Origin of the sequence: Micromonospora sp. CPM1 (assembly GCF_023896895.1) — a bacterium.
GTDB lineage: Bacteria > Actinomycetota > Actinomycetes > Mycobacteriales > Micromonosporaceae > Micromonospora > Micromonospora tulbaghiae.
Window position 1 is genome coordinate 1 of the sequence record NZ_JAMHIU010000021.1, and the last position, 56,343, is coordinate 56,343.

The 56,343-nt window shown below is 72.5% G+C and carries 53 protein-coding genes (1 of these 53 only partly in view); 23 read left to right on the forward strand and 30 right to left on the reverse strand.

What is annotated here, in order from left to right; all coding sequences use genetic code 11:
• Positions 1-333: 333 nt before the first annotated feature.
• Genes M8C11_RS23260 through mfd form a run of 3 tightly spaced genes read right to left on the reverse strand, consistent with a single transcriptional unit; the run spans position 334 to position 5,791 of the window.
• Positions 334-1,323 carry a nucleoside triphosphate pyrophosphohydrolase gene (locus M8C11_RS23260; RefSeq protein WP_252453087.1) on the reverse strand — a complete coding sequence of 330 codons (990 nt, stop codon included), beginning with the start codon at positions 1,321-1,323 and terminating at the stop codon, positions 334-336.
• Complete coding sequence (locus tag M8C11_RS23265; RefSeq protein WP_252453088.1) at positions 1,320-2,090, reverse strand: hypothetical protein; 771 nt, start codon at positions 2,088-2,090, stop codon at positions 1,320-1,322. Before M8C11_RS23265 ends, M8C11_RS23260 begins: the two co-directional genes overlap by 4 nt.
• Before the next feature lie 47 nt (positions 2,091-2,137).
• Entirely contained in the window at positions 2,138-5,791 is a 3,654-nt protein-coding gene (gene mfd, locus M8C11_RS23270) for a transcription-repair coupling factor (RefSeq protein WP_252453090.1), read from the reverse strand.
• 155 nt (positions 5,792-5,946) lie between these two features.
• Here mfd and M8C11_RS23275 point away from each other — a divergent pair, with 155 nt between their 5' ends.
• Positions 5,947-6,855 carry a cyclase family protein gene (locus M8C11_RS23275; RefSeq protein WP_252453092.1) on the forward strand — a complete coding sequence of 303 codons (909 nt, stop codon included), beginning with the start codon at positions 5,947-5,949 and terminating at the stop codon, positions 6,853-6,855.
• A gap of 93 nt (positions 6,856-6,948) precedes the next feature.
• Here the strand turns inward: M8C11_RS23275 and M8C11_RS23280 are convergent, their stop codons facing one another.
• The gene (locus M8C11_RS23280) at positions 6,949-7,989 is read right to left on the reverse strand and encodes a S66 peptidase family protein (RefSeq protein WP_252453095.1); all 1,041 of its coding nucleotides are present in this window, start codon (positions 7,987-7,989) and stop codon (positions 6,949-6,951) included.
• A gap of 84 nt (positions 7,990-8,073) precedes the next feature.
• Between M8C11_RS23280 and M8C11_RS23285 the strand changes: the two genes are divergently transcribed.
• Positions 8,074-9,102, forward strand: coding sequence for a hypothetical protein (locus tag M8C11_RS23285; RefSeq protein ID WP_252453098.1), 1,029 nt, complete (start codon positions 8,074-8,076; stop codon positions 9,100-9,102).
• A gap of 123 nt (positions 9,103-9,225) precedes the next feature.
• The gene (ppc, locus tag M8C11_RS23290; RefSeq protein ID WP_252453101.1) at positions 9,226-12,012 is read left to right on the forward strand and encodes a phosphoenolpyruvate carboxylase; all 2,787 of its coding nucleotides are present in this window, start codon (positions 9,226-9,228) and stop codon (positions 12,010-12,012) included.
• A 51-nt stretch (positions 12,013-12,063) separates the two neighbouring features.
• On the opposite strand, the gene M8C11_RS23295 is transcribed toward ppc, so the two are convergent.
• The gene (locus M8C11_RS23295) at positions 12,064-12,870 is read right to left on the reverse strand and encodes a hypothetical protein (protein WP_252453104.1); all 807 of its coding nucleotides are present in this window, start codon (positions 12,868-12,870) and stop codon (positions 12,064-12,066) included.
• Between the two features lie 54 nt (positions 12,871-12,924).
• On the opposite strand from M8C11_RS23295, the gene M8C11_RS23300 reads away from it, so the two are divergent.
• The gene (locus M8C11_RS23300; RefSeq protein WP_252453107.1) at positions 12,925-14,103 is read left to right on the forward strand and encodes a DNA recombination protein RmuC; all 1,179 of its coding nucleotides are present in this window, start codon (positions 12,925-12,927) and stop codon (positions 14,101-14,103) included.
• A 149-nt stretch (positions 14,104-14,252) separates the two neighbouring features.
• Complete coding sequence (locus M8C11_RS23305; protein ID WP_252453110.1) at positions 14,253-17,543, forward strand: S8 family serine peptidase; 3,291 nt, start codon at positions 14,253-14,255, stop codon at positions 17,541-17,543.
• Positions 17,544-17,604: 61 nt separating this feature from the next.
• Here M8C11_RS23305 and M8C11_RS23310 read toward each other — a convergent pair whose 3' ends face one another.
• Positions 17,605-18,015, reverse strand: coding sequence for a hypothetical protein (locus M8C11_RS23310; RefSeq protein WP_120571613.1), 411 nt, complete (start codon positions 18,013-18,015; stop codon positions 17,605-17,607).
• A gap of 38 nt (positions 18,016-18,053) precedes the next feature.
• Positions 18,054-19,043 carry a 4-hydroxy-3-methylbut-2-enyl diphosphate reductase gene (locus M8C11_RS23315; protein WP_199733183.1) on the reverse strand — a complete coding sequence of 330 codons (990 nt, stop codon included), beginning with the start codon at positions 19,041-19,043 and terminating at the stop codon, positions 18,054-18,056.
• Between the two features lie 87 nt (positions 19,044-19,130).
• Here M8C11_RS23315 and xseA point away from each other — a divergent pair, with 87 nt between their 5' ends.
• Positions 19,131-20,369: an exodeoxyribonuclease VII large subunit gene (gene xseA / locus M8C11_RS23320; RefSeq protein WP_252453112.1), complete on the forward strand. Its 1,239-nt coding sequence runs from the start codon at positions 19,131-19,133 to the stop codon at positions 20,367-20,369.
• 13 nt (positions 20,370-20,382) lie between these two features.
• Positions 20,383-20,595 carry an exodeoxyribonuclease VII small subunit gene (locus M8C11_RS23325; RefSeq protein WP_120571616.1) on the forward strand — a complete coding sequence of 71 codons (213 nt, stop codon included), beginning with the start codon at positions 20,383-20,385 and terminating at the stop codon, positions 20,593-20,595.
• A 40-nt stretch (positions 20,596-20,635) separates the two neighbouring features.
• Here the strand turns inward: M8C11_RS23325 and M8C11_RS23330 are convergent, their stop codons facing one another.
• Positions 20,636-21,475 (reverse strand): hypothetical protein, encoded by an 840-nt coding sequence (locus tag M8C11_RS23330; RefSeq protein WP_120571617.1) that lies wholly within the window; start codon positions 21,473-21,475, stop codon positions 20,636-20,638.
• A 92-nt stretch (positions 21,476-21,567) separates the two neighbouring features.
• On the reverse strand, positions 21,568-22,257 hold the full coding sequence (locus tag M8C11_RS23335) for a DUF4245 domain-containing protein (protein WP_252453114.1): 690 nt from the start codon (positions 22,255-22,257) through the stop codon (positions 21,568-21,570).
• A 147-nt stretch (positions 22,258-22,404) separates the two neighbouring features.
• Here M8C11_RS23335 and glpX point away from each other — a divergent pair, with 147 nt between their 5' ends.
• On the forward strand, positions 22,405-23,436 hold the full coding sequence (gene glpX / locus M8C11_RS23340) for a class II fructose-bisphosphatase (RefSeq protein ID WP_252453116.1): 1,032 nt from the start codon (positions 22,405-22,407) through the stop codon (positions 23,434-23,436).
• Positions 23,433-24,413: a DMT family transporter gene (locus tag M8C11_RS23345; protein WP_374668978.1), complete on the forward strand. Its 981-nt coding sequence runs from the start codon at positions 23,433-23,435 to the stop codon at positions 24,411-24,413. Before glpX ends, M8C11_RS23345 begins: the two co-directional genes overlap by 4 nt.
• Here M8C11_RS23345 and M8C11_RS23350 read toward each other — a convergent pair.
• The gene (locus tag M8C11_RS23350) at positions 24,410-25,348 is read right to left on the reverse strand and encodes an NAD-dependent epimerase/dehydratase family protein (protein WP_252453118.1); all 939 of its coding nucleotides are present in this window, start codon (positions 25,346-25,348) and stop codon (positions 24,410-24,412) included. The genes M8C11_RS23345 and M8C11_RS23350 overlap by 4 nt on opposite strands.
• 140 nt (positions 25,349-25,488) lie before the next feature.
• Here M8C11_RS23350 and M8C11_RS23355 point away from each other — a divergent pair, with 140 nt between their 5' ends.
• Positions 25,489-26,175 (forward strand): TetR/AcrR family transcriptional regulator, encoded by a 687-nt coding sequence (locus M8C11_RS23355; RefSeq protein WP_252453119.1) that lies wholly within the window; start codon positions 25,489-25,491, stop codon positions 26,173-26,175.
• A gap of 12 nt (positions 26,176-26,187) precedes the next feature.
• On the opposite strand, the gene M8C11_RS23360 is transcribed toward M8C11_RS23355, so the two are convergent.
• The 6 genes from M8C11_RS23360 to M8C11_RS23385 form a co-directional block, all read right to left on the reverse strand.
• Positions 26,188-27,156 carry an NAD(P)/FAD-dependent oxidoreductase gene (locus M8C11_RS23360; protein WP_252453120.1) on the reverse strand — a complete coding sequence of 323 codons (969 nt, stop codon included), beginning with the start codon at positions 27,154-27,156 and terminating at the stop codon, positions 26,188-26,190.
• A gap of 106 nt (positions 27,157-27,262) precedes the next feature.
• The gene (locus M8C11_RS23365) at positions 27,263-27,916 is read right to left on the reverse strand and encodes a rhomboid family intramembrane serine protease (RefSeq protein ID WP_121685217.1); all 654 of its coding nucleotides are present in this window, start codon (positions 27,914-27,916) and stop codon (positions 27,263-27,265) included.
• A gap of 103 nt (positions 27,917-28,019) precedes the next feature.
• Positions 28,020-28,712: a transglycosylase SLT domain-containing protein gene (locus tag M8C11_RS23370; RefSeq protein ID WP_205775922.1), complete on the reverse strand. Its 693-nt coding sequence runs from the start codon at positions 28,710-28,712 to the stop codon at positions 28,020-28,022.
• 232 nt (positions 28,713-28,944) lie between these two features.
• Entirely contained in the window at positions 28,945-30,351 is a 1,407-nt protein-coding gene (locus tag M8C11_RS23375) for a PhoH family protein (protein ID WP_120571625.1), read from the reverse strand.
• A gap of 317 nt (positions 30,352-30,668) precedes the next feature.
• On the reverse strand, positions 30,669-31,094 hold the full coding sequence (locus M8C11_RS23380; RefSeq protein WP_120571626.1) for a hypothetical protein: 426 nt from the start codon (positions 31,092-31,094) through the stop codon (positions 30,669-30,671).
• Entirely contained in the window at positions 31,091-31,432 is a 342-nt protein-coding gene (locus tag M8C11_RS23385; protein WP_064447658.1) for a hypothetical protein, read from the reverse strand. Before M8C11_RS23385 ends, M8C11_RS23380 begins: the two co-directional genes overlap by 4 nt.
• Before the next feature lie 264 nt (positions 31,433-31,696).
• Here M8C11_RS23385 and M8C11_RS23390 point away from each other — a divergent pair, with 264 nt between their 5' ends.
• The 3 genes from M8C11_RS23390 to otsB all read left to right on the forward strand — a co-directional run bounded on the left by M8C11_RS23390 (position 31,697) and on the right by otsB (position 33,548).
• Positions 31,697-32,137, forward strand: a complete 441-nt coding sequence (locus tag M8C11_RS23390) for a helix-turn-helix transcriptional regulator (RefSeq protein ID WP_120571627.1) — start codon at positions 31,697-31,699, stop codon at positions 32,135-32,137.
• Positions 32,138-32,300: 163 nt separating this feature from the next.
• The gene (locus M8C11_RS23395) at positions 32,301-32,654 is read left to right on the forward strand and encodes a hypothetical protein (RefSeq protein WP_013284062.1); all 354 of its coding nucleotides are present in this window, start codon (positions 32,301-32,303) and stop codon (positions 32,652-32,654) included.
• A gap of 69 nt (positions 32,655-32,723) precedes the next feature.
• Positions 32,724-33,548, forward strand: coding sequence for a trehalose-phosphatase (gene otsB / locus M8C11_RS23400; RefSeq protein ID WP_252453122.1), 825 nt, complete (start codon positions 32,724-32,726; stop codon positions 33,546-33,548).
• A 149-nt stretch (positions 33,549-33,697) separates the two neighbouring features.
• Here the strand turns inward: otsB and M8C11_RS23405 are convergent, their stop codons facing one another.
• From M8C11_RS23405 to M8C11_RS23420, 4 genes are all read right to left on the reverse strand, one after another.
• Positions 33,698-34,468 (reverse strand): isoprenyl transferase, encoded by a 771-nt coding sequence (locus M8C11_RS23405; RefSeq protein WP_120571629.1) that lies wholly within the window; start codon positions 34,466-34,468, stop codon positions 33,698-33,700.
• Positions 34,469-34,499: 31 nt separating this feature from the next.
• Positions 34,500-35,660, reverse strand: a complete 1,161-nt coding sequence (locus M8C11_RS23410) for a geranylgeranyl reductase family protein (RefSeq protein ID WP_252453124.1) — start codon at positions 35,658-35,660, stop codon at positions 34,500-34,502.
• An 85-nt stretch (positions 35,661-35,745) separates the two neighbouring features.
• Positions 35,746-36,615, reverse strand: coding sequence for a hypothetical protein (locus M8C11_RS23415; protein ID WP_252453126.1), 870 nt, complete (start codon positions 36,613-36,615; stop codon positions 35,746-35,748).
• 40 nt (positions 36,616-36,655) lie between these two features.
• Complete coding sequence (locus tag M8C11_RS23420) at positions 36,656-38,497, reverse strand: phosphoenolpyruvate carboxykinase (GTP) (RefSeq protein ID WP_091415722.1); 1,842 nt, start codon at positions 38,495-38,497, stop codon at positions 36,656-36,658.
• A 491-nt stretch (positions 38,498-38,988) separates the two neighbouring features.
• Here M8C11_RS23420 and M8C11_RS23425 point away from each other — a divergent pair, with 491 nt between their 5' ends.
• Entirely contained in the window at positions 38,989-39,525 is a 537-nt protein-coding gene (locus M8C11_RS23425) for a GtrA family protein (protein WP_256487386.1), read from the forward strand.
• Between the two features lie 62 nt (positions 39,526-39,587).
• Positions 39,588-40,283 carry a GtrA family protein gene (locus tag M8C11_RS23430; protein ID WP_252453131.1) on the forward strand — a complete coding sequence of 232 codons (696 nt, stop codon included), beginning with the start codon at positions 39,588-39,590 and terminating at the stop codon, positions 40,281-40,283.
• A gap of 54 nt (positions 40,284-40,337) precedes the next feature.
• On the opposite strand, the gene M8C11_RS23435 is transcribed toward M8C11_RS23430, so the two are convergent.
• Both M8C11_RS23435 and M8C11_RS23440 read right to left on the reverse strand, forming a co-directional pair.
• Positions 40,338-40,907 carry a PH domain-containing protein gene (locus M8C11_RS23435; RefSeq protein ID WP_121685398.1) on the reverse strand — a complete coding sequence of 190 codons (570 nt, stop codon included), beginning with the start codon at positions 40,905-40,907 and terminating at the stop codon, positions 40,338-40,340.
• A gap of 113 nt (positions 40,908-41,020) precedes the next feature.
• A complete protein-coding gene (locus M8C11_RS23440; RefSeq protein WP_120571634.1) occupies positions 41,021-41,893 on the reverse strand; it encodes a biotin--[acetyl-CoA-carboxylase] ligase in 873 nt (290 codons plus the stop codon).
• A 96-nt stretch (positions 41,894-41,989) separates the two neighbouring features.
• Here M8C11_RS23440 and M8C11_RS23445 point away from each other — a divergent pair, with 96 nt between their 5' ends.
• Entirely contained in the window at positions 41,990-43,573 is a 1,584-nt protein-coding gene (locus M8C11_RS23445; RefSeq protein WP_252453134.1) for an acyl-CoA carboxylase subunit beta, read from the forward strand.
• 43 nt (positions 43,574-43,616) lie between these two features.
• On the opposite strand, the gene M8C11_RS23450 is transcribed toward M8C11_RS23445, so the two are convergent.
• The 4 genes from M8C11_RS23450 to M8C11_RS23465 all read right to left on the reverse strand — a co-directional run bounded on the left by M8C11_RS23450 (position 43,617) and on the right by M8C11_RS23465 (position 46,832).
• Positions 43,617-44,489 carry a hypothetical protein gene (locus M8C11_RS23450; protein ID WP_252453137.1) on the reverse strand — a complete coding sequence of 291 codons (873 nt, stop codon included), beginning with the start codon at positions 44,487-44,489 and terminating at the stop codon, positions 43,617-43,619.
• Positions 44,482-44,982, reverse strand: coding sequence for a SigE family RNA polymerase sigma factor (locus M8C11_RS23455; protein ID WP_135243323.1), 501 nt, complete (start codon positions 44,980-44,982; stop codon positions 44,482-44,484). The genes M8C11_RS23450 and M8C11_RS23455 overlap by 8 nt, the downstream gene beginning before the upstream one ends.
• Before the next feature lie 61 nt (positions 44,983-45,043).
• Positions 45,044-46,027: a ketopantoate reductase family protein gene (locus M8C11_RS30625; protein ID WP_252453140.1), complete on the reverse strand. Its 984-nt coding sequence runs from the start codon at positions 46,025-46,027 to the stop codon at positions 45,044-45,046.
• 61 nt (positions 46,028-46,088) lie between these two features.
• Positions 46,089-46,832, reverse strand: a complete 744-nt coding sequence (locus M8C11_RS23465; protein ID WP_252453143.1) for a M50 family metallopeptidase — start codon at positions 46,830-46,832, stop codon at positions 46,089-46,091.
• A 26-nt stretch (positions 46,833-46,858) separates the two neighbouring features.
• Between M8C11_RS23465 and M8C11_RS23470 the strand changes: the two genes are divergently transcribed.
• Together M8C11_RS23470 and M8C11_RS23475 are read left to right on the forward strand one after the other, a co-directional pair.
• Positions 46,859-47,077, forward strand: coding sequence for a hypothetical protein (locus M8C11_RS23470; protein WP_252453146.1), 219 nt, complete (start codon positions 46,859-46,861; stop codon positions 47,075-47,077).
• A gap of 128 nt (positions 47,078-47,205) precedes the next feature.
• Positions 47,206-47,958: a GH25 family lysozyme gene (locus M8C11_RS23475; protein ID WP_120571641.1), complete on the forward strand. Its 753-nt coding sequence runs from the start codon at positions 47,206-47,208 to the stop codon at positions 47,956-47,958.
• A gap of 63 nt (positions 47,959-48,021) precedes the next feature.
• Here M8C11_RS23475 and M8C11_RS23480 read toward each other — a convergent pair whose 3' ends face one another.
• Together M8C11_RS23480 and M8C11_RS23485 are read right to left on the reverse strand one after the other, a co-directional pair.
• Complete coding sequence (locus M8C11_RS23480) at positions 48,022-48,234, reverse strand: hypothetical protein (protein ID WP_252453149.1); 213 nt, start codon at positions 48,232-48,234, stop codon at positions 48,022-48,024.
• An 88-nt stretch (positions 48,235-48,322) separates the two neighbouring features.
• Positions 48,323-50,311, reverse strand: coding sequence for a serine/threonine-protein kinase (locus tag M8C11_RS23485; RefSeq protein WP_252453151.1), 1,989 nt, complete (start codon positions 50,309-50,311; stop codon positions 48,323-48,325).
• A gap of 92 nt (positions 50,312-50,403) precedes the next feature.
• Here M8C11_RS23485 and M8C11_RS23490 point away from each other — a divergent pair, with 92 nt between their 5' ends.
• Together M8C11_RS23490 and M8C11_RS23495 are read left to right on the forward strand one after the other, a co-directional pair.
• A complete protein-coding gene (locus tag M8C11_RS23490) occupies positions 50,404-50,616 on the forward strand; it encodes an acyl-CoA carboxylase subunit epsilon (RefSeq protein WP_252453153.1) in 213 nt (70 codons plus the stop codon).
• A 102-nt stretch (positions 50,617-50,718) separates the two neighbouring features.
• Positions 50,719-51,171 (forward strand): hypothetical protein, encoded by a 453-nt coding sequence (locus M8C11_RS23495; protein WP_121684324.1) that lies wholly within the window; start codon positions 50,719-50,721, stop codon positions 51,169-51,171.
• A 292-nt stretch (positions 51,172-51,463) separates the two neighbouring features.
• Here M8C11_RS23495 and M8C11_RS30630 read toward each other — a convergent pair whose 3' ends face one another.
• Positions 51,464-51,718, reverse strand: a complete 255-nt coding sequence (locus tag M8C11_RS30630; protein ID WP_308212780.1) for a hypothetical protein — start codon at positions 51,716-51,718, stop codon at positions 51,464-51,466.
• 873 nt (positions 51,719-52,591) lie between these two features.
• Between M8C11_RS30630 and M8C11_RS23505 the strand changes: the two genes are divergently transcribed.
• From M8C11_RS23505 to M8C11_RS23515, 3 genes are read left to right on the forward strand one after another with little or no spacing between them, the layout of a single operon-like run.
• On the forward strand, positions 52,592-53,656 hold the full coding sequence (locus M8C11_RS23505; RefSeq protein WP_252453253.1) for a S8 family serine peptidase: 1,065 nt from the start codon (positions 52,592-52,594) through the stop codon (positions 53,654-53,656).
• Positions 53,657-53,666: 10 nt separating this feature from the next.
• The gene (locus M8C11_RS23510; protein WP_121684327.1) at positions 53,667-54,323 is read left to right on the forward strand and encodes a nucleoside triphosphate pyrophosphatase; all 657 of its coding nucleotides are present in this window, start codon (positions 53,667-53,669) and stop codon (positions 54,321-54,323) included.
• Between the two features lie 9 nt (positions 54,324-54,332).
• The gene (locus M8C11_RS23515; RefSeq protein ID WP_121684328.1) at positions 54,333-54,986 is read left to right on the forward strand and encodes an O-methyltransferase; all 654 of its coding nucleotides are present in this window, start codon (positions 54,333-54,335) and stop codon (positions 54,984-54,986) included.
• A 77-nt stretch (positions 54,987-55,063) separates the two neighbouring features.
• Here the strand turns inward: M8C11_RS23515 and M8C11_RS23520 are convergent, their stop codons facing one another.
• On the reverse strand, positions 55,064-56,343 hold the 3' portion of the coding sequence (locus tag M8C11_RS23520; protein WP_252453157.1) for a sugar MFS transporter. 139 nt of this gene lie beyond the right edge of the window; 1,280 of the gene's 1,419 nt are visible here — the last part of the coding sequence; its start codon lies off the right edge, out of view; the stop codon is at positions 55,064-55,066.

The following is a 56,343-nucleotide window of genomic DNA, read 5'->3' on the forward strand; positions in this document are numbered from 1 at the left end:
TACCCCCTCCGCGTTGATCAAGGAGTTTGTGTCCTCGTCAGCGTCCAATCCCGACACAAACTCCTTGATCACCGCCCGGAGTCGCCTGGAGGCGCGTGTCTCGACCGGGCCACCCCGTCCAGGACGGCGGGCGAGCACCACGGCCCGGGCAGGCCGGAATGTGGACTACACGTCTCGCGTGCCGGGAGGCGGGGCGGCCATCTGCGGCGATCTTGCACTTTGTGCCCGGGCAGAGGGGGCATTCGCGACACCCACGGGGCAGCAAGTGCAAGATCGCGGGCCGGGGTGGGCGCAGGCGGGCCCGGGGCGGGGCCGAGGGCGAGGGGGCTTGGGTCAGGCGGGGTCGGTCGGGGTGGTGCGTTCGGCGGCTCGGACCGCTTCGGCGTACGCCAAGGTGGCCCGCCGCAACGCGGCCTCGGGGTCGATGCCGGCCTGACGGGCGGCGGCGACGGTGGCCAGCAGGCTCGCGCCGAGCCGGGCCTCCGGGTCCACCTGCGACTCGGCCAGCGGCGGCGGTACGGCGAGGCCGACCCGGCCGGCCCGGTCCAGGATCTTCGCGGCCAGCGAGAGCGCGGGCTGGCTCAGCGCGATGCCGTCCAGCACCGATTCGCGCGTCTTCTCGGCCCGCTTGATGCGCTCCCAGTTCGCCTCGATCTCCTCGATCGAGCCGGCCGGCTCGCCGGAGAACACGTGCGGGTTGCGCCGCACCATCTTGTCGACCAGCGTGCCCGCGACGTCGTCGACGGTCCAGCTCTTGCCCTCCGGCAGGTTCTCCGCCAGCCGGGCGTGCAGCAGCACCTGGAGCAGCACGTCGCCCAGTTCCTCGCGGAGCGCGTCGGTGTCGTCGGCGCTGATCGCGTCGTACGCCTCGTAGCACTCCTCCAGCAGGAACCCGGCCAGGGTGCGGTGGGTCTGCGCCCGCTTCCACGGATCGCCTCCCGGGGAGGCCAGCCGGTCCATCACCTCGACCGCGTCGAGCAGCCGGGCGCCGGGCGGATCCCACGAGCCGTACATCAGCTCCAGTTCGGCCAGGCCGGGCTCGCGCGCCAGCCGTAGCCCCAGCTCACGGGCCAGCGTCTCGTCGCCGGCCGGGCCGGCCAGCCACACCGCGCCGCCCCGCGCGGCGGCGGCGTCGAGCAGCGCCTGGGTCGCACCCTCGGTCACCACGCTGACGTCGGCGCCGGCTGTCCGGACCGCGCGGGTCAGCTCGCTCTCCGCACCGGCGAGGACCGGCGCGGAGCGTACGGCGTCCCAGGCGGCCGAGGTCAGCAGACCGGCGGGCAGCCGGGGTGAGGTGACGAGCAGGACGATCCGGGCGGTCATACGGCTCCGGGAGCCGGGGAGCCGGAGGCCGGCGCCTCCGGCGTCGAGATGTCGGTGACCGGGCCGTCCTGGTCGACGTACGGCAGGGAGTAGAAGACGAACGACTGGCCGGTGTTGACCAGCGACGGCACGCCCGTCACGCCGAACCGCGGGTTGACGCGGACGTCCGACTTCTCGGCCTGCTCCTGCAGCGCGCTGCTGAGCGCGGTGGCGGTGCGGACGAACCCGGCCTCGCCGAACGCCTGCCGGACCTGGTCGACGCTCAGGCCCGGCTGGATCGCCCCGGTCTTCTCCAAGGCGTGGTAGACGGCCATCAGGGACTCGTCGCTGAGGTCGGCCGGGGGCAGGCTCTGCTGGAGCGTGCCGGAGAGGTCGACCCACTCGCCCCACAGCTTCGTGTACTCGGTGGTCGCCGGCATGCGGAGCGCCTGCTGGATCTGCTCCGGGGAGATCTGGTCGGTGACCTGGAGGCCCTTGTCGGCCGCCACGCGCTTGCCCAGGTCGATCGCGACCAGCAGGTTCAGCACGTCCTGCCGGGTCACCGAGGACCGCAGCTCCGCCGGCGACGGCGTCTGCGGGGACTGGCTACGGACGGCGTCCGCGTACTGCCGCTGCGCGTCCTCGTAGATCGCGTCGACCCGGTCGACGGAGTACCGGCTGTCGCCGACGTACGCGGCGACGTCCGGGGCGGAGCGGCCACAGGCGGCGAGAGAGAGCGCGGCAAGGGCCGCGACGCTGACGGCGACGAGGGAACGGCGAGCACGCATGAGGGTCACTCTCTCACGGCGAGTACGGACCTGTGACTCCGCCCACCTCATCGCGCACCCGCCGCCGACCGGGCGACACCGGCGAACTCCTCGGGCTTGCCGAGGACGTCGGCCAGGAGCTGCCCGCACCACTCCAGCAGCGCCTGGTCGCGCAACGGCTCGCCGCCGATCCGCCGGGTGCTCGGCCGGGGCACGCTGACCTGGTCGAGTGCCTGCTTGTAGACCGAGTCCGGGTGGTAGCGCTTGAGCCGCATCTGCTTCGAGTCGGGCAGCGGCAGCGGGCCGAACCGGATGTGCTTGCCCTGCATCGACACGTCGGTGAGCCCGTAGCGGCGGGCCAGCAGCCGGAACCGGGCCACCGCGACCAGGTTCTGCACCGGCGCGGGCGGCTCGCCGTACCGGTCGGTCATCTCGGCGACCACCTCGCGCAGACGTTCCGAGTCGCGGGCCTCGGCGAGCTTGCGGTACATCTCCAGGCGCAGCCGCTCCACCGCCACGTAGTCGTGCGGCAGGTGCGCGTCGATCGGCAGATCGACCTTGACCTCGGTCTCCTCCTCGGTGCTCTCGCCCTTGAAGGCGGAGACCGCCTCGCCGACCATCCGCACGTACAGGTCGAAGCCGACGCCCTCGATGTGGCCGGACTGCTCGCCGCCGAGCAGGTTGCCGGCGCCGCGGATCTCCAGGTCCTTCATCGCCACGTACATGCCGGCGCCGAGTTCGGTGTGCTGGGCGATGGTGGCCAGCCGCTCGTGCGCGTTCTCGGTGAGCGGCTTCTCCGGCGGGTAGAGGAAGTACGCGTACGCCCGCTCCCGGCCCCGGCCGACCCGGCCGCGGATCTGGTGCAGCTGGGCCAGGCCGAGCAGGTCGGCCCGCTCCACGATGAGCGTGTTGGCGTTCGGGATGTCGATGCCGGACTCGACGATCGTGGTGCAGACGAGGACGTCGAACTCCTTCTCCCAGAAGCCGACCATCACCTTCTCCAGCGCCTCCTCGCCCATCTGGCCGTGCGCCACCGCGACGCGGGCCTCCGGCACCAGCTCCCGGAGCTTGCGGGCCGTCTTCTCGATCGACTCGACCCGGTTGTGCAGGTAGAAGACCTGACCGTCGCGCAGCAGCTCACGGTGGATGGACGCGGCCACCTGCCGGTCGTCGTACGCGCCGACGAACGTGAGCACCGGGTGCCGCTCCTCCGGCGGCGTGGCGATGGTGGACATCTCCCGGATGCCGGTGATCGCCATCTCCAGCGTGCGCGGGATCGGGGTGGCCGACATGGCGAGCACGTCGACCGAGGCGCGCAGCGTCTTCAGGTGCTCCTTGTGCTCGACGCCGAACCGCTGCTCCTCGTCGATGATCACCAGGCCCAACTGCTTGAACCGGGTGGACGCCTGGAGCAGCCGGTGGGTGCCGATGACGATGTCGACGGTGCCGGCGGCGACCATCTCCAGCGTCTGCTCGGTCTCCTTCGGCGTCTGGAACCGGGACAGCTGCCGGATCGACACCGGGAACTGGCTCATCCGCTCGGCGAACGTGTTGTAGTGCTGCTGCACCAGCAGCGTGGTGGGCACCAGCACGGCCACCTGCTTGCCGTCCTGCACCGCCTTGAACGCCGCCCGTACCGCGATCTCGGTCTTGCCGTAGCCGACGTCGCCGCAGATCAGCCGGTCCATCGGGACGGTCTGCTCCATGTCCCGCTTGACCTCCTCGATGGCGGCCATCTGGTCGGGTGTCTCCTGCCAGGGGAACGCGTCCTCCAGCTCCCGCTGCCACGGGGTGTCGGGGCCGAAGTTGTGCCCCTTGGACGCCTTGCGGGCGGCGTAGAGCTGGATGAGCTGCGCGGCGATCTCGCGGACCGCCTTGCGGGCCCGGGCCTTGGACTTCTGCCAGTCCGAGCCGCCCATCTTGTGCAGCGTGGGCTGCTCGCCGCCGACGTAGCGGGAGAGCTGGTCGAGCTGGTCGGTGGGGACGAACAGGCGGTCGCCGGGCTGGCCGCGCTTGCTCGGCGCGTACTCGATGACCAGGTATTCGCGGCTGGCGCCGTTGACTGTGCGCTGCACCAGCTCGACGTACCGGCCGATGCCGTGCTGCTCGTGCACCACGAAGTCGCCGGCCTTCAGCTCCAGCGGGTCGATGGTGTTGCGCCGCCGGCTGGGCATCTTGCGCATGTCGCGGGTGGAGGTGCCCCGGCCGCCGGTGACGTCGTTGCCGGTGAGCAGCACGAACTTCGACGCCTCGTCGACGAACCCGGCGGTCAGGCAGCCGCAGGACACGAGCAGCTCGCCGGGTGCGGGCGCGGTGGGCACCTCTTCGGTGAGCCGGGCGCCGAGACCGGCGTCGCGCAGCACCTCGACGGCCCGCTGGGCGGGGCCGTGCCCCTCGAACACGAGCGCGATCGACCAGCCCTCGCCGGCCCAGCGCTTGAGGTCGTCGACCACCCGTGCGGTTTCGCCGTGGTAGAGCGGGGCCGGCTGGGCGGCGAGGCTCACCGCGATGGCGTCGTCGGGGGTGACGTCGACAGCGGCCGGCTCGTCCTCCCAGGGCTGCCGGGCCGGTGCCGCGTCGGCCTCGACCAGGCCGAACGGGGCGAGCGTCCACCAGGGCTGGCGCAGGGCGCGGGCCGCCGTGCGTACCTCGGCCAGGGTCTTGAAGGCGGCGGCGCCGAGGTCGACCGGGGCCTGGCCGCCGACGGCGGCCGCGGCCCAGCTGGCCTGGAGGAACTCCTCCGAGGTACGGACCAGGTCGTGCGCGCGGGTGCGGATGCGCTCGGGGTCGCAGAGGAGGACGTGGGTGCCGGCCGGCATGCAGTCGACGAGCAGTTCCAGCGCGTCGGCGCCGATCAGCGCGGGGGCGAGGGACTCCATGCCCTCGACCGGGATGCCCTCGGCCAGCTTGTCCAGGATCTCGGCCAGCTCGGGGTGCTCGGCGGCGAGCGCGGCGGCCCGCTCCCGCACCGCCGGGGTCAGCAGCAGCTCCCGGCACGGCGGCGCCCAGAGCTGCGCGACGCCCTCGATGGTGCGCTGGTCGGCGACCGCGAACGTGCGGATCTCCTCCACCTCGTCGCCCCAGAACTCGACCCGGGACGGGTGCTCGTCGGTGGGCGGGAAGACGTCGAGGATGCCGCCGCGTACGGCGAACTCGCCGCGCTTGGTGACCAGGTCGACCCGGGCGTACGCCATGTCGGTGAGCCGGCGGGCGACCTCCTCCAGGTCGGCCTCGTCCCCGGCGGCGAGCTGCACCGGCTCCAGGTCGCCGAGACCCTTGAGCTGCGGCTGGAGCAGCGAGCGGACCGGCGCGACGACGACCCGCAGCGGCCCGGTGCGGCCGTGCGCGTCGGCGGCGTCCGGGTGGGCGAGCCGGCGCAGCACGGCGAGGCGCCGCCCGACCGTGTCGGAGCGGGGCGACAGGCGCTCGTGCGGCAGCGTCTCCCAGGAGGGGAAGACCGCCACCTGCTCCGGCGGCAGCAGGCTGCCCAGCGCGGAGGCCAGGTCGTCGGCTTCGCGGGTGGTGGCGGTGACCGCGAGCACGGGGCGGCCCGCGCCGCCGGCCGGCTCGTCGGCGGCGACCGCTGCCACCGCGAACGGGCGCAGCGCGGCCGGGGCGGTCAGGTCGAGCCCGTCGACCTGCGCGGCACCGGAGCGCGCCAGGTCACGCGCCCGGGCCAGCCCCGGGTCGGCCAGGGCGGCGGAGAAGAGTCCGGTGAGCATCAGTGATCACTTCCAGCGGCTCGACACACGACGACGACCCCGCGTCCAGCCGGACGGGGGGTGCACCGTTCGAGCCTATCCCCCTCCACCGACGAACCGGGTCCGCCCGATGTTGGATCTTGACCGGCCGTGACCGGGCATGGTGCGGTGGGTGGATGGTCGAGTATCGGACGGTCTTCGACGCCGAGGTGGATTTCGCAAACGGTGGCGGTCTGCGCACCGACGGGTTCCGGCTGGACGTGCCGCACCCGGACGTCACCGACGACGAGGTGGCCGCGCTGCTGGTCCGGCACCTGGGGCTGCTCATGGTCGGCGAGGTACGGATCACCAACCGGACCGTCGTCGAGGAGCCGCACAAGGGCGGGCGAGGGGTGGCCGCCCCGGCCGGCGGCGGGCGGAAGCTCGTCGAACTGAGTCACGTGATCACCGACGGCCTGGTCACGCTGCCCGGCTGGCCCGGCCCGGCGATCAGCGATTGGCTGACCCGGGAGGCGTCCCGGGAGCGGTACGCGCCGGGTGTCGAGTTCCACGTCGCGCGGATCGACATGGTCGCCAACACCGGCACGTACGTGGACACGCCGTCGCACCGCTTCGCCGACGGCCCGGACCTGACCGGGGTGCCGCTGGACCGCCTCGCCGACCTGCCCGGCCTGGTGGTACGCGTGCCGGCCGGTACCCGCGCGGTGGACAAGCTGCTGCTCGCCCCGTACGACGTGGCCGGGTGCGCGGTGCTGCTGCACACCGGCTGGGACGCGCACTTCGGCACCGACGCGTACGCCGCTGCGGAGGCGCCCTATCTGACCGGTGACGGCGCGCAGTGGCTGGCCGAGGCGGGCGCGGCGCTGGTCGGCATCGACTCGATCAACATCGACGACATGACGGCGGCGGCAGCGGGTCAGCGTCCGGCGCACACCGGTCTGCTGGCCGCCGGCATCCCGATCGTGGAGCACCTGACCGGCCTGGACGCGCTGCCACCGACCGGCTTCCGGTTCACCGCCGCCCCGCCGCGGGTGGCCGGCATGGGCACGTTCCCGGTCCGCGCCTTCGCCGTCGTGGACGCCTGACCCAGCAAGATCCACACCACTTCGCCGAGGTGGCGGCATCACGGTCCCCGTGGTACCACCACCTCGCCGGACTGGCGGCGAACCCGTGCGGGGTCAGTAGCGCACCGCGATCCGGCGCTCCACCGCGTCCACCCGGATCTCGCCGCCGTACGGGATGATCAGCTGCGGGTCGGTGTGGCCAAGGTCGACGTCGAAGACCACCACCGGGTCGTCGGTGTAGGGGCCGATCGCCCGCAGGATCGCCGCCCGCTGGTCGGCGGCCCAGGCCAGCCGCTCCGCGACCGAGTGCGGCCGGTCGAAGTCCCACGCCTTGGGGCGGCCGACCACGATCGCCGGGACGGCGGCGAGCAGACCCCGCTCACCCATGTTGCGCACGATCCGGAAGACCTCCTGCGCGGACGGCAGCTCGTTCGACGTCTCCAGCACCAGCACCGACCCGGCCAGCTCGGCGGCGGACGGAACGCGGTCGGTCGCCATCAGCCAGTGCACGATCTCCAGGCACCCGCCCCACGTCCGGCCCTGCACCACCCGGGCCGGGCCGTGCCAGCGCCAGCCCTCGGACGGGTACATCGGCGGTTCCTCGGCGAGCATGGCCGGGTCGCGCCAGTCGCGTGGCTCGTCGCCCCACTCGGGGGCGGCGGCCAGCTCGTACCAGCCGGAGGTGAACAGCGCGGCGCGCAGCGAGTCGCGCGTGAGCGGGTGCGGCTTGCCGGAGCGCCCGAGGTGCACCAGCACCGAGCCGCCGTGGTAGCCGACGACACCCAGCCGGTACAGGTGGTTGAGCACGTTGGTGTTGTCCGAGAAGCCGAAGTACGGCTTCGGGTTGGCCCGCAGCACGTCGTCGTCCAGGTACGGCGTGACGGTGATCAGGTCGTCCCCGCCGACCGTGGCCAGCACGGCGGTGATCGTCGGGTCGGCGAACGCGGCGGTCAGGTCACGTGCCCGGTCGCGCGGGTCGGCGCCCATGACCCGGGTGGTCGGATACTCCACCGGTTCCAGCCCCAGCTCGTCGCGGAGCCGGCGCAGCCCCAGCTCGTACACGTGGGGGAAGAGACCCGGCAGGCCGGCGGAGGGCGAGACGACCGCGACGCGGTCGCCCGGCTGCGGTTTAGCGGGATAGACAGGCACCTGCATGAGCCGACGCTATCGGCCGGGACCAGCGGTTTTCGCCCGACGAAACCGCACGAGCCGGGCATATGCCCGCAATAGGCTGTGGCCGTGGACGACGAGCCGGAGCTGCGTACCCGGGACTGGCTGCCCCGCACGGCGGCGCTGATCCTCGGCACCCTGGCGCTGGCCAGCGCGTTCATCGCCGCCTACGTCGGCGCGCTGCACAAGCCGGACCCGCGCGACGTGCCGGTCGCCGTCGTCACGAGCGACCAACAGGCGCAGGCCGTGATGTCCGCCGTCCGCGCCCGCACCGACACGATCAAACCGATCGGGTACGACAGCCGCGGCGCCGCCCAGGACGGCCTCACCGACCGGTCGGTGTACGCGGTGCTCAGCTCCGCCCCGGACGGCGGCCTGACGCTCGCCACCGCCAGCGCCGGCGCGCCCGCCGCCACCGAACTCGTCACCGACGTGTTCACCGAGGCGGCCCGACAGGCCGGGGTGCCGCTCCAGGTCAGCGACGACGTGCCGGTCTCCGCCGACGACCCGCGCGGCCTGGTCCCGTTCTACCTGGCCGTCGGCGTGGTGCTCGGCGGCTACCTGGCGTCCACGGCGCTCGGCATCTCGCTCGGCACGAGCCCGCGCGACCTGCGCCGGGCCGGGCTGCGGATCGCCACGCTCGCGGTGCACGCGATCCTGCTCGGCGTCATCGGGGCGATCCTGGTCGGACCGGTCCTCGGCGTGTTCGAAGACCGCGTGGCGACGGTAGCGGTGGTCGGGGCGCTCGCCGCGTTCGCGGCCGGGATGGTGGCCGCCGCCGTGCAGGGCTGGCTCGGGCTGCTCGGCACCGGCATCGTGATCCTGCTGCTCGTGGTGCTCGGCAACCCCGGCTCCGGCGGCATCTACGCGCCCGAGTTCCTGCCGCCGTTCCTGCGCGGGATGCACCGCTGGAACGTGCCCGGCCTGGCCACCGACCTGTTCAAGTCGGCGATCTACTTCGACTGGCGTGGCGGTGGCTGGGCGCTGACCGGGCTGCTGGTCTGGGTGATCGCCGGCCTGGCCGGTCTGCTCACCGCGACCATGTTCCGCGCCCGCCGGCGACCCGCGCCGGGGCGGCACGCCGCCGATCAGGGCTGACCGGCAAACCGTCCCAGAGTGCAGATCATCACGGTGTCCCCCTCCTGTCCCCCGGGCCCACGCGGATACCATCCAGAGGAGTCGGACAGCGCTGTCCTTCGTCCTCGCGTAAGGAGCGCAACCGTGACCGACCAGCACGACCACGACGGCCCCGACGCCGCTCTCCGGGCCGACATCCGCCGCCTCGGCACGCTGCTCGGGCAGACCCTCGCCCGGCAGGAGGGCCGCCCGCTGCTCGACCTGGTCGAGGAGATCCGCGCCCAGGTCCGCTCCGACGTGCCGGCCGCCGCCCAGCGCCTCGCCGGGCTCGACGTCACCACCGGCACGAAGCTGGCCCGCGCCTTCTCCACCTACTTCCACCTGGCGAACATCACCGAGCAGGTGCACCGCGCCCGGGACCTGCGCCGCCGCCGCGCCACCCACGGCGGCTGGCTGGACCAGGCGGCCAAGATGATCGCCGAACGGGGCGTACCAGCCGAGGAGATCGCCGCCGCGGCCCGGCGGCTGGCCGTACGCCCGGTCTTCACCGCCCACCCCACCGAGGCGGCCCGCCGGTCCATCCTGTCCAAGCTGCGCGCGGTGGCCGACGAGCTGGACACCGAGACCGCCAACGCGATCCTCTACGGCGCCAGCGACGAGGGCCCGGCGAACCGCCGCCTGGCCGAACTGCTCGATCTCATGTGGCAGACCGACGAGCTGCGGCTGGACCGGCCGGACCCGACCGACGAGGCGCGCAACGCCATCTACTACCTGCGGGACCTGTACGCCGAGGCCGCGCCGCAGGTCCTCGACGACCTCGCCGACACGCTGCGCACGCTCGGCGTGGAGACGTCGCCGACGTCCCGCCCGCTGAGCTTCGGCACCTGGATCGGCGGCGACCGCGACGGCAACCCGTTCGTCACGCCGGTGGTCACCCGCGAGGTGCTGCGCATCCAGCACGAGCACGGCATCGCCGCCACCGAGAAGGCGATGGACGAGCTGATCACCGAGGTCAGCGTGTCCCGGCGGCTGCGCGCGGTGTCGCTCGACCTGTCCGCCAGCCTGGCCAAGGACCTGGACGCGCTGCCCGAGGTGGCGCCCCGGTTCCGCCGGGTCAACGCGGAGGAGCCGTACCGGCTCAAGGCGCGGTGCGTGAAGGCGAAGCTCGCCAACACCCGGGAGCGGCTGCGCACCGGCACCCCGCACGTGCCCGGGCGGGACTACCGGGGCTCGACCGAGCTGATCGCCGACCTGGAACTGCTGCGCGCGTCGCTGGCCCGCAACTCCGGCCAGCTCACCGCCGTGGGCCGGCTCGCCTCGGCCATCCGTACGGTGTCCGCGTTCGGCCTGCACCTGGCCACCATGGACATCCGGGAGCACGCGGAAAAGCACCACGAGGTGCTGGCCCAGCTCTACGAGGCGGTCGGCGAGGTCTCCGACTACCCGGCGCTGTCCCGGCTGGAACGCACCAAGCTGCTCGCCGACGAGCTGACCGGCCGCCGTCCGCTCTCCACCCAGGACAGCCCGCTCACCGAGTCGGCCCGCAAGACGTTCGACGTGTTCGCGGCCATCCGCGAGGCGCAGGACCGGTTCGGCCCCGAGGTCATCGAGTCGTACATCATCTCGATGACGCTCGGCGTGGACGACGTGCTGGCCGCCGTGGTGCTGGCCCGCGAGGCCGGCCTGGTGGACGTGCACTCCGGGCGCGCCCGCATCGGCATCGTGCCGCTGCTGGAGACCCCGGCCGAGCTGAACGCCGGTGGCGAGCTGCTGGACGAGCTGCTGTCGCTGCCCGCGTACCGGGCGCTCGTCGCGGCCCGGGGCGACGTGCAGGAGGTGATGCTCGGCTACTCCGACTCCAACAAGGAGGCGGGCATCACCACCAGCCAGTGGTCGATCCACCGGGCGCAGCGCGCGCTGCGGGACGTGGCCGCGCGGCACGGCGTGCACCTGCGGTTGTTCCACGGCCGGGGCGGCACCGTCGGCCGGGGTGGCGGCCCCACGCACGACGCGATCCTGGCCCAGCCGTACGGCACGCTCGACGGCGCGATCAAGGTGACCGAGCAGGGCGAGGTCATCTCCGACAAGTACACGCTGCCGGCGCTGGCCCGGGAGAACCTGGAGCTGACGGTGGCCGCGGTGCTCCAGGCCACGCTGCTGCACACCGCTCCCCGCCAGCCGGCCGAGATGCTGGAGCGCTGGGACGCGGCGATGGACGTGGTGTCGGAGTCCGCGTTCCGGTCGTACCGGTCGCTGGTCGAGGACCCGGACCTGCCCGCGTACTTCTGGGCCTCCACCCCGACCGAGCTGCTCGGCGCGCTGAACATCGGCTCCCGGCCGGCGAAGCGCCCGAACACCGGCGCGGGCCTGTCCGGCCTGCGGGCCATCCCGTGGGTGTTCGGCTGGACGCAGACCCGGCAGATCGTGCCGGGCTGGTTCGGCGTGGGCTCCGGGCTGGCCGCCGCGCGGGCGGCCGGGCTGGCCGACGTGCTCGCCGAGATGAACCGGAACTGGCACTTCTTCCGCACGTTCCTGTCGAACGTCGAGATGATGCTGACCAAGACCGACCTGACCATCGCCCGGCGGTACGTCGAGACGCTGGTGCCGAAGAAGCTGCACCCGATCTTCGACAAGATCGAGCAGGAGTACGAGCTGACCAAGCAGGAGGTGCTGGCGGTCACCGCGTCACCGGCGCTGCTGGACAACTCGCCGGTGCTCCAGCGCACGCTCGCCGTGCGGGACACCTACCTGGAGCCGCTGCACCACCTCCAGGTGGCGTTGCTGCGGCAGTACCGCGAATCCGGCGCCGCCGGGCGGGCGGTGGTGACCGCGCCGGGCGGGCGGCGTGCCCCGAACGACGGTACGGCGCTGGAGCGGGCGCTGCTGACCACCGTCAACGGCATCGCCGCCGGCATGCGCAACACCGGCTGATTTCCCCCCGGCGGGGCCCTCGTGTGAGCGGGGGCCCCGCCGGGCGGCCGGCTAGAAGTCGCCGCCGCCGAAGTCACCGCCGAAGTCGCCGCCACCGAAGCCGCCGCCGAAGTCACCGCCGCCGCCGAAGTCCCCGCCGCCGCCGAAGTCCCCGCCGCCGGCGTAGTCACCGCCGCCGCCCATGTCGCCGCCCTGGTCGCCGAAGTCCTGGCCGTCGCCGAGGCCCTCCTGGTAACCGGCGTCGTACCCGGGGTCGGCGAACGCGGGCGAGAACAGCGCGTCCGCGATCAGGAGGCCGCCGACCACGCCGACGCCCGCGCCGAGCGCGGTCTTCCACCACGGCGTGGAGTACCAGCCGGCCGGCACCGGCCGCCCCTGGAACCGGCCACCCGGGTAGTAGTAGGGCGTGGCGTTGCCCGGCTGCGGGCCGGCCCGGAACGTCTGCCCCTGCACGTCGACCTCGCGCTCCTTGGTGAGCGCGCCGGCGCCCTGGGCGGCGGCGAGCGGAGGCAGCTCCGGGCCCGGGTCGATGCCCATCGCGGTCCGCGCCGCCCGGATGTACGCCAGCCCTTCCAGCGCGGTCTCCCGGGCCAGCCCGAACTGGCGCGGCGTGGTCGCCTGCTCCAGCTGCGAACCGGCCGCGTTGTACCGCTCACCGGCGTCGGCGAGCGCCTGCCGGACCGCCGGGGCGTCGCCGTGCAGGTTCATCAGCTGGCCGCCGAGCCGCTCGTACCACCGCTGCGCCTCGGCGCGGGCGTCGGCCAGCTCGTTCGACCGACGTGCTCTGCTGCCCCTCCGCCAGAGCACGAACGCCCCTCCGAGCAGCAGGATCAGGACCAGCCACAACGCGAACTCCATGACTCGAACGTACCCACCGGGCGCTCGTCGTACCCGTTTGGCAAGCTCTTGGCCATGAGCTTTGCGACGCTGGCCGTGGTGGTGCTCTGTCTCGCCGCGGGCGGCGCGGTGGGCTGGCTGGCCGCCCGGGCGCGCGCCGCGGCGGACATCGCCCGCCTGGAGGCGACACTGGCCGCCACCCAGGCGGGTGAGGGCCGGCTGGAGCAGTCCATGCGGGCGCTCAGCTACGAGGCCACCGCGCAGTCCCAGGAGGCGGTGGCCCGCGCGGTCGCGCCGCTGCACGACACGCTGCGCCGCTACGAGCAGCGGGTGGCGGAGCTGGAGCGGGACCGGGTCGACGCGTACGCCGAGCTGCGCGAGCAGGTGCGGTCCATGAGCGCCGTCTCCGGCGAGCTGCGCACCGAGACCAAGCAGCTTGTCGCCGCGCTGCGCGCGCCGCAGGTGCGGGGCCGCTGGGGCGAGCACCAGCTCCGCCGGATCGTCGAGGCCGCCGGCATGCTGGAGCACTGCGACTTCAGCGAGCAGGTCACCGCCGCGACCGACCACCAGGGGGTACGCCCCGACCTGGTGGTACGCCTGCACGGCGGCCGGACGGTGGTGGTGGACGCGAAGGCGCCGTTCGACGCGTACCTGACCGCCATGGAGGCGCGCGACGAGCGCGGGCGCGACACCCACCTGGACGCGCACGCCCGGCACCTGCGTGCGCACGTGGACGGCCTGGCCGCCAAGTCCTACTGGTCGGCGTTCGACCAGACGCCCGACTTCGTGGTGCTGTTCGTGCCGGCGGACCCGTTCCTCGACGTGGCGCTGCAACGCGACCCGTCCCTGCTGGAGCACGCGTTCGCCCGCAACGTGGTGCTCGCCACGCCGGCCACGCTGGTGGCGCTGCTGCGCACCGTCGCCTACTCGTGGCGGCAGGAGGCGCTGGCGCGCAACGCGGCCACCGTCCACTCGCTGGCCCGCGAGCTGTACGGGCGGCTGTCCACACTGGGCGACCACGTCGGCAAGCTCGGCAGTTCGCTGAGCGGGGCGGTGACGGCGTACAACCGAGCGGTGGGGTCGCTGGAGGCGCGGGTGCTCGTGAGCGCCCGCAAGCTGGCCGAGCTGGGCGTCTCCGACGACGAGCTGGCCGCGCCGGCGCAGGTCGAGCTGGCGCCGAGGCAGCCGCAGGCACCGGAGCTGCTGGACGTGCCGTCCACATCGGCCGAGAGGTCGACGGACGTCGACGTCTAGCACGCCGCACGTGATGACGTAGACCGATTCTTGTCACGGACTGATCACAAACCCAGGCCGGGTAGTGACACCCGCCGTCGTGACACGCAGGATCACCGTCACACGTGCCCTGCCCCTTCGAGGGCCCTGTTCTCTGGAGGAAGAGAACGTTGAGTAAACCCCGCACGCGCAGCCGGCGTCCGTCCGCCGCGCTCCTGGCCTCGGTCCTCGCGGCCGGTGCCCTGACCGTGGGAGGTGGCGCCGGTACCGCGAGCGCCGCCCCCGCCACCCAACCCTCGCAGCCGACCGCCGCGAAGGCACTGGGCGCACACGACGCCAAGCTGCTCGACGAGGCCGAGGCGAAGAACGCGCCGACCGTCACGATGATCATCGCGGCGAAGAAGGGCTCGGCCAAGAAGGTCGTCGACGGCCTGACCGGCCTCGGCGCCACCGTCAGCCAGCGGTACGACCAGATCGGCTACGTGCTGGCGAAGGTCCCCACCGCGAAGGCGCTCAAGGCCGCCACGCTGCCCGGTGTCGCCGCCGTCGACCTGGACGAGACAATCAAGCTCCCCGACCCGGCGCCCGAGGCGGCACCGAAGGGCGCGAAGACCGCCACCCAGGCCCAGGCTCTGGCCGGGCCGGGCGGGGACACCGGCGCGGTGAACCCGTACATGCCGACCAACGAGACCGGCGCGGAGGCCTTCAAGGCCGCGAACCCGCAGTGGGACGGCCGTGGCGTCACCATCGGCATCATGGACTCCGGTGTGGACCTCGACCAGCCGGCGCTCCAGACGACCACCACCGGCGAACGCAAGATCGTCGACTGGGTCACCGCCACCGACCCGCTGGAGGACGCCTCCTGGCGGCCGATGCTGACCGAGGTCAGCGGCCCGTCGTTCACCACCTCGCTGGGCACCTGGACCGCGCCGGCCGGCAACTACCGGTTCAACGTCTTCCGCGAGAACATCACCGCGAACAGCGACGCGCGGGGTGACCTCAACCGCGACGGCGACACCACCGACTTCTGGGGCGTGCTCTACAACCCCACCACCGGTGACGTGCGCGTCGACGCGAACCAGAACAACGACTTCACCGACGACGAGGTGATGCGGCCGTACAAGGAGAAGTTCCAGGTCGGTCACTTCGGCACGGACGACCCGGCCACCGCCGTACGCGAGCAGATCCCGTTCGTGGTCGAGTACCGGCGCAACGTGAACACCGCCCCGGTCGGCGGCCCCGGCCTGGTCGACTACGTCAACATCGGCATCATCGAGAGCACCCACGGCACCCACGTCGCCGGCATCACCGCCGCCAACGACATGCTGGGCAACAGCGCCTTCGACGGTGCCGCCCCGGGCGCCAAGCTGGTCTCCGCCCGCGCCTGCTCGTGGGGTGGCGGCTGCACCGCGGCGGCGCTCACCACCGGCATGGCCGACCTGGTGATCAACCGCAAGGTCGACGTGGTGAACATGTCGATCGGCGGCCTGCCCGCGCTCAACGACGGCTCGAACGCCCGCGCGGTCCTCTACAACGACCTGATCAACACGTACGGCGTGCAGCTGTTCATCTCGGCCGGCAACTCCGGTCCGGGCGTGAACACGGTCGGCGACCCGTCGGTCGCCACCGACGTGGTGAGCGTCGCGGCGAGCATCAGCAAGGACACCTGGCTGGCCAACTACGGCTCGGTGGTCCGCAAGGACAACGCGCTGTTCAACTTCTCCTCGCGCGGCCCGCGTGAGGACGGCGGCTTCAAGCCGAACATCACCGCCCCCGGCTCGGCCATCTCCACCGCGCCGACCTGGCAGCCGGGCAACCCGGTGCCGGAGGCGGGCTACCCGCTGCCCCCGGGCTACCAGATGCTCAACGGCACCTCGATGGCCGCCCCGCAGGCCACCGGCGCCGCCGCGCTGCTGCTGTCGGCCGCCAAGGCGACCGGCAAGGGCGTCACCCCGGCCGCGCTGCGCCGGGCCGTCTACACCTCGGGCCAGCCGATCACCGGCGTCCCGACGTACGCGCAGGGCTACGGCATGTTCAACGTGCCGGGCGCGTGGAGCCTGCTCGCCAAGGGCGTGCCGACCCGCACCTACACCTCCGAGGCGCCGGTCTGCACCGAGCTGTCGCCGAACCTGACCCGCTACGACCGGGCCTCCGGCACGTTCGTGCCGAACCCGAACGTCGGCACCGGCCTCTACAACCGCTGCGCCGCCGACCGTGGTGGCCAGAAGGTCAAGGAGAGCCGCCACTACGAGGTGAAGCTGACCCGTACCAGCGGCCCGAACAAGGGCATCAAGCACGAGGTCGCCTTCCGCGGCAACGACGGCACCTACAGCGCCCCCAAGGTGGTGTGGCTGCCGCTGAACAAGACCGTCACGGTCAAGGTGAAGGCCAAGCCGATGACGGCCGGCGCGCACGGCGCCATCATGACCGTCGACGACCCGGCCACCTCCGTTGTCGACTTCGAGGTCGCCACCGTCGTGATCGCCTCGAACCCGGTCGCCGCTCCGGCGTACTCGTTCTCGGCCGACGGCTCGGTCGAGCGCAACGGCTTCCGGTCGTACTTCGTGACGGTGCCGCCGGGTGCGGGCGCGCTCCAGGTCAACCTGTCCGGCATCGCCACCGGCTCGCAGACCCGGTTCATCGCCATCAACCCGTACGGCGTGCCGGTCGAGAGCACCGCCAGCACCGCCTGCTACACCAACTTCTCCGACGCCGCGGTCTGCAAGCCGCAGGAGCGGGACTACCAGAACCCGCTGCCGGGTGTGTGGGAGATCGAGGTGGAGGCGCGTCGCACCTCGCCGGCGCTGGACAACCCGTTCCGGCTCCAGGCCCGCGTGCAGGGCGTCAAGGTGGAGCCGGCCGTGGTCCAGCTCCCGTCGGTCACCGCCGGCACCCCGGCCTCGGTGAGCTGGAGCCTGACCAACACGTTCGGCCCGGTCCAGGTGACCGGCGTCGGCGGCCCGCTGGCCAGCGTCCGGACCGAGCGGCCGAGCATCACCGAGGGCGCCAGCCAGGAGTACGTGGTGGAGGTGCCCGCGGGCGCCACCTCGTTCACCGCCCGGATCGGCAACCCGTCCGACCTGAGCGCCGACCTGGACCTGACCGTGTTCCGCGGCACCACCCAGGTGGGCCAGTCGGCCGACGGTGACTCGGAGGAGGCGGTCACGCTCACCAACCCGACGCCCGGCACCTACCGGGTCGTGGTCGACGGTTACTCGATGAGCGACCCGAGCACCGCGTACGACTACCGGGACTCGTTCGCCTCCCCGGAGCTGGGCACGCTCTCCGCGCCGTCCACGCCGCTGTCGCTGGCCAACGGCGCCACCGCCACCCTCACCGGTGCGGTGACCGCCCTGTCCACCCCGGCCGCCGGCCGGGAGCTGTACGGCGACCTGGCCGTGACCACCACCGAGGGCGCGGTCGTCGGCCGCGGTTCGGTGGAGGTCGTCTCGGTCAACTGATCCGCTGACACGACGGAGCCCCGTCCCCTCTCGCAGGGGGCGGGGCTCCTTCGTGTCGTCGTCAGGCGGGGCGGGCGGACTCGACCACGAACGGGGTGCCCTGCTGGCAGGTGGTCATCATGCCCGGTTCGGGGCGGCCGGTGACCTCGACCCGGGCGCCGGCCTTGAGCACGTCGCGCGGGCCACCGACGAGCAGGTGGCCGTCGAGCAGCAGGCAGTTCGGCTCGACGCCGGCCTGGACGGTGCCGCTGATGACGGTGCCGCCGACACCCGGCGGGGTCGACGGGCCGCCCTTCCAGGAGGGGTTAGGACGGCTCGGGCCGGTGCCGGGGTCGGGCTGGCTGGTCACGGGGGCGGCTCCCGTCGTACTCGGGCTGGGGCTGGGATCGGTGGACCCGTCGCCGGGTGCGGCGCAGGCGGTCAGCGCGAGACCGGCGAGCAGTGCGACGAGCACCGTACGAGGAGTCTTCATGCTCGGTTGGACGCGGCGGGCGGCCGATCCGTTCCCGGTCAGCCGCGGGCCGCGGCGGCGGCCTTCATGTCGCGCTTGAGCTCCTGCGGCAGCGAGAACGTCAGCCGCTCGTCGGCGGTGGTGATCTCCTCGACGTCGCCGAAGCCGCGCTCGGCCAGGTGCGTGAGCACCTGCTGGACCAGTTCGTCCGGCACGCTCGCACCGGAGGTCACACCCACGGTCCGGGCGCCGGTCAGCCAGGCGTCCTCGATCTCGTGCGCGAAGTCGACCAGGTAGCCGGCGCGGGCCCCGGCGTCGAGCGCCACCTCGACCAGCCGGACCGAGTTCGAGGAGTTGCGCGAGCCGACCACGATCACCACGTCGCACTCGGGGGCGATCTCCTTGACCACGTGCTGGCGGTTGGAGGTCGCGTAGCAGATGTCGTCGCTGGGCGGCGACTGGAGCAGCGGCAGCCGCTTCTTGAGCCGGGCCACGGTCTCCAGCGTCTCGTCCACCGACAGCGTGGTCTGGGACAGCCAGACCACCTTCTCCGGGTCGCGCACGGTGACCTTGTCGACGCCGTCCGGGCCGTCGACGAGCTGGATGTGGGCGGGCGCCTCACCGGCGGTGCCGATGACCTCCTCGTGCCCCTCGTGGCCGATGAGCAGGATGTCGTAGTCCTGCGCGGCGAACCGGCGGGCCTCGTGGTGCACCTTCGTGACCAGCGGGCAGGTCGCGTCGATCGCCCGCAGTGAGCGCTGCTTGGCCTGCTCGTAGACCTCGGGGGCCACGCCGTGGGCGGAGAAGATCACGGTGGCGCCCTCCGGCACCTCCTCGTTCTCCTCCACGAAGATCGCGCCCTGGGCCTCCAGCGTGCGCACCACGTGCTTGTTGTGCACGATCTGCTTGCGCACGTAGATCGGCGCGCCGTAGAGCTTCAGCGCCTCCTCGACGGTCTGCACCGCCCGGTCCACGCCCGCGCAGTAGCCGCGGGGGTTGGCCAGGAGCACGCGCTTGCCGGTCCGGGGAGTCGTCTCAGCGTCAGTCACCCGCCCATCGTACGTGCCGCTCTCCCGCGCGGCAGCGGCCGCGAGGCGCACGCGGGCGCTGTCGGTCCCGGGCCGTAGGGTGGGCGGGTGAGCGCGGGAGAGGACGGCCGGGGGGCACCGGACGGGCGGAGCACGGCCGAGGAGCCGTGGCCGGTCCGGGTGGTCAGCCAGAAGGTCGGCGCCTGGATCGCCCGCCTGGGCTGGGTCTGGGTCGACGGTCAGGTGGCGCAGATCAGCCGCCGTCCCGGCGCGAGCACCGTCTTCCTCACGCTGCGCGACCCGTCGGCCGACCTCAGCCTGACCGTCACCACCAACCGGGACGTGCTGGACGCGGGCGCGCCGGAGCTACGTGAGGGCGCCCGGGTGGTGCTGCACGCCAAGCCCGAGTTCTACGCCGCGCGGGGCACGCTCAGCCTGCGGGCCGACGAGATCCGTCAGGTCGGTCTCGGTGAGCTGCTGGCCCGGCTGGAGAAGCTCAAGAAGCTGCTCGCCGCCGAGGGCCTGTTCGACCGGTCCCGCAAGCGGCGGCTGCCGTTCCTGCCGGGCCGGGTCGGCCTGATCACCGGCCGCGCCTCGGCGGCCGAGCGGGACGTGCTGACCAACGCCCGCCGCCGCTGGCCCGCTGTCGACTTCCGCACGATCAACGTGGCGGTGCAGGGGCCGAGCGCCGTGCCGGACATCGTGGGCGCGCTCAAGGTCCTCGACGCCGACCCGGCGGTCGACGTGATCGTCATCGCCCGGGGCGGTGGCGGCATCGAGGATCTGCTGCCCTTCTCCGACGAGGCGCTGTGCCGGGCGGTCTTCGCCTGCCGCACGCCCGTGGTCAGCGCGATCGGCCACGAGACGGACGCGCCGCTGCTCGACTACGTGGCCGACGTCCGCGCCTCCACCCCGACCGACGCGGCGAAGCGCATCGTGCCGGACCTCACCGAGGAGGTCCGGCTGATCGGCCAGGCCCGGTCCCGGCTCGAACGGGCCGTTCGTCACCTGGTCGACCGGGAGCAGCACCGGATCGACCTGCTGCGGTCCCGTCCGGTGCTGGCCCGGCCGCAGGTGATGGTCGAGCAGCGGACGGTGGACGTGTCCGCGCTGCGCGACCGCGCCGGCCGGTCCCTGGAGCACCGGCTGCGGGGCGCGACCGACGACCTGCGGCACACGCTGGCCCGGCTGCGCGCGCTGTCCCCGGCGGCCACGCTGGAGCGCGGCTACGCGATCGTGCAGCGCGCCGACGGTCACGTCGTCCGCGCGGCCTCCGAGGTGGCCAAGGGCGATCCACTGCGGGTACGCCTCGCCGAGGGCGAGCTGACCGCCACCGTCGACGGCTGAGGGAAGAGAGACGATGACCGGGACGAAGCAGGACGAACAGCTCAGCTACGAGCAGGCCCGCGCCGAGCTGGCCTCGGTGGTGGAGAAGCTGGAGGCGGGCGGCACCTCGCTGGAGGAGTCGCTGGCCCTCTGGGAGCGCGGCGAGCAGCTCGCCGGGGTGTGCCAGCGCTGGCTGGACGGCGCCCGCGCCCGCATCGACGCCGCCCGTCAGCGCGCCGAGGACTGACGGTGGGGTTCGGCGCGAGCGCCGAACCCCACCGAGGACGTCAGTTGAACAGGTTGTACAGCTCGGCGGGGGCCTCGACGACCTGGTCGGCCGAGGGCTTCTGGGCCGGCGCCGCGTTGCCGTAGTCGGTGTAGGTGATCTTCAGGTCCTGCGCGGCGCTCTGGCCTGCGGCCGGGATCTTGAGCACCATCTCGCTGAGCCGGCCCTGCGTGTCGACCTTGGCGGTGAACGGCACCGACTGGGCCTGCGCACCGAGCGCGGTGATCACGGCCGGGTCGAGCGAGCCCGCCTCGGCGGCCTTCGACACGTCGACGGTGCCCTCGTACGCACCCTCGCCGGTCTGCCGTACCTCGGTGATGCCCTGGGTGAGCACGGCGCTGCCGGCCGGGTCGAGCTTCTCGAAGTCGAAGCCCAGCGCCCGGTTGCCCTTGATCCGGTTCTGGTCGAGGTGGTGGTACTTGCCGGTGTTGAGGTTCTTCACGCCGGGGATCTGCGAGGCCGCCGTGCCGCCGAGTTCCAGCTTGACCCAGCTGTCCGGCTTGGCGTGGATCAGGTCCAGCTTCATCATCAGGTCCGACGACGGGTCGCCGATGGTCATCCGCATGTCGGCGCTCTGGCTCGGCTCGTGCACCTGCCCTTCGGCGGTGGAACCCGCGCCGGTCATGGAGAACTTGAAGTTCCCCTCGCGGATCGCGTTCGTGGAGTCGAGCAGAGCCTGCTTGGCCGCGCTGCTGGACGCCGTGGCGCTCGGTGCGACGCTGCCGGACGCGCTCGGGGTCGCGGAGGCGTCGGACGTCGTCCCGTTGCCGTTGCAGGCCGCCAGGCCGGGAATGAGCAGCGCCGCGGCGAACGCGGTGGCGCTGAAGCGTCGTATCTTCACGTCAACCTCTCCAGGTGGGTCGTCCGGGCTCGATGTCCCTTCTGTTCCCGGAAGCGGGGTTCCGCAATCCCGCCTCACCCGGAGGGAGGACGTCAGCGCAGCGACGTGGCGAGCTTGCGCAGCTCCGTCTCGCCCGCGTCACCCACCACGATCACCGTGCGGTTCGGCTCCAGCAGGACGAGCGCGTGCTCGTTGCCGCGTGCGGTGTAGCGCTGCCAGCTCAGCCCACCGGGCAGGTCGGCCGCCCCCTGCGGCTGCCCCTCGGTCAGCTCGGCCGGCAGCAGCTTCTCCGCCGGGACGTTGCTCTCCACGAGCTGCGCGCCCCGGCCCTCCGGGGTCACGTACCCGATCCGCAGCGTCGAGCCGTCCGCCTCGGTCCGGAAGCGGGCGTTGACCGTACGCCAGTCGTCGCCCAGCCCGGTCGGCTCGGCGACCGGGAAGGCGTTCGCGGAGCGGGCCTGCTCCAGCGCGGGCGCCGGGTCGACGGTGACCGGCGAGTCGCCGCCGAGGAAGCCCCGGTAGAAGGCGAGCAGCAGCGCGATCGGGACCAGCAGGATCAGCAGGGACAGCGCCATGTCCTTCGGCGACCGCTCGGACCGGCCCTTCTCCTTGCCGGCGGGCGGCGCGGGGGCGTCCGCCACGGCGGCCGGCTCGCCCCGGTCCGCGACGAGCGCGGGCTGACCCTCGGACGGGGCCGGGCCGCCGTCGGGTCGGACCGGCGGCTGTCCCTCCGGCGGGGTGGCGTCGGTCGGTGTGCGGTCGGCAGGCTGTGCGGCTTCCACCCGGCCATTGTCGCAGCCCACCGGGTGACGTGATCCTGGCCTCCTCCGCCCCGCCGGGACGGCGAACCTGAGATCGTGTGAGGATCAGCGACAAAACCGGCGGCGGTGACCGCCGGTCCCACCCCGCAACGTCGCGAGGAGGCCGCCATGACAACCACCAGTACGCGGACGCCCCAGGATCTCGACCGCAACCTCGCCCTCGATCTGGTCCGGGTCACCGAGGCCGCGGCGATGGCCGCCGGCCGCTGGGTCGGCCGGGGCGACAAGGAAGGCGGCGACGGCGCAGCAGTCGACGCCATGCGAAAGCTGATCAACTCGATTCCGATGCGCGGCGTCGTGGTGATCGGCGAGGGCGAGAAGGACAACGCCCCGATGCTGTTCAACGGCGAGGAGGTCGGCGACGGGACCGGCCCCGAGGTGGACGTGGCGGTCGACCCGATCGACGGCACCACGCTGATGAGCAAGGGCATGCCGAACGCGCTGGCGGTGCTCGCGGTGGCCGAGCGCGGGGCGATGTTCGACCCGAGCGCGGTCTTCTACATGGAGAAGCTGGCGGTCGGCCCGATGTACGCCGACGTGGTGGACATCAACGCCGGGGTGGCCGAGAACATCAACCGGATCGCCAAGGTCAAGGGCACCGACGCCGCCGAGGTGACCGTGTGCGTGCTGGACCGGTCGCGCCACGACGACCTGGTCAAGCAGATCCGGCGTACCGGCGCCGGGATCCGGTTCATCTCCGACGGCGACATCGCGGGTGCCATCGCGGCGGCCCGCGGCGAGTCGGACGTGGACGTGCTGATGGGCATCGGCGGCACCCCGGAGGGCATCACCGCCGCCTGCGCGCTCAAGTGCATGGGCGGCATGATGCAGGCCAAGCTCTGGCCGAAGGACTCCGACGAGCGCCGCAAGGCGCTGGACGCCGGGCACGACCTGGACCGGGTGCTGTTCACCGACGACCTGGTCACCGGCGACAACTGCTTCTTCGTGGCCACCGGCGTCACCTCCGGCGACCTGCTGCGCGGCGTGCGCTACCGCTCCGGCGGGGCGTACACGCAGTCGATCGTGATGCGCTCCAAGAGCGGCACGATCCGGGTGATCGACTCGTACCACCGCCTGGAGAAGCTCGCCCTCTACTCGGCTGTCGACTTCGACGGACGCCCACTGGCCGAGCAGGAGTGAGCAGAGCCGGGACGGCGGCACCACCGGCACCGCCGACGCTGTCGACCGGGCGACGTGTCGCCGGTGTCGGGTTGGCCACCGCCTCGGGCGTGATGGTCGCCGTCCAGTCCCGGATCAACGGCGAGCTGGGCGTACGCCTGGCCGACGGGATCGCCGCCGCGGTGGTCTCGTTCGGCGTGGGCCTGCTGATCCTGCTGGTGCTGGTCCCCGCCACCCCCGGTGGCCGGCGGGGACTGTCCGCCCTGCGCGGCGCGTTGCGCGCCGGCACGCTGCGCCCGTGGCAGTGCCTGGGCGGGGTGTGCGGCGCGTTCCTGGTAGCGACGCAGGGGCTGACCATCGGCGCGCTCGGCGTGGCGGTCTTCACCGTCGCGGTGGTGGCCGGGCAGTCCGGCAGCAGCCTGCTCGTCGACCGGGCCGGCATCGGCCCGGCCGGCCGGCAGCCGGTCACCCCGAACCGGCTGATCGGCGCGGTGCTCACGGTGCTCGCCGTCCTGCTGGCGGTGGGCGACCGGCTCGGTGACCCGCAGGCACTGGCGCTGGCCCTGCTGCCGCTGGCGGCGGGGGTGGGCATCGCCTGGCAGCAGGCGGTCAACGGGCGGGTCCGGGCGGCCTCGGGCAGCGCCATGACCGCCACGCTCGTGAACTTCACGGTCGGCACGGCGGCGCTGCTCGTGACGTTCGCGGTGGACCTGGCGGTACGCGGCCGGCCGGCCGGCGCGTTCCCGGACGAGCCGTGGCTCTATCTCGGCGGCCCGCTCGGCATCGTGTTCATCGCGCTGGCCGCCGCCCTCGTCCGGTTCACCGGGGTGCTCCTGCTCGGCCTGGCCACGATCGCCGGGCAGATCGTCGGCGCGGTGCTGCTGGACCTGCTGCTGCCGACCGCCGCCTCGCACCCCGGGCTGGACACGCTGCTCGGCGCGGCGCTGACCATGGTCGCCGTGCTCGTCGCCGCCTTCGGCCCGGCCCGCCGCCCCTAACGGGCGGCGGCGGGCGCTGCGGCACGCAGGCCGGTGACCATCTCGTCGACGACCCGGTCCAGCGGCGTCCCCTCGATCCCGAACGTCTCGCTCGCGGCGGTGGAGTCCATCACGAACGGCCCGGCGAACTGGTGCGCGGTCTCCCGCATCTCCCGGGCGAACGGGTCGGCCAGGCCGCCGAGCCAGAGCACCGGGTAGGGCATCCGGGTCAGCCGGGGCGCCGGCGCCCCGGCCCGCTCCGCGGCCCGGTCGGCGATCGCCCGCATCGACATCGGGGGCGCGCTCGGCACGTGCCAGGCCCGTCCCCAGGCCCGCGGGTCGGTGGCGGCGGCGACGAGGGTACGGGCGACGTCTCCCACGTACGTCCAGGTGTGCGGCGCGTCCCAGGCGACCGGCAGGAACACCCGCTGCCCGGCGAGCACCTTGGGCAGCACCATCATGGGCAGCGACTTGCCGCCGAGGCCGATGTAGTCGGAGCCGCGTACCTCGGTGATCCGGGCCCGGCCGGCGCGGTGGGCGGCCAGGGCGTCGGCCCACATCCGGTTGCGGACCCGGCCCTTGACGCCGGTGGCGGCGAGCGGGGTCGCCTCGGTCATCGGCGCGTCGACCGGGCCGTACCCGTAGAGGTTGCCGACCGTGGTGAGCACGGCGCCGCTGCGCTCGGCGGCGGTGAGCAGGGCGGCGGCGAGCGGCGGCCAGTCCGTCGGCCAGGTGTGGTACTCGGGGTTGGCGCAGTTGTAGAGCGCGTCAGCGCCCTCGCTGAGCGCGGTGAGCCGGTCCGCGTCGGCGGCGTCGCCGGCCACCCGCTCGATCGCCGGGTGTTCGGGGCCGGTGCCGCGCCGGGTGACCACCCGGACCCGCTCGCCGCGTTCGGCGAGGAGGCGGGCGGTGACGGTGCCGACGGGGCCGGCGCCGACGATCACGTGCAGTGCCATGACAGGTCCACCTTCGCTGAAGCAGTAATCCGAATCGAGAGCACCGCTCTCGCAACAGAGCATGACTCATGCGGGCGGGTCGAGTCAAGAGCAGTGCTCTCTCTTTTGATTGCTGCTCTCATCCGTGGCAGAGTGAGGGCATGGTCGCTCCCTCGCTCCGCGCCCGGGTCCGCGCCGGGATGATCGAAGAGATCAAGACGGTCGCCCGCCGCCACCTGGACACCGACGGCGCGAACCTCTCCCTTCGCGCTGTCGCCCGCGACCTCGGCATGGTCTCCTCGGCGATCTACCGCTACTTCCCCAGCCGCGACGACCTGCTCACCGCGCTGATCCTGGAGGCGTACGACGCGCTCGGCGACGCGGTGGAGGCGGCCGACGCCGCCGCCGACCAGGCCGACCTGCGCGGCCGCTGGCTCGACGCCTGCCGGGCCGCCCGCGCGTGGGCGCTGGCCCACCCCGCCGAGTACGCGCTGCTGTACGGCAGCCCGGTGCCCGGGTACGCGGCACCGGACGACACGGTCGCGCCGGCCCAGCGCCCTCCGGTGACCCTGGTCGGCATCCTGCGCGACGGACTGGCCTCCGGCCGGCTCACCCCGCCCGACGAGGAACTGCCCGAGCCGCTGCGCGGCGACGTGGCCGAACTGGTCGGGCTGCTCGGCATGGACGTGCCGCCCGCGCTGCTGGCGCGCGGCATGGCCGGCTGGACCCAGTTGTTCGGGCTGATCAGCTTCGAGCTGTTCGGCCGGATCAACCGGGCGCTGCCGCACCGCGACGAGTACTTCGACCACCAGATCGGCCTGATGGCGGACCTGGTCGGCCTGCCCTGACGCCGATCGGCGTCAGGTGCCGTCGGAGGAGTGACCGGGGAACAGGTGCGCGGTCGGGTCGATGACGACAGCCGCGTTGTTCACGGCGGTGGCGGCCTCACCGAAGCCGGTGGCGATCAGGCGGACCTTGCCCGGGTACTCGGTGATGTCCCCGGCCGCGAACACCCGGGGCAGGTTGGTGGCCATGGCGCTGTCCACCACGATGTGCCGCCGGTCGAGGTTCAGCCCCCACTCGGCGAGCGGGCCGAGGTCGGCGGTGAAGCCGAGCGCGGCCACGACGGTGTCCACCGGCAGCGTCTCCACCTCGCCGCCGCGTACGGTCAGCTCGGCGCCGGTGACCGCCTCCTCGCCGTACAGGCGGCTCACCTCGGCGTTGACCACGATCCGCACCGGCAGCGCACGCACGCGCTCGATGGTGGCCGCGTGCGCCCGGAAGCGGTCCCGCCGGTGCACCAGCGTCACCGACCGGGCCAGCGGGGCGAGCGTGGCCGCCCAGTCGAACGCCGAGTCGCCGCCGCCGACGATGAGCACGTGCCGGTCGGTCAGCTCGGTCGGCTGCGGCACGAAGTAGACGATCCCGCCGCCGGTGAAGCTCTCCGCGACCGGCAGCGGCCGGGGCGTGAAGCTGCCGAGCCCGCCGGTGACCAGCACCGCGCCGCAGCTGAGCTGCTCACCGCCGGCGAGACCGAGCACCGGCCGGCCGTCGAGGTAGGACAGCTTCTCCGCGCGTACGCCGAGCCGGTAGTCGGGGTGGAACGGCGCGGCCTGGGCGACCAGGTTCGCGACCAGCTCGCGGCCCTTGATCGCGGGGAAGCCGGCGACGTCGAGGATCAGCTTCTCCGGGTACATGGCGGTGACCTGACCGCCCGGCTCGGGCAGTGCGTCGATCACCGACACGGAGAGTCCACGGAAACCGGCGTAGTAGGCGGCGAAGAGCCCGGCTGGACCGGCCCCGATCACGGCGACATCGACCTCGCGCATGGCGCACCGTCACTTTCCGCTTCGGGGTCAACCCGTGCTGATGCGGAAACGGTAGGCGGGCGGGTGGCCGTGGGCAAGCACGTCCCGCGGTTCGATCAACGCGCCGTCAGGGCAGCGTCATCCTCGGTGAGCCGAGGCGGTCGGACTCGCCGGTGTCGTTGCGGCGGCGGAACAGGATCGCCGCGACCACGCCGCCGAGCAGCCCGAACAGGTGGCCCTGCCAGGAGATGCGCTCGTCGGTCGGGAGGATGCCGAGCAGTTGCCAGCCGTAGAGCAACCCGACCAGCAGGCCGACGGCGAAGTTCCACCAGCTCCGCTCCACCACGCCCCGGGTGAGCAGGATGCCGAGGTAGCCGAAGATCACGCCGCTGGCGCCGACCACCACCGAGTCGGGCGAGCCGGTGAACCAGACGCCCAGGCCGCTGACCAGGATGATGACGGCGGTGGACCAGAGGAACCGGCGGGTGCCCGCGGCGAGCACGAACGTGCCGAGCAGGATCAGCGGGATGCTGTTGCTGTAGAGGTGGTTCCAGCCGGCGTGCAGGAACGGCGAGAAGAAGACGCCGTCCAGGCCCTGGAGCCGCTGCGGGATGATGCCGGCGGTGTAGTCGAGGCCGAGTCGCAGGCCGACGTCGAGCGCCTCGATGAGGAACAGCACCGGCACGACCGCGCACATCGCGACGAAGGCCCGGCCGAGCGCCGCGTAGAACGCGTCGGTCCCGAACCGGTGGGGGTCGCCGCTAGGGCCGTACCAGGTCACCTACCAAGAGCTATCAGCAAAAGCGGCGGGCCGCCAGTCGGGCGGCGGTACGACGACGGCGGGACACCCGGGTCTGCCCGCGTGTCCCGCCGTCGTGGTGATGTCAGTACCAGCCCGAACTCTGCGACTTCTGCCAGGCGCCGCAGGGGGTGTCGTACCGGCCCTTGATGTAGCCGAGACCCCAGGTGATCTGGGTCGCCGGGTTGGTCTTCCAGTCGTCGGCGACCGAGGCCATCTTGCTGCCCGGCACCGCCTGCGGGATCCCGTACGCCCCGGACGAGCTGTTGGAGGCCTTCGGGTTCCAGCCGCTCTCCTTGGTCCAGAGCTTGTCCAGGCACGGGAACTGGTCGATGCCGAAGCCCTTGTCGAGCATGATGGCGCAACCGACCTTCCGGTTGCCGCTGTACTCCGCGCAGGAGGACGGGATCGGGCCGTCGTACGGCTTGATCTTCGCCTCCTTCTCCGCCTCCTCCGCCGCGGCCCGCTCCTTCTTGCGGGTGGCGGCGGCCGCCTCGGCCTTCTTGGCCCGCTCGGCGGCCTCCTTCGCCGCCGCGGCGGCACGCAGCTTCGCCTGGTACTCGGCGGCACGCTGGCGGGACGAGTCCACGCGGTGGTCGGACAGCCGGTCGCGCTGGTACGCGTGCTCCGCCTGGTCGACCTCCAGGCCGACCTGCGCGGTCAGGCCCTGCTGCTGGGTCTGTCGATCCTCACCCAGATAGAAGCCGCCGGCGACGCCCACGGAGAGCAGCGCGACAGCGGCCGTACGGGCGCCGAACCGGCTCCAGAGCCGACTCACGAAGTTTCCCTTCGTCGGGGGCAGGGACACGGCACGCGCATGGCCCTGTCGGGTCACGCCGGTGCCGTGAGCGCACCGGTACCGGTGTGACTCCGGGCCGTGTCCAGCTCCCGAGTGGTAGGTGACGCTCGATGGACACCATTGCGCACAGTGAGGCCGGTGGGAAATGGCCGGGCTCAAAAGTGATCTGCGTCACCCTAAAAATGCGGACAAAGTAGGGCGAAAGGTGCGGTCAGCCGGGGATGTCCTCCAGCAGATCGGTGACCATAGCGGCGATCGGAGATCGCTCCGATCGGCTGAGCGTGACGTGCGCGAAGAGGGGATGCCCCTTCAACGCCTCGATCACCGCCGTCACCCCGTCGTGCCGGCCGACCCGCAGATTGTCCCGCTGGGCCACGTCGTGGGTGAGCACCACCCGCGACCCCTGGCCGATGCGCGACAGCACGGTGAGGAGTACGCCCCGCTCCAGCGACTGCGCCTCGTCCACGATGACGAACGCGTCGTGCAGGCTCCGGCCACGGATGTGGGTCAGCGGCAGCACCTCCAGCAGCCCGCGCGAGGTGACCTCCTCCAGCACGTTCTCGTGCACCACCGAGCCGAGCGTGTCGAAGACGGCCTGCGCCCAGGGCGACATCTTCTCCGACTCCGACCCGGGCAGGTAGCCGAGTTCCTGGCCGCCGACCGCGTACAGGGGACGGAACACGATCACCTTCTTGTGCCGGCGCCGCTCCATCACCGCCTCCAGGCCGGCGCAGAGCGCCAGCGCGGACTTGCCGGTGCCGGCCCGCCCGCCCAGCGACACGATGCCGATGGACTCGTCCAGCAGCAGGTCGAGCGCGACCCGCTGCTCCGCCGAGCGCCCGTGCACGCCGAACGCCTCCCGGTCGCCCCGGACCAGCCGGATCGTCTTGTCCGGGAGCACCCGGCCCAGCGCCGAGCCCCGCCCCGAGTGCAGCACCAGGCCGGTGTGGCAGGGCATCCCCGCCGCGGCGTCGACGTCGAGCGTCTCGCCCGCGTACAGCCGGCCGATCTCCTCCTCGGCCAGGTCCAGCTCGGCCATCCCGGTCCAGGTCGGGTCGCTCGCCTGGCCGTGCCGGTACTCGTCGGCGCGCAGGCCCACCGAGGCCGCCTTCACCCGCAGCGGCATGTCCTTGCTGACGAGCGTGACCTCACGCCCCTCGGCGGCCAGGTTGAGCGCCACGGACAGGATGCGCGCGTCGTTCGACTCGTTGCGGAAGCCGGGCGGCAGCACCCCGTCGTCGGTGTGGTTCAGCTCCACCCGCAGCGTGCCGCCCTGGTCGTTGGCGGGCACCGGACGGTCCAGCCGGCCGTGCCGCACGCGCAGCTCGTCCAGCATGCGCAGCGACTGGCGGGCGAACCAGCCCAGCTCCGGGTGGTGCCGCTTGCCCTCCAGCTCGGAGATCACCACCAGCGGCAGCACCACCTCGTGCTCGGCGAAGCGGTGGAACGCCGCCGGGTCGGACAGCAGGACCGAGGTGTCCAGGACGAAGGCCGGGCCGGCTGGTCGGGGCTCCTCGGCCTCCGCGGCGGCGGCGCGGCGGCTGCGGGTGGTCCGGCGGGTCGGGGCGGTCGAGGCCGGGGTCTGCTCGGCTCCGGCGGGGGTACGGCGAGTGGTCACAGGCCTGCTCCGCGGATGGGCACCCGGCCACCCGAGTTCCGCCTCTTCCGGTGCCCGGAGGACACGGGGTCGGATGCGGGCCCCGTGCGCGAGGACGCAGGTCCGGGCTGTCCGGCTGGCCCGGGAAAACCCCGCGCCATGCCTAGACGCTAATCGCCGCGGGGCCGCTGGGCTAGAGGTGCGCGTGGATCATCGCGTGGTCTTCGCGGGACGTACACCTGTTCGGGTGACGGGCGGACCGGAACCGGCCGGGATGCATGCCCCCTGCGCGCACCCCGGCCGGTCGTCCACTGCGGCGCCGCGACGCGGCGCGGGCCTCAGCCCTGGCGGCGCACCAGCGTGCCGGCCCGCGGCCCGGCGCCGGCCGCGCCGAACGACGATCCGGTGTACGTGGTGCCCACCCGGCCGACGGCGCCGAGCCGGCCGGTGGCGGTGACGCGGACGGCCGGGGCCGAGCCGGGCCGGGCGGCGACCGCCGCTGGTACGGAGGTGCCGGCGAACGGCACGGCCGAGCGCCCGGCCGAGGTCACCACGGTCGGGCCGGGACCGGACAGCGCCGAGGCGATCGCCGCCTGGGCGTCGCGCCGACGGCGGTTCCAGGCGCCCCGGTCCCCGTCGAAGTAGCCCTGGCGGTAGCCGAACCGGTAACCGATGCGGTAGCTGAGCTGGCCGTGCAGGCGGCCGGCCGCGTAGCAGGTGGACCCGAGCACGAGGACGAGCACCACGGCGAGAAAGGGGGTCATCGCTCGTCCGTCCCGGGCAGTGGGTCGACCACCAGCAGCCGCTCCAGGTCGTCGGTGCTGACCTCCTCCACCAGCTCGACGCTGATCCGGCAGCCGTCGAGGATCACCTCGGCCACCGACGCCCGGCGGATCTCGCCGCCGGAGTCGTAGACCCGCACGCTCAGCTCGGGGCAGCCGAGGTGGGTCCGCCAGGCGTCCCACTCCCCCCGGTCGCCGACGCTGAGTGAGAGGTACCGGCACCCGCGGGCGAGATAGAGACGCCAGGGGGCGCTCAGCCCGGCTGACACTCCGTCCGCGATCAGCCCGAAGGCCTGGGCGCGGGTCGCGAGCTCGGTCACGAGACCCCCTCGGCACCCGCGGAGTGACGCATGTGAGCACTCGTCGTCTCAAGCACGTGACACACCGTAAGTTGTCTCATGAGCGTGACAGTATCAGCTTTTCAGGCCTTTGCCGCCGTACTGGTGTCCATCTATTCTGTCCGGGTGACACCCCTCAGGAGCAGCACTGAATCGTTTACCGGAAATCCCCGATCGCCGTCACGTCGGCGTGACAGCAGCGTGCCGAGCCGCCCTCTCGGGACCGACTGGCCGTACCGTCACGGGGTGACCGAGACGACCAACGCACGGAAGATCGCGTTCGCCACCTTCGTCCGGCGCGCGCTCGACGACGCCCGCGCGCTGCGGGCCTGGAGCGGCACCGAGGTCTCCCGGCGCACCGGCGTCTCCCGCCAGACCATCAACCGATGGGTTCGCGGCGACTGGGCCAGCGACCCGGAGGCGGAGCGGGTGGTCGCCTTCTGCGAAGGGCTGGGGCTCGATCCGGCCGCCGCGTTCACCGCGCTCGGCTGGGATCGGACCGCCGGGCCGCGTACCGCGCCGGCCCCGCCCCCGATGGACCCGGACGTGGAGGCGCTGCTGCGCCGGCTGGTCGACCCGAACGTGTCCGACGCGGAGAAGTTCCACATTCGGGAAACCATTCGTTACCTCGCATATCGCCCGACCCTGCCGGGCGGTGTCCGAAATAGGGGTAAACAGGCGGGCTAGTTCCTCAGATGGCGAAAGAACGGAAGGTCGGACCCGATCGTTTCGCCGCGGGGACGGAACGGACCCGCTAGCGTCCACGTTTGTACTGCTAGGGGCTCGTCATCGGCGGGGGGACGGGACACAGCCGAACCCAGCCCTGCGGGACAGAAGGAGGGGTCTGTCCATGACCCTGAAATGGTTGGCAGTCGTGGTCGCGGTGGTGTCGCTGACATCGTGCGTGACCGGCAACGTGGTGGTCGGCGTACTGGACGGCGGGCAGCTTCCCCTGGTCGTCAACCTCTTCGCGCTCACCACGGCCGGCACCGCGGTGATCCTCGCCGTCGTCGCCGAGCTGCACGATCGGCTCAACGACCGGGTCAGCGCGCTCACCGAGTTCCTGGTGGCGCGGCTCAACGAGATCGAGGCGCACACCGGCGACCGCAACACCGGCTTCGTGGAGGGCTACCTGCTCAGCCACGGGCAGGAGGCGGCCGTGGTGCCGTTCGGTCGCCGGGGACGAGGAGCCGCCGAACGCTGATCCCCACGTCGTTCCGACGTCACATCTCGGCCACGAATACGCCGCCCGGCGCGGGGTACGCTGACGCGCGTGCCGCCGTTGAATCTGGGCAACCAGCAGCCGAAGACCCCGTTGAACGCGGAGCACGCCTGGCGTGCGACCGCCGACCGCGCGGGTGACGTCGTCCTCTTCTTCGACTTCGACGGCACCCTGGCGCCCGTCGACGACGATCCCACGGCCGTACGGCCCGCGCCCAACGTGCTCAGCGCGCTGGAGGCGCTCGCCCCGCACGTCCGCCGGATCGCCATCGTCTCCGCCCGCCCGGTGGACTTCCTCCGCGACCACCTCGGCGGCCTCGCCGGCATCGACCTGTACGGGCTCTACGGCCTGGAGCACAGCCACTCCGGCGGCGAGACGGTCACCGAGCCGGCCGCCCTGCCGTGGGTGCCCACCATGTCCGAGCTGGCCGAGCAGGCCCGCGCGGAACTGCCGCCCGGTGCGCTCGTCGAGTACAAGCGGCTCTCCGTCGCGCTGCACTGGCGTACCGCCCCGCAGCTCGGCGACCTGGTGCAGGAGTGGGGCCGAGCCCAGGCCGAGCGGCTGGGCCTGCGCGCCCAGCCGGGCCGGATGGTGCTGGAACTCAAGCCCCCGGTCGACCGGGACAAGGGCATGGTGATCGGCGAGACGGTCCGGGACGCCGGTGGCGCCTGGTACTTCGGCGACGACGTCTCCGACATCAAGGCGTTCGCCGCGCTGCGCGCCCGCGCCGCCGCCGATCCCGACTTCCTCGGTGTCTGCGTCGCGGTCGCCAACCCGGAGACCGGTCACGAGGTGGCCGACGCCGCCGACCTGACCCTGGACTCCCCGGCGGCGCTGGCCGACTTCCTCACCGCCGCCCTCCCCCACCTCCGCTGACGCCCCCGGGCCCCGACCCCGGGGCCCGGTCTCTCCGCGATCTTGCACTTACGGTCCGAACAAAGGGGGCATAAGCCGCGCCCTCGGGGCCGAAAGTGCAAGATCGCCGGGGCGAGGCGGGGCGGGGCGGGGGGGGCGGGGCGAGGGGGTCAGGTGCCGAAGCGGCGCTGGCGGGTGGCGTAGGAGCGCAGGGCCCGCAGGAAGTCGACCTTGCGGAAGTCGGGCCAGTTCAGCTCGCAGAAGTAGAACTCCGAGTGCGCGCTCTGCCAGAGCATGAAGCCGGAGAGCCGCTGCTCGCCACTGGTCCGGATGATCAGATCCGGGTCCGGCAGCCCTTTCGTGTAGAGGTGCTCGGAGATGTGGTCGACGTCGAGCGAGGTGGCCAGCTCCTCGATCGTGCCGCCGTTGGCCGCGTGCTCCAGCAGCAGCGAGCGGACCGCGTCGGCGATCTCGCGCCGCCCGCCGTACCCGACCGCGATGTTGACCTGAGCCCCGCCGTCGCGGTCGCGGGTGCGTTCCTCGGCGGCCTTGAGCGCGGCGGCGTGCTGCGCCGGCAGCACGTCGAGCGCGCCGACCATCCGCAGCCGCCAGGGGTTGCCCTCCTCGGCCAGCTCGGTGGTGAGGTCCTCGATGATCTGGAGCAGCGGGTCCAGCTCGGCGGCCGGGCGGGAGAGGTTGTCGGTGGAGAGCAGCCAGAGTGTGACGTGCCCGACGCCGGCCGCGTCGCACCAGCGGAGCAGCTCCTTGATCCGTTCGGCGCCCATCCGGTGGCCGTCGTTCGGGTCGACGAAGCCCATTTCCCGGGCCCATCTGCGGTTGCCGTCGCACATCACGCCGACGTGTGCGGGTACGGGCTTGCCCGCGAGCTTCGCCGTCAGCCGGCGCTCGTACACGGAGTAGAGGAGTTTCCGCAGAGTCATCACCTTGCAGGGTAGCGACCCGCGGGAGAGATCAGTGTCTCGGTGGCATATCACCTGACGGTGAGACGGTCCGGCGCGGTCGCGGCAGGTCCGCCCCGATCGCCATCAGGGTGCGCGCGTCCAGCCGGCCGTCGCCGAGTCCCAGCTCCACCACTGTGCGGTAGACGCGCTCGTCCCGCCGGGCCGCGCCGACCGCCGCGTCGACCACCCGCCGCCGCCGGGCCAGCCACGCCGCGACCGAGCTGTGGCGCAGGTGGGTGCCGAGCCGGGCGCGCAGCGCGGCGGCGTACGCCCGGGCGGCCTCGGCGGGAGAGCCGGCCGCCGCCGCGCCGGCCAGCGCGCCGGAGCGCAGCGCGTAGAAGATGCCCTCGCCGGTGAACGGGTTGATCAGCGACAGCGCGTCCCCGGCCAGCAGCACCCTGCCCCGGCCGGGCGCCGGGCGGTGGGTGGACAGCGGCAGGTGGTGCGCCCGCAGGTCGGTGACCGTCGCCGGGTCGACGTCCGGCAGCAGCGCGGCCATCCGGTCGAGCAGGTGCGCGCGGGTCAGCGGTTCGCCGCGCAGCACCTCCCCGTACCCGACGTTCGCGCGACCGTCGCCGATCGGGAAGGCCCAGGCGTACGCGGGCCAGCGCGCCGCCGAGGTGACGATGAGTTGTTCGGGCGGCCCGGCCGGCGCGGGCGCGTAGCCCCGGATGGCGAGGGCCAGATGCCGGTCCGGGTTGACCGGGTGGCCGAGCGCGCGCCGTACCACCGATCCGGCGCCGTCCGCGCCGACCACCGCCCGCGCGGACAGCTCTCCGTCGAGCAGCACCCGGTCGGCGGCGATCTCCACCCGGCGTACCGTGTGCCGCCGCAACTCCACGCCCGCGGCCACCGCCGCCGCGACAAGGCGTGCGTCGAACACCTGGCGGGGCACCGTGTACGCGGGCCGGGGCAGCGTCCGGGCGACGGTGCCGCCGCCCGGGCCGACCAGGCGCAGTGCGGGCAGCGGCGGGTAGCCGTCGACCGCCCCGGTCACGCCCAGTTCGGCGAGGACGTCCAGCGCGTGCGCGGCGATGCCGTCCCCGCACGCCTTGTCGCGGGGGAAGTCGGACCGGTCGAGCAGCAGCACCCGCGCCGCGCCGGCACGCCGCGCACCGAGCGCCGCGGCGGCCCCGGCCGGCCCCGCTCCCACCACCACGACGTCCCACACCCCCTCATCCTGCCCCGCCGCGCCCCGCCACGGGCGACGATCATGAGGTTGACGGCATCAACGGAGATCGAAATCGCCGCCAACTTCATGATCGACGGGGTGGGGTGGGGGTGGGGGTGCGGGTGGCTCGGTTCAGGGACCAGAGGCAGAGGGCGGCGGCTGTGACCAGGGGGGCGCCGTCTCGGATCAGGCCGTCGGTGCCGAGCAGCCACCAGCACAGGGGCAGGTCGATCGCGAGGACGCCGAGGGTGACGGCCACCAGGCCGTTCCGCGCCCACGCCTTGTCGCGCAGCAGGAAGGCGGTGCAGAACAGCACGGCGTAGCTGACCGCGATGCCCGCGCCGAACCAGAGGATCACTGCCGGTACGGCGGCCAGCCGCCCGTCCAGCACGGCGCCCGTGGCGACGAGCGCCGGCACCAGCATCAGCGGGCTGTAGGTGAACGCGGCGACGCGGGCGGTGAGCACCCACCCGTTCGCCTGCGGGCGCTTCGGCGTCATCTCCCGCCAGGCGATCGTCCCGCCCTCGACGACCAGGCCCTTGCGGTGCCGGACCAGATGCGCGCGGATCGCCTCGGAGCGGTAGAGCAGCACCACCACGGCGACGCAGAGCGCCGTGAGCACGGCGAACCCGACCAGGCCGGGCAGCGCGGGCACCCCTTGCCGGGGCACGATCAGCCGCCCGACCGCGAAGATCGTGGTCACCGCCAGGATCAGCCCGAACGGCCGGGCGCCCACCCGGCCCTTGTTCACGTGGCCGATCAGCAGCAGGAAGCCGAGCGACCGGAGCATCGCCCAGCCGGTGCGTACGGCCAGACCGAACTCCTGCTCCGGGGCGTACCAGTAGTTGAGCAGCTCGACCACGACGGTGGCCGCCGCGGTCACGGCGAGCAGCGTGGTGAGCGCCCGGACGGCGGACGGCCGCCGGACCTCGACAGGTTCAGCGGCCGTCCTCATGGCATCCGATGTTGCCCGGCGCGGGCAACAGGCACACCTGTTACTTCTGCGGCTCCGCGTCGAGCCGGGCGCGCAGCGCGTCCAGCTCGGCCCAGAGCACGCCGGGGAGCTTGTCCCCGAACTTCTCGAACCACTCGGTGACCAGCGGCAGCTCGTTGCGCCACTCGTCCGCGTCGACCTTCAGTGCGATCCGGACGTCCTCCGGGGTCATGTCCAGACCCTCGACGTCGAGCGCGTCCTGCGCCGGCACCATGCCGATCGGCGTCTCCACCGCCTCGGCCCGGCCCTCCAGCCGCTCGATGACCCACTTGAGCACGCGGGAGTTCTCGCCGAAGCCCGGCCAGAGGAAGTTGCCCTCGGCGTCCTTGCGGAACCAGTTCACGTAGTAGATCTTGGGCAGCTTGGCCTCGTCGCCGTCCGCGCCCTTGCCCATCTCGATCCAGTGCCGGAAGTAGTCGCCGGCGTTGTAGCCGATGAACGGCAGCATGGCCATCGGGTCGCGGCGGACCACGCCGACCGCGCCGGAGGCGGCGGCGGTCGTCTCCGAGGAGAGCGTGGCGCCCATGTAGACGCCGTGTACCCAGTCGCGGGCCTCGGTGACCAGCGGGATGGTGTCCCGGCGGCGGCCACCGAACAGGATCGCGTCGATCGGCACGCCGTTCGGGTCGTAGTAGTCGTCGGCCAGGATCGGGCACTGCGTGATCGGGGTGCAGAAGCGGCTGTTCGCGTGCGAGGAGAGGTTCTCGCTCTCCGGCGTCCAGTCGTTGCCCTTCCAGTCGATCAGGTGCGCCGGCGGCTCACCCATGCCCTCCCACCAGATGTCGCCGTCGTCGGTGAGCGCCACGTTGGTGAAGATGGAGTTGCCCCGGTCCAGCGTCCGCATGGCGTTGGCGTTGGTCTTCCAGTCGGTGCCGGGAGCGACGCCGAACAGGCCGTACTCGGGGTTGATCGCGTAGAGGCGGCCGTCCGCGCCGAACCGCATCCAGGCGATGTCGTCGCCGATGGTCTCGACCTTCCAGCCCGGGATGGTCGGCTCCAGCATGGCGAGGTTGGTCTTGCCGCAGGCGGACGGGAAGGCGCCGGCGATGTGGTAGACCTTGCCCTCCGGCGAGGTGATCTTGAGGATCAGCATGTGCTCGGCCAGCCAGCCCTCGTCGCGCCCCATCACGCTGGCGATACGCAGCGAGTAGCACTTCTTGCCGAGCAGCGAGTTGCCGCCGTAGCCGGAGCCGTAGGACCAGATCTCCCGGCTCTCCGGGAAGTGCGAGATGTACTTGGTCTCGTTGCACGGCCACGCCACGTCCTGCTGGCCCGGCGCGAGCGGGGCGCCGATGGAGTGCAGCGCGTGCACGAAGTCGGCGTCGTCGCCCATCGCCTCCAGGATCGCCGACCCCATCCGGGTCATGATCCGCATCGAGGCGACGACGTACGGGCTGTCGGTGATCTCCACGCCGAACATGGGGTTCTCGGCCTCGATGGGGCCCATGCAGAACGGGATGACGTACATGGTGCGCCCGCGCATGCTGCCGCGGTACAGCTCCGTCATCGTCCGCTTCATCTCGGCCGGCGCCATCCAGTTGTTGGTGGGGCCGGCGTCCGCCTCGTCGACGGAGCAGATGAAGGTGCGCTCCTCCACCCGGGCGACGTCCGTGGGGTCGGTACGCGCGTAGAACGAGTTGGGCTTCTTCTCGGGATTAAGGCGGATCAGGGTGCCGTTGGCGACGAGTTCGTCGGTGAGACGGCGCCACTCCTCATCAGACCCGTCCACCCAGACCACGCGGTCCGGGGTGGTCAGTTCCGCGACCTCACGTACCCAGGCGAGCAGCTTGGGGTGGGACGTCGGGGCCTGATCGATACCCCGAACAGCAGCCGGAGCAACCATGTCACTTCTCCTTGTGGTCGACGCTGACCGATCTATGGGGTGCACGAGTTCCGGCGGGCTGGTACGCCGCCTCGTGGAAACCTGGGATTGGGCTCAGCGTAAACCGGACTGCCTCGTCAGTCAGTGGGACTGGTTGTGAAGAACTGCACAAGGTACGGCCACGCTGCGGCATCACGATCTGATACCCGCTTTCGCGCGCAGTTTCACGCAAATCCTGCGGTGAACCTTCGACGACCGGGTCCGGCGCCGGAGTGACCCCGACGCCCGATCGAGGGGAAGCGTACGAACATGTCGCGAAAGACGATTCCGTGATGCGCTCCACAGATTCGCACAGCGCGTTACGCTCTGCTCACGGACATCGAGAACGGGCGACGCCGCTCCGACCCGCGCGGCCCGAGCGCGACGGCCGCGGCGAAGCCGTCGTGGCCGACTCGCCGTTGCAGTCCGCCCGGTTACCGCACAACCGGTACTCTCGGCGGGTGGCCGCGACGATGACCGGAGACCAACCGGGGGCTCCGCAGACCCGCCGGGGTCCGATCGGAGCACTGCTCGACCGTTTCGGTCACCTCATCCACGAGCTGAGCAAGTTCGCCACCGTCGGCGGTCTGGCCTTCGTCGTGGACTTCGTCCTCTTCAACTACCTGTCCAGCGGCCGGGACATGCCCCCGCTGGCCGCGAAGACCATCTCCACGGTGATCGCCGCGACCGTCGCCTTCCTCGGCAACCGGTTCTGGACCTGGCGGCACCGGCAGCGGTCGAACCCGGCCCGCGAGTACGCGCTGTTCTTCTTCTTCAACGCGGTCGGCCTCGGCATCGCGGTGGCCTGCCTGGCGATCAGCCACTACGGGTTGGGCGCGATCTGGCCCGCGGTGTTCCAGACCCCCCTGGCCGACAACATCGCGAGCTTCGTCGTCGGCACCGGCCTGGGCACGCTCTTCCGGTTCTGGTCGTACCGACGGTTCGTCTTCGTCGAGGCGGGAACACCTCCCGCTCCGGCAACGAGCCACGACCGAGAGTCCGGGGCGTGACGAACCGCCCATCCCGACCCGCCGGGCCCAGCCGGCCCAGCCAACTGCCTAAGGTGTTCCGCATGCCTGGAGTCCGTCTGCTGCCCGAGCGCTGGCAGAAGTTCATCCACGAGGCGCTCAAATTCGGCATCGTCGGCGGCATCAACACCGTCATCAATTACGCGGTGTTCAATGCGCTGGCACTCACGGTTTTCCGTGACGGTCAGCTGAAGGCGACAGTGATCGCGACGATTGTCGCCACGATCACGTCGTATCTGATGAATCGTCACTGGACGTACCGTGATCGACCGAAATCGGCACTCCGGCGCGAATACGTCCTGTTCTTCCTCTTCAACGGCGCGGGCCTGGTCATCGAACTCGGCGTCCTGGCCCTGGCCAAGTACGGCCTCGGCGTACACGGCCTGCTGGCGCTGAACGTCGCCAAGACCATCGGTGTCCTGCTGGCCACGCTGTTCCGCTTCTGGTCCTACCGGACGTTCGTCTTCCAGCCCGTCCCCAAGCACGCCGAGGAGACCTGGCACTCGGTGCCGCGTGACGAGTGGGACAACGTCGCCGAGATGGACCCGGTGGCCGAACTGGCCGAGTCGGTCAGCGAGCTGGAGGAGGAGGAACCGCCCGCGGGCCCCGGCCGGGCGGCCGACTTCCCGCCGCCGCGAGGGCGACCCGCACCGGCGGACGCCGGGCTCGGTGGCGCGCTCGGCGCCGACCTGGACGCCGAACTCGCCGCGGAACTCCAGCCCCGCCGCGCCCGCCGCTGAACGACGAGAGGCCGGCACCCCTGCCACGGGGTGCCGGCCTCTTCCGTCGCCGGGTCAGGGCTGGTCGCGCAGGGACTTGCCCTCGGTCATGTCGGCCAGGATCTCGCGCATCTCGCCGTCACCGAGGCTGTGCTTGTCGTGGTGCGCCTCGACCAGCTCGTAGAGCTTCGTCTGCACCCGGTCCACGCCCGGCACGTCGTGCAGCACCGACTGGCCGCGCTCACCCGCCGACTCGATGGTCAGCGTGCCGCAGCCCAGCAGCCGCTCCACGAAACGCTGGTGCATGGCGTGGTCGTTGATCCGGGTCAGCGGCAGATCCCGCCGGTTACGCGACAGCACGCCCTGCTGGAGCAGCACCCGCTCGTTCGTGAACAGGTAGTGCGTGGTGCGCCAGACCAGAAACGGCCACAGACCCAGCCACAACACCAGCACCAGCGCGACCACCGCGATCGCGTAGAGCGCGATCGTGCCGCCGCTGCCGTCGGGCAGCAGGAGCCACCCGGCGACGACCGCCGCGACGGCGAGCACGAGCACCAGGACCGGCCGGATCAGGGCCTTCCAGTGCGGGTGCAGGTGCAACACGACGTGCTCGTCCTCGGTGAGCACGTCTTCGGGGAACGCCACGCGGAACCTCCTCGCAGAACCGGACGCGCTGACCGTAACCGGTCGGTGCATCCGGCCGGCATCGGCCGCGCGGGCGGTCGGCGACCGTTGTTGCGGTGATCTTCCCGGGTGCCTCAGCGCAGGTGCAGCACGTCGCCCGCGGCCAGCCGCAAGGTCTCCCCGTCGGCGTCGACCAGGAGCTGCCCGTCGGCGTCCACGCCGGTGGCGGTGCCGTGCGCCTCCCGGCCGTCGGGCAGCAGCACCCGCACCCGGCGGCCGACTGTCGCGCACCCCGCCAGGTACGCCTCACGCAGCCCACTGGCCTCCGCGTCACCTCCGGCGTCACGCCAACGCTCGTACCAGTCGGCGAGCGAGCGCAGCAGCGCCCGCAGCAGCGGATCCCGGTCGGTGGCGGTGGCGCCGGCGAGCTGGAGCGAGGTGGCGGGCAGCCCGGTCGGGTTCTCCGGCAGTTCGTCGGCGCGCAGCGTCACGTTCAGCCCGACACCGACCACGATCGCCGGGGGCCGGTCGATCTCCCCCGGCACCGCTTCGGCCAGCACCCCGGCGCACTTCGCGCCGTCCACCAGCAGGTCGTTGGGCCACTTCAGCCGCGCGTCCAGCTCGGCCAGCAGGCGTACCGCCTCGACCAGCGCGACGCCGGCGAGCAGCGGCAGCCAGCCGTACCCGGTGGCGGGCACGGGCGACCAGCCGCGCTCCGCGACCGCCTCACCGGGCCGCAGCAGCACGCTCGTCGCGAGACCCGCGCGCGGCGGCGACTGCCAGACGCGGCCCCGGCGGCCGCGGCCCGCGGTCTGCCGCTCGGCGACCACCACCAGGCCCTCCGGCTCGCCGGCCCGGGCCGCGGCCACCGCGTCCGCGTTCGTCGAGCCGGTCTCGGCCAGCAGCTCCAACCGGCGCCAGGGCCCGTTCGGCGCGACCAGCGCGCGCCGCAGCCGGGCCGCCGACAGCGGCGGTCGGTCCAGATCGGTGTACGGCGAGCCGGGCATCCCGCCAGCCTACGGCCACCCGGCCCGCCGGTCGCCGCGAAGCGGTGAGGCGCACTGCACAGCCTCAGACACCTGAACCATCGTTATATTCCACGGGTGACTACCGAGACCGGGTTCAACATCCACACGACCGCCGGCAAGCTGGCGGACCTGGAGCGACGGCTCGACGAGGCGGTGCACGCCGGGTCGGCACGCGCGGTCGAGAAGCAGCACGCGCGGGGCAAGAAGACCGCCCGCGAGCGGATCGAGATGCTCCTCGACGAGGGCTCGTTCGTCGAGCTGGACGAGTTCGCCCGGCACCGCTCGACCAACTTCGGGCTGGAGAAGACCCGCCCGTACGGCGACGGCGTGGTGACCGGCTACGGCACCGTGGACGGCCGGCAGATCTGCGTCTTCGCGCAGGACTTCACCGTCTTCGGCGGCTCCCTCGGCGAGGTCTTCGGCGAGAAGATCGTCAAGCTGATGGACCTGGCCATGAAGATCGGCTGCCCGGTCGTCGGCATCAACGACTCCGGCGGCGCGCGGATCCAGGAGGGCGTCGCGTCCCTCGGCCTCTACGGCGAGATCTTCTTCCGCAACGTACGGGCCAGCGGCGTCATCCCGCAGATCTCGCTGATCATGGGCCCGTGCGCGGGCGGCGCGGTCTACTCCCCGGCGGTCACCGACTTCACCGTCATGGTCGACCAGACGTCACACATGTTCATCACCGGTCCCGACGTGATCAAGACGGTCACCGGCGAGGACGTCGGCATGGAGGAGTTGGGCGGCGCCCGCACCCACAACGCCCGCAGCGGCAACGCGCACTACCTCGGCACCGACGAGGAGGACGCGATCGAGTACGTCAAGGCGCTGCTGTCGTACCTGCCGTCGAACAACCTGGACGAGCCGCCGGTCTTCGACGCGCCCGCGATCCTCGACGTCACCGACTCCGACCGTGAGCTGGACACGCTGATCCCGGACTCGGCCAACCAGCCGTACGACATGCACCGGGTCATCGAGCACGTGCTCGACGACGGCGAGTTCCTCGAGGTGCAGCCGCTGTACGCGCAGAACATGGTGGTCGGCTTCGGCCGCGTCGAGGGACGCCCGGTGGGCGTGGTGGCGAACCAGCCGATGCAGTTCGCCGGCACGCTCGACATCGCCGCGTCGGAGAAGGCGGCCCGGTTCGTGCGCACCTGCGACGCGTTCAACGTCCCGGTGCTCACCTTCGTGGACGTGCCCGGCTTCCTGCCCGGCACCGGCCAGGAGTGGGACGGCATCATCCGCCGCGGCGCGAAGCTCATCTACGCGTACGCCGAGGCCACCGTCCCGAAGGTCACAGTCATCACCCGCAAGGCGTACGGCGGCGCGTACGACGTGATGGGCTCCAAGCACCTCGGCGCGGACCTGAACTTCGCCTGGCCGACCGCGCAGATCGCGGTGATGGGCGCGCAGGGCGCGGTGAACATCCTCTACCGCTCGGAGCTGGCGAACGCCGAGGACCCGGCCGCCGTGCGCGCCGAGAAGATCGCCGAGTACGAGAACACGCTCGCCAACCCGTACATCGCGGCGGAGCGCGGCTACGTCGACGGGGTGATCCCGCCGCACGAGACGCGTACCCAGATCGTGCGGGCGCTGCGGGTGCTGCGCACCAAGCGCGAGACGCTGCCGCCGAAGAAGCACGGCAACATCCCGCTGTAGTACGTCGGATGCCCCCGCCGCCGAAGCGGCGGGGGCACCGGCGTCAGCAGCCCGGGGTCGCGGCGCGGCACATCCGCTCGGCGGCGACCCTCGCCAGATCCCGCAGGGCCACCTCGTCGCCGCCCGCGCCGGTGCGCAGCACCGTGACGAGGTCACCGACCCGCACCACCGCCTGGTCCCTCGGCGGGCTCCCGGCACCGAGCGGCGCCCCGGTGTCCAGCCGCTGCATCTTCCCGACGGTGTGCCGCACCAGCACCGACTCGTCGCCGGCGAAGCCGCTGTCGACCGTCTGCCAGGAGTGGACGACCTCCGCCTGGATCCGCATGCCCTTCACCTCCACGAGGCCGGCGGATCGCCACGTGCGGCAGGGCGCCAGCAGCGCGGGCAGCCCGTCGAACAGCCGCTCACCGTCCTGCGCCGCGAGCCGGTAGACGTCCTGAAGGGCCACCGGCTGCCGGTCCGACGGATCGCTGCTGCCCGGCCGCTGCCGCAGGAGGGCCACCGACCGCGAGTAGCGGGACTTCACCCACTCCGTCCGCAGGCCCTGATCCTGCCGGCAGACCTCCAGCATCTGGTCCAGCCGGATCTCCTCGTCGAGACCGGCGTCGCTCGACGGTTCGACGCCGGCCACCCGCAGGTCCACCGGTTGCAGCAGCACCTCGGTGGGCACATCGGCGGCGCTCCACGGGGTCGCCGGCCGGCTGGCAGCGACCGGTGCCGGCGCCGGCGAGGCGGCGCGGCCGGACGCCACGAACGCGGCCCCGGAGGTGAGCGCGAGGACCGCCACGGCCGCGGCGGCCACCGCGCGGCGGCTGCGACGCCGGGCTCGTGCCCGCAGCTCGGCCGGCTCCGCCCAGCGGACGGCGTGCAGATCCCGTTGCATCGCGTCGATGAACGCCAGGTCGTCGTCACGCATCGGCGGGCTCCTCCAGATCCACGACCGCGAGCAGTTCGGCCAGGGCGGCTCGGCCCCGGGACAGACGCGCCTTGACCGTGCCGACCGGCGCCTCGGTCTCCCGGGCGACCTCGGCGACCGGCATGCCGAGCAGGTAGTACAGCGCGAGGGCTACGCGTTGTTCCTCGGGCAGCCGCCGCAACGCCGCCACCACCTCGACCGTGTCGGTGCTCGGGGCCGGCATGCTCTCCTCGGCGCCGTGGCGCAGGTAGGCACGGGCCCGGCTGCGCAGGCTGCGCCAGCGGCTCACCGCGATCCGGCTCGCCACCACCCGCACCCATGCCTCCGGGTCGTCGTACCCACGCACTGTGGACCACCGCTGCCAGGCCCGGATGTACGCCTCCTGCACGGCGTCCTGCGCCTCGGCGAGGTTGCCGGTGAGCACGTAGACGAACCCGAGCAGCCGTTGCCGGCTGCCCCGGTAGAACTCGTCGAACCCGTCGACGTCCGGCACCTGCTACCTCCCGAGTGGCGGTCGCAGGGGAGACGCCTGGCGTACCGGGTGCGGTTGCCGCTCAGCCGATCATTTTCTCCAGTTCGCTCACCGGGAAGCCGCCGGCCGGGATCCGGTCGCGCACCGCCCGGCGTACCGCGGTCTGCACGGCCGCGTTGGCCGGGGTGGGCACGCCGTGCAGGCGCCCCAGCAGCACGATCTCGCCGTTGAGGTGGTCGGTCTCGACCGAGCCGGCACCACGGGCCAGGCTCTGCCAGGTGGAGCCGCCGGAGCGCTCCTCGCCGCCGACCGGCCGGTGCGACACCAGGTCGCCCCGTTCGGCGGCCTCCTCCTCGACAGTGGTGTGGGCGATGCCCGCCGCGGCGAGCGCCGCCTCGCCCTCGGCGCGTACCCGCTTCGACAGCGACTCGGGCACGTCCCGGCCGAGCAGCGCCTGGAGGCCGTTGCCGAGGTTGGCGAGCAGCTTGCCGTACTTCCAGCGCATCACGTCGTCGCGGACCGGCGCGACGAACCCGGCGGCGGTCAGGTCGGCGGCGACCGCCCGGCTGGTGTCGTCGGCGCCGCCCGGGTAGCGGCCGATGTGCAGCATGCCCGGATGCGGATGGCCGTTGGCGACCACCACGCCCGGCTCCAGGTGGGTGGCGGGCAGCCACACGCAGACCGGGTGTACGCGGGCGAAGCGGCGCAGCGCGGCCGGCTCGTTCGCCACGCCGTTCTGGGCCAGCACGACCGGCAGCCGTTCGCCCGCCGTTCCGCCGCCCTCGACCGGGGCGTCCGCCCAGGTGTCGAGCGCCGCCACGGTGTCCTGCGACTTCACGGTGAGGACCAGCACGGTGTCCGCCGGCAGCGGCGGGCCGTCCGGTCCGGCCACCGCGGGGAGCCGGCCGGCCACGTCGCGGTCCGGCGTGCGCAGCGTCAGACCCCGTTCCCGCAGCGCGTCCAGGTGCGCGCCGCGGGCCACGAGCGTCACGTCGTGGCCGGCGTCGGCCAGGAGTACGCCGATGGTGCCGCCGACCGCGCCCGCTCCGATGATCACGTATCGCACGGATCCGATTCTGCCCTGCCGCGAGGCGACCCGCTCCGGGACGAGATACGGCTCGGCTCAGTCAGGCGGTGAGGCCCGTGTCGGCGAGGATCGGGCCGGCCAGCAGCAGCGCTCCGGCGGCGAGTGCGCCCACGCTCACCAGCAGGAACAGGCCCACCCAGAACAACGCCGGGAACGGCGTGATCCGGGCGAGCTGGTCGGCGTCGGACTGCGGCATCCGGCCCCGGGCGCGCTGCCGGTGCAGCTCGAACACCGGCCGTACGCCGCCGATCAGCAGGAACCACACCGACGTCCAGGCGAACGCGGCCTGCACCTCGGGCGAGGTGTACCAGGAGACGGCGAGCACCACACCGCCGGTGACCAGCAGCGACAGCGCGCCGAACAGGTTGCGGATCATCACCAGCATGCCCAGCAGCAGCGCCACCGCGAGCCAGAGCAGCAGCGTGATCCGGTTCCCGGCCAGCAGCCACGCGCCGCCGAGGCCGAGCAGCGACGGCGCGACGTACCCGGCGAGCAGCGTGAGGATCATGCCGGGCCCGGTGGGACGGCCGGCGGACAGCGTCAGCCCGGAGGTGTCCGAGTGCAGCCGGATGCCGTGCAGCCGCCGGCCGGTGAGCAACGCGACGAGCGCGTGGCCGCCCTCGTGCGCGATGGTCACCGCGTTGCGGGCGATCCGCCAGGGCAGCCGGGCCACGACCACCGCGAGCGCGACCACGGCGGTGACCACCACGAGCAGCGGCGGCGGGTCCGGCTGGGCGCTGGTCAGCGTGTCCCAGAGCGTGGTGAGACCGTCGATCAGGGGCATGGGCGGGGAGCCTACCGCCCCGAGCCGTGTCGTTCGACCGGCGGCGTCTCACAGAGTTGGGCGACAGTCACGACCGCATCGAACTGCTCGACGGGAGCCTGATCGTGGGCCCTGCCTCGAACTCGCTGCGGCTGCACCGGCTCGACGACGCGCACTACGTGGAGGATGCCGTCGCGAAGGCGGGCGAGACGCTCTGTGTCACCGAGCCGTTCCGCTGGGCGACGGACCCGAGCACCCTGCGCTGATCCGCACCCGTCGCGCCACCTGGGCGAACGACGACCGTCGATGAAAATTTCCTTTCCCCCTATTGCGATCTAGGGCACTAAGCTCCAAAGATGGGCGTCAATAGACGGACGTCCCTCTGGAGGCAACCATGCCCAGCACCAGACTCTCCGTACGCCGGCTTCTCGCCGCCGGCCTGGCCGCCGCCGCCACCGCGGCCGTGGCCCTCGTGGCGACCGCCGGACCGGCCGCCGCCGCGACCACGCCCGGGATCGACGTCTCCCGCTACCAGGGCAGCATCAACTGGACCAGCGTGCGTAACTCGGGCATCCAGTTCGCCTTCATCAAGGCCACCGAGGGTACGAGCTACAAGGACCCGAACTTCAACGCGAACTACGTCAACGCGTACAACGCCGGGGTGATCCGCGGGGCGTACCACTTCGCCCGGCCGAACATCTCCGCCGGTTCCACCCAGGCCAACTACCTGGCCAGCAACGGTGGCGCCTGGTCGGCCGACAGCCGTACGCTTCCCGCCGCGCTGGACATCGAGGGCAACCCGTACAGCGGTGGCTACTGCTACGGCCTGAGCACCACCGGCATGCGCAACTGGATCCAGGACTTCCTGAACACCTACCGCTCCCGCACCGGCCGGTACGCGGTCATCTACACCACCACGAGCTGGTGGAACCAGTGCACCGGCAGCTGGACCGGCCCGTGGGCCAACCACCCGCTGTGGCTCGCCCGCTGGGCCAGCGCCCCCGGAACGCTGCCGGCCGGCGCTCCCTTCTGGAGCTTCTGGCAGTACACCAGCACCGGCGCCGTCTCCGGGATCAGCGGCAACGTCGACCGCAACTACTGGAACGGTGACCGCAGCCGGCTGATCGCGCTGGCGAACAACACCTGACGTACGCGCGACACGAGTGGGACCGCCTCGTCACGAGGCGGTCCCGTTGTCGTCGTACCGGAATCAGGCTCTGCGGCGCGCGGTGGCCGGGACGGGCACCGGCGTCCGGCGCGTCAGGCGCCACGCCGCCACGCCCACGACCGTGAGCGTCAGCACGCCGAGGACCGCGAGCGGCGCGGACAGGCCGGCGCTGATCAGGAGCAGTACGACGTCGCCGAGCGCAACGAGCATCCACAGTGCCAGCCGCGGGCCGGTGTACCTCCGTCGGTAACCCATGTCGCGCCTCCTTCCGTCGTCGGAGGGATTCATACCCCCGAGGACGGAAAGCCATGCGAGCGAGTTCCGTGACCGGCGGGATTCCCGGTCAGTTCTGACGGTCCGGCACGAAGCCCTTGGTGATGATCTCCCAGTTCGCCAGGTTGGCGTCCCAGTCCTTCGCGGGCACCTCCCAGCGCAGCGCGAAGCCCCTGTTACTGGCCGTCGCCACACCCCGGTTACGCACGTGGAACCGGGTGCCGTCGTCGCGCGTCTGCAGCCAGTCCCAGTCGGCACAGGTGCGGAAGTAGGGGTCGCACTTGGTGATTCCGACCAGCTTGTAGTTCCGAACACGCGACGCCCGGTACGGCTCCTGGCCCTTCCAGTCGGCGTACGCGTCGGGCTTCGGCTCGGGGGTCCACTGGATGAACAGCACCCGCCGAGCGCCGCCGACCTCGTAGAGCACGACGTTGTCGCTGCGGACCCGCGCCTCGAAACCGTTCGGGATCGGCACCTTGAAGCCGTTCGGGCCGGTGTAGAGACGCCATCCGGCCGGCAGCGTGAACCCCGAGGCCGACGGGCTGGCCGACGGCGTGGGGCTGGCCGACGCGCTCGTCGCCGGGGCGCTCGGCGACGCGCTCTCGCTCGGCGCGGGTGGCGGCGCCGCCGACGCCGAGGTGCCGGCCGTCGGCTCGCCGCCGTCGCCGTCGTCACCGTTGTTCAGCAGCGGCACAGCCACCACCAGGCCGACGAGCAGCAGCAGGACCAGCGCGCCGATCAGCAGGTTGCGCCGGTTCGGCGCGGACTTCTCGACCGGCAGCACGGTGGCCCGGCCGGTCGACGGCGCCTCCTGCACCGGAGCCGGGCTGACCGGCGCGGAGCCGGTCACGGCCGGGCTGACCGGCGCCGGGGCGTCGGTGACGGGCTCGCCGTCGAGCCGCGTCTCGTCCAGCGCCGGGTCGACGCCGTCCACCCGGGCCTCGTCGTCCACCCGCGTCTCGTCGGCCGAGGGCGCCGGGTCGAGCTTCGCCGTCGGCTCGGCGGGCGGCGGGGTCACCTTCGCGGTGGGACCGGCGTCCGAGGTGGGCGCCGGCACGTTCGCCGCCGGGTCGGCGGCTGCCGCCGTACCCCCGGTTGCGGCGACCCCGGACGCCGCGCTCGCCGCGCGTTCGGCCTGCTCGGCCGGGCGCGGCGCGGGCACCAGCGGCGGGCGCGGCACGCGCGGACCGTTCGGCCCCGGCCGGCGTACGCCGTCCAGCAGCGAGATGCTCTTGGCGCGACGGCCGGCGGCCTTGCGCAGCATGCGCTCCGCCACCTCGGCGGTGATCCGCTCGTCCGGATCCTTGCGCAGCAGGCCCTGGAGCACCGGCTTGAGCGGCCCGGCGTTGCGCGGCGGCGGCATCGGCTCGGTGGCGAGCGCGGCCAGCGTGGCGATCGCCGACGGGCGCGCGTACGGCGACTTGCCCTCGACCGCCGCGTAGAGCGTGGCGCCGAGCGACCAGAGGTCCGCCTCCGGGCCGGCCGTGCCGTCGCGGGCGCGCTCCGGCGAGATGTACGCGGGCGAGCCCAGCACCATGCCGGTGCGCGTCACGTTCGGGTCGCCGGGGATGGTGGCCAGGCCGAAGTCGGTGAGCACCACGCGGCCGTCCTCGCCGAGCAGCACGTTGCCCGGCTTGACGTCGCGGTGCATGATGCCGGCCTTGTGCGCGGCCTTCAGCGCGTTCAGCACGCCGAGGCCGATCTCGACCGCCTTGGCCGGGGTGACCGGGCCGTCCTCGGCGATGGTGTCCTGCAACGACTTCGACGCCACGTACTCCATGACGATCCACGGATCGCCGTCGGTGCGCAGCACGTCGAAGATGCGGACCACGTTGACGTTGTTGAGGCGGGCGATCGCCCGCGCCTCACGCAGCGAGCGCTCGCGCATCTCGCGGCGCTCCTCCGGGGTGAGGCCGGGGGGCGGGACCAGTTCCTTGATGGCCACGTCCCGGTGCAGCACCTCGTCCCGCGCCTTCCAGACGCGGCCCATGCCGCCTTGACCGAGCGGCGTGAGAAGCCGGTACCGGTCGGCGACGAGTTGGGGGAGCGCGTTCGACATCGCAGAGAACCGTACCCGGCCGCTGCGACGCTCACACCGTCGGCACGCCACTGTACGGCGAAGGTCGAATTCGCGACGCGTACCCTGGGGTCATGTCTGCCGAGGAGCCGCTGTTCCGGATCGTCCGTGGCGTGCCCACCGCCGAGGAGCTGGCCGCTCTGGTCGGCGCGATCGTGGTGCGCACCCGCCCGGCCCCGGCCGCCGCGCCGGCCCCCGTGTCGCAGTGGGCGCGCAGCGCACGCCCCGCCCTGGCCGGGCCGATCGCCGGCCCCGGCGCCTGGCGGGCCTCCGGCCTCCCCCGCTGACCTCACCTCCCGCTCGCGGCGACGGGGGCGGGGCTGCCGGGATCAGCTTCGAGCCATTAACCTCACTCAGGGAAACCGTGTGGTGACGGGCAGGAGGCTCCGATGATCCCGGAGGACAACCAGCCAGCCGGCTGGCTGCGCGGCTACGGCGGCATCGAGGCCGACATCCGACAGATGCGGGAGTTCGCCGACCGCCTCCAGGACGAGGTGACGCGCAACTACTCGCCGCACCTGTCCTACATCGCCGACGACATGAAGGCCCCGGTGCCCAACCCGGCCGACGCCTTCATCGAGCTGGTCCAGTTCCTCCAGGCCCACCACGACACCCAGACCGCCGCGGTGAGCGCGGTCTGGGATCTCGCACCGGCCACCGGCCGCCTCGCCGACGCCGCCGGACGGATCGCCGCCCGCTACGGCGACGCCGACGCGTTCTCCTCCGCCCGGGTGGCCGACGTGGAACGAGCGCTCGCCGGCCCCTCCGCCACCGTCGCCCGCCCGATGCCGCCACTGGCCGACCCCACCGCCCCCGAACAGAGCCGGGTGATCCTGCCGTGATCGAACGGGGCAGCGGACGCACCTCCGGGCTGACCGACTGGCGGCTGATGGACGTCCTCAGCATGTGGGCGTGCGTGCAGGACCAGGACACCGCCGGCCAGTGGAAGCAGGTCGCCGGCTGGCGCAAGGTCTGCGACCTCGCCCTGGCCCACCTGAGCCGCCTGCGCGAATACCGGCGCGGCCTGGCCGAGGCGTGGCCGCCGGAGACCAACACCGCCGCGCGGGCGTACATCGGCGAACTCGACCAGCTCATCGACCGCGTGCAGCGCACCCACGACGCCGCCGCCGCGAACTACGACGCGCTGGCAGCCGCCGCCCGCGCCATCGGCAGCGCGCGGGCCGAGCTGCAACCGCTGCACGAGGAGTACGCGAAGAAGCTGCGGCAGAAGCAGGCGTACGAGGCGACGATCGCCGACCCGAAGGCGGTGGCGGGAAGCCGGTTGCCGGAACGGCCCCCGGTGACGGACGACGACCTGGAGCAGTTGAACGTACGGGCGCGCGGGTTGATGACGGGGTTGAGCGGCGAACTCCAGCACGCCCAGGTCATGCTCCAGCGCCCGCCCGCGCCTGTCCGGCCGGCGCCACGGGCCGACCCGCATTCGTCTGACCCGTATTTCGGCTCAGATCCGGCACCGGTCATCCCTCCTATCGTCGCAGTCCCGATTACGCCACCCGCACCGATCAGCGGGCGTCGATCGAATGTCGCCAAGAACCCGTCAGTTCAGCCAAGCAGCCCTTCTACGAGCGGTGTTATAGGCGGAGGTCCGATCCTGGGCAATGCGGGTTTAGGAACACCTGTCCAAGCGATGCCACCTGGAGCCGCATCCCCTTCTACTCCTAATACGCCCTCCGGCACCTCTGGCATCCCCCTTCCCGCGGCACCCAATCGCGGCACAAGCTTGAGCCCGATCGGGAACGATCCAGTTGCTGGGAAGAGCACTAACCGATCACTTCCGCCGCGTCCGACCGGAACAAACGGAGTGATCCCGGGAGTCCCCCTCGGCCAGCCCGCCGTGGGCGGCCCCACTAGGCGCGTCAATCCTCCGGGTGGAGTTATCGGGGGAGGCGCCGCCGGCACTGCGCCGACAGGAGCTGCAGGGTCTCGACCGAATACGGGGAGAGGTCCACACATTGGTACACCAGGGTTGACCCCCCTCGGCGGCGCTCCCGGCCTGCCTCCTACCCATGGGAGGCAGAACAGCAACGGCTTAGATAGAGACTTGGAACGGCGCTGGGATCCGGACAATCCCTGGGAAGTCGAACGCGGTGTGGATCCAATATTGGAGCCGCCTGACGAGGGACCGATCGACCCTGGGCCTGCCATAGGCTTCAATCGGTGATTCCCCACGCACTGCTGGTGGCACGAAGCGTAGCCGCGTCACTCGCAATCTCGCTCAGCCCTGGCCTGGCAACATCGGCCATGCCACCCGCCGCGGACGGGTCGGAGCGGGTAAGGGGTGACCAGTGGCATCTAGGCTTTTTGAGAACTGCAGAAGCCCACGAGATCAGTCAGGGCGAAGGGATCGTTGTAGCAGTTCCGGACACTGGGGTCGAAGCTCACCCGGATCTAGAGAAGAACTTGCTTCCAGGAACAGATGTGATTACGGGAGGAAGCGGGGACGGCCTTCGGGATACGAATAGCCACGGAACCGGCATGGCTGGCCTCATTGCGGCGCACGGGCGCGGAGGCACTCGTGGGGCACTCGGGGTGGCACCAAAGTCCAAGATTCTCCCGATCTTCGACACACCGACGAACGGACTGGGCCAACCCGACGATTTAGCAGCCAGCGTGGAGTATGCGATAGCTGAACATGTAGACGTAATTAGCATCTCTGCGGCCAGCACCCCAACCCCTCGCTTGCAATCTGCGATAAGGGCTGCACTTGAAGCGAACATCGTCGTAGTGGCAGCCGTCGGGAATCTCCCGAGCGAAACGTCGATTAGCTATCCGGCGTCCGAGCAGGGCGTGATCGCCGTAGGCGGCGCTGATAGACAGGGCGACAAGGCCGAATTCTCGGTTGAGGGGACGGATGTGGATCTCCTCGCACCTGCAGTCGACATCTACACCACGAGCCTCGCAGGTCGATACCGCCGCAGTAGCGGCACGTCGGATGCGACTGCGATCGTTGCCGGGGCTGCTGCTCTCATCCGCTCCAAGTACCCCAACCTCCCTGCCCAGGAAGTCGCCCACCGGCTGACCGCCACCGCCGTCGACAAGGGACCACCCGGCCGCGACGACCAGTACGGCTACGGCGTCATCGACCTCGTCGCCGCGCTCACCGCCGACGTCCCCCCGCTCGGCTTCGAGTCCTCCAACGTCACCCCACCGGCATCGGCGGAGGCAGCCCCGGACAAGGGCGCCGACAGCAGCGCGACCGTACGCGGACTCGCGACCCTGGGTGTGCTGGTGGCGGCGGGTGGCGGCTACCTGTTCTGGCGGCGCCGCCGACGCGCCGACGACCCGCCGCCGAGGGTCAGCCGGTAGCGTCGGCGGGGTGTCGACCTCCGTACCGGTGCGCCTCGTGCTCGCCTCGCAGTCCCCCGCCCGCCGCAAGCTGCTCCAGGCCGCCGGGATCGAGCCCGACGTGTTGGTCAGCGGCGTGGACGAGTCGCAGGTGGTGAGCGATCGGGCCGAGGATCTGTGCCTGGAACTGGCCCGGCTGAAGACGCAAGCCGTACGCGATCGGCTGCGGCCCTCTCCGGACGAGCGCACGCTGGTGCTCGGCTGCGACTCGGTGCTCGCCTTCGACGGCGAGATCCTCGGCAAGCCTGACGACGCGGCGGACGCGACCCGGCGGTGGCAGCGGATGCGTGGGCGCAGCGGCGTCCTGCACACCGGGCACTGCCTGATCGACGTGACCCACGAGTCCCGGGCCGAGGCGGTCGCCTCGACCACCGTGCACTTCGCCGACATCAGCGACGACGAGATCGCCGCGTACGTGGCGACCGGCGAGCCGCTGGCCGTGGCCGGCGCGTTCACCATCGACGGGCTGGGCGGGGCGTTCCTGACCGGGATCGAGGGCGACCCGGGCACGGTGGTGGGGTTGTCCCTGCCGTTGCTGCGCCGGCTGCTCGCCGAGGTGGACCTGAGCATCGTCGACCTGTGGACGAAGGTCGCGCCCGGGGGCCAGGAGATCGAACATCTCGGCTAACGTCCGGACATGACCACGAAGCCGCTGCCGCTCACCCCGGAACTGCACGCCTACCTGGTGGCCCACGGCTCAGCGCCGGACGAGATCGTCCGGGAGCTGGCCGAGGAGACCCTCGCGGCCCTGCCCGCCGAGGCGGTCATGCAGGTCGCGCCGGAGCAGGCCGCGTTCCTGACGTTCCTGACCCGGCTGCTCGGCGTACGGCAGGCGGTCGAGGTGGGCACGTTCACCGGCCTCTCCTCGCTGGCGATCGCCCGCGGGCTGGCCGAGGGCGGGCGGTTGACCTGCTTCGACATCTCCGAGGAGTACACGGGCGTGGCCCGGCGCTACTGGGAGCGCGCCGGTGTGCAGGACCGGATCGAGCTGCGCATCGGCCCGGCCGCCCAGACGCTGCGCGAGCTGCCCCGCGAGCGTTACCTGGACTTCGCGTTCATCGACGCGGACAAGGTCGGCTACCCGATCTACTGGGACGAGCTGGTACCCCGCATGCGTCCCGGCGCGGTGATCGCCGTCGACAACACGCTGCGCGACGGCCGCGTGCTCGCCCCGCGCAACGCCGACGACCGGGCCATCGCCGCCTTCAACGACGCGGTGATCGCTGACGTCCGCGTCGAGGCGGTCATGCTGCCGATCGCCGACGGTGTGACACTCGCCCGGGTGCTCTGAACCGGCCGGACACAACCTCGCCGTGGTGGCGGTATCCCTGATCGCCGGAAGCCGCCACCACGCCGGAATGGAGTCGATCAAGCAGCGCGGACCGGCACGCGCAGGGCCCGGCCCAGCCGCACCGTGAGCAGCACCGCGACCGCGATGAACACGGGCAGCAGCAGGAACGCCGGGTGCGGGCCGACGCCGTCGGCCACCCACCCGAGCGCCACCGGCGCGATCCCGAAACCCACACCCATCGAGTACGCGGACCAGCCCGCCGCCTTGTCGGCGGCCGGACCGGCCACGGCCAGCGCGATCGAGATCGCCAACGGGTAGTGCAGCGCATTGCCGAGCCCGAGCACGACCAGCCCGGTGACCGCCAGCCAGCCGACCGTGCTGGCCCAGAACAGCGCGAACCCGGCCAGCGAGACGGTGAGCGCGCCGAGCAGCAGCGGTACCGGCGCCCAGCGCAGCGCGGCCCGGCCACCGGCGATCCGGCCGGCGAACATGCCGCAGACGATCGCGGCTACCGCTGCCGACGCCCCGCCCGCGCTCAGCCCGGCGTGGGTCCGCAGCACGTCGGCGGTCCACAACGACAGGCACACCTCGATCGACCCGGTGACGGACATCAGGACCCAGGCGATCCAGTACGCACGCGGCAGCCGCCCCGCCGCCCCACGCAGCCCCGAGGCGGGCACCTCCGAAGCGGGCATCCCCGAAGCGGGCACGACCGAAGCGGGCACAGGCGCGGCGTTCTCGGACACCCCGGCGACGGGAGCGCCCAACGCGGGCACGGCGGGAGCCGGCGCGCCGGCATCGGACGCGCCGAAGGCAGGGACGGCCGTAGCGGGCACGACGGCTTCGGCCACCCCGGAACCGGGGACGGCGGGCACCCGGGTGGGGGCGGCGACGGGGACCGGCATGCCGGCAGCCGCGTCAGCGGGGGCGCGTCGCGGCCCGCGTACCCGGAAAGTCAGGGCGGCGAGCGCGACCAGCGTGATCAGCCCGACCTCGACGGCCATCAGCGGCCGCCAGCCGAGACCGGCGTCGACGGTGGCGCCGATGGTCAGCGGCGCCAGGATGCCCATGCCGGCGCAGGCCGCGTTGGCCTCGGTGAGTGCGGCGGGGGCGGCGGGTCCGTGCCGGGCGGTGAGCACCACGCTCACGCCGCTGACGACCATCATGCCGAAGGTGGCGATGACCGCGACGGCGGCGAGCGTCGCGGGTAGCGGGCGGAGCAGGCCGAGCGCGGTGACGCCGACGGCGACGCCGGCGAGGCCGAGCCAGATGGCGGGGCCGCGCCCGAGGCGGCGGGCGGCCGGGGCGAACAGCGCGCCGCCGGCGAGCGCGCCCACAGCGATGCCGGTGCTGTGCA

Bases quoted from the DNA above. Each gene is read 5' to 3' on its own strand.
- M8C11_RS23440 (WP_120571634.1), bottom strand. From the start codon at position 41,893: ATGCCCGGCTCGCCGTACACCGATCTGGACCGACCGCCGCTGTCGGCG.
- M8C11_RS23275 (WP_252453092.1), top strand. From the start codon at position 5,947: ATGGTCGAGTATCGGACGGTCTTCGACGCCGAGGTGGATTTCGCAAAC.
- M8C11_RS23310 (WP_120571613.1), bottom strand. From the start codon at position 18,015: ATGAAGACTCCTCGTACGGTGCTCGTCGCACTGCTCGCCGGTCTCGCG.
- M8C11_RS23260 (WP_252453087.1), bottom strand. From the start codon at position 1,323: ATGACCGCCCGGATCGTCCTGCTCGTCACCTCACCCCGGCTGCCCGCC.
- glpX (WP_252453116.1), top strand. From the start codon at position 22,405: ATGACAACCACCAGTACGCGGACGCCCCAGGATCTCGACCGCAACCTC.
- M8C11_RS30630 (WP_308212780.1), bottom strand. From the start codon at position 51,718: ATGACCTGGGCGTGCTGGAGTTCGCCGCTCAACCCCGTCATCAACCCG.
- M8C11_RS23395 (WP_013284062.1), top strand. From the start codon at position 32,301: ATGACCCTGAAATGGTTGGCAGTCGTGGTCGCGGTGGTGTCGCTGACA.
- M8C11_RS23490 (WP_252453153.1), top strand. From the start codon at position 50,404: ATGTCTGCCGAGGAGCCGCTGTTCCGGATCGTCCGTGGCGTGCCCACC.
- M8C11_RS23380 (WP_120571626.1), bottom strand. From the start codon at position 31,094: ATGACCCCCTTTCTCGCCGTGGTGCTCGTCCTCGTGCTCGGGTCCACC.
- M8C11_RS23295 (WP_252453104.1), bottom strand. From the start codon at position 12,870: ATGGAGTTCGCGTTGTGGCTGGTCCTGATCCTGCTGCTCGGAGGGGCG.
- M8C11_RS23360 (WP_252453120.1), bottom strand. From the start codon at position 27,156: ATGCGCGAGGTCGATGTCGCCGTGATCGGGGCCGGTCCAGCCGGGCTC.
- M8C11_RS23415 (WP_252453126.1), bottom strand. From the start codon at position 36,615: ATGAGGACGGCCGCTGAACCTGTCGAGGTCCGGCGGCCGTCCGCCGTC.
- M8C11_RS23430 (WP_252453131.1), top strand. From the start codon at position 39,588: ATGCCTGGAGTCCGTCTGCTGCCCGAGCGCTGGCAGAAGTTCATCCAC.
- M8C11_RS23505 (WP_252453253.1), top strand. From the start codon at position 52,592: ATGCCACCCGCCGCGGACGGGTCGGAGCGGGTAAGGGGTGACCAGTGG.
- M8C11_RS23475 (WP_120571641.1), top strand. From the start codon at position 47,206: ATGCCCAGCACCAGACTCTCCGTACGCCGGCTTCTCGCCGCCGGCCTG.
- M8C11_RS23325 (WP_120571616.1), top strand. From the start codon at position 20,383: ATGACCGGGACGAAGCAGGACGAACAGCTCAGCTACGAGCAGGCCCGC.
- M8C11_RS23265 (WP_252453088.1), bottom strand. From the start codon at position 2,090: ATGCGTGCTCGCCGTTCCCTCGTCGCCGTCAGCGTCGCGGCCCTTGCC.
- M8C11_RS23350 (WP_252453118.1), bottom strand. From the start codon at position 25,348: ATGGCACTGCACGTGATCGTCGGCGCCGGCCCCGTCGGCACCGTCACC.
- M8C11_RS23465 (WP_252453143.1), bottom strand. From the start codon at position 46,832: ATGCCCCTGATCGACGGTCTCACCACGCTCTGGGACACGCTGACCAGC.
- M8C11_RS23420 (WP_091415722.1), bottom strand. From the start codon at position 38,497: ATGGTTGCTCCGGCTGCTGTTCGGGGTATCGATCAGGCCCCGACGTCC.
- M8C11_RS23425 (WP_256487386.1), top strand. From the start codon at position 38,989: ATGACCGGAGACCAACCGGGGGCTCCGCAGACCCGCCGGGGTCCGATC.
- M8C11_RS23405 (WP_120571629.1), bottom strand. From the start codon at position 34,468: ATGACTCTGCGGAAACTCCTCTACTCCGTGTACGAGCGCCGGCTGACG.
- M8C11_RS23355 (WP_252453119.1), top strand. From the start codon at position 25,489: ATGGTCGCTCCCTCGCTCCGCGCCCGGGTCCGCGCCGGGATGATCGAA.
- M8C11_RS23300 (WP_252453107.1), top strand. From the start codon at position 12,925: ATGAGCTTTGCGACGCTGGCCGTGGTGGTGCTCTGTCTCGCCGCGGGC.
- M8C11_RS23450 (WP_252453137.1), bottom strand. From the start codon at position 44,489: ATGCGTGACGACGACCTGGCGTTCATCGACGCGATGCAACGGGATCTG.
- M8C11_RS23480 (WP_252453149.1), bottom strand. From the start codon at position 48,234: ATGGGTTACCGACGGAGGTACACCGGCCCGCGGCTGGCACTGTGGATG.
- M8C11_RS23485 (WP_252453151.1), bottom strand. From the start codon at position 50,311: ATGTCGAACGCGCTCCCCCAACTCGTCGCCGACCGGTACCGGCTTCTC.
- M8C11_RS23515 (WP_121684328.1), top strand. From the start codon at position 54,333: ATGACCACGAAGCCGCTGCCGCTCACCCCGGAACTGCACGCCTACCTG.
- M8C11_RS23495 (WP_121684324.1), top strand. From the start codon at position 50,719: ATGATCCCGGAGGACAACCAGCCAGCCGGCTGGCTGCGCGGCTACGGC.
- mfd (WP_252453090.1), bottom strand. From the start codon at position 5,791: ATGCTCACCGGACTCTTCTCCGCCGCCCTGGCCGACCCGGGGCTGGCC.
- M8C11_RS23280 (WP_252453095.1), bottom strand. From the start codon at position 7,989: ATGCAGGTGCCTGTCTATCCCGCTAAACCGCAGCCGGGCGACCGCGTC.